The sequence below is a fragment of the Ollibium composti genome, from assembly GCF_004801285.1.
GTDB lineage: Bacteria > Pseudomonadota > Alphaproteobacteria > Rhizobiales > Rhizobiaceae > Mesorhizobium > Mesorhizobium composti.
The window spans coordinates 220,009-273,469 of sequence record NZ_SSNY01000005.1 but is presented as its reverse complement, the minus strand read 5'-3'; the positions used below and the strand labels follow the sequence as shown (position 1 = coordinate 273,469).

Sequence of the window (53,461 nt, the reverse complement as noted above, 5' to 3'; positions counted from 1 at the left end):
GGCGAAGCCTGCCGCGATCAGCACCAGCGTCGAAAGCAGCGGTGCGGCGTAGCTCGCCGCGCCCAGCACCTGGATGTTGCCGCGCTTGACGCCGATGTCCCAGGCGTAGAAGGCAGCCCCCACCGGCATCAGGCCGAGCCCTAGTACCGCCAGCCACTGGCCGGTGCCAGCGGGCCAGACCGTTTCCTCCAGCAGCAGGTGGCAGACGAGCGAGAGCACAGCCGTCGCCAGGCAGAACCAGGTGACGATCGTCGTCGGCACCGAGGGGAAGCGCCGAGACAGAAGCGAATAGCCTGACCACAGGAAGGCGCACACCCCTGCCATCGCATAGCCGAAGCCATAGCGCGCATCGAAGGAAAGCCCGCCACCCTTGGTGATGATGAGCACGGTGCCGGCCAGTCCCAGCAGCGCGCCGGCGACATGGTTCCAGGCGAGTTTTTCACCTGGCATCAGCGCCGAGCCCAGCACGATCAGCAGCGGCCACAGATAGGCGATGAGGCTCGCTTCCACCGCTGGCGCGTTGCGCAGCGCGGTGAAGTAGAAGAAGTGGTAGCCGAACAGACCGGCGATGCCGATCAGCCACACCTGGGGCGGGATTTTTTCCCGCCGTGCCGGCGGCGCGAAAGCGCGCGCGGCGAGTCCCACGCAGGTGCCGATGGCAAAGCAGATCGCCGAAAGCTGGAACGGCGGCATGGAGCCCGAGGCGTCAGTCAAAAGCGCCAGCAGCGCCCACATGGCGATGGCCGAAAAGCCGATCAGTGTCGCGCGCGCCATTTGCAGTCCCCCTGGCCTTCGCAGGGCGCGCGGCGCCTTACTGCGTCGTTTCGAAACGTCGCGCGTTGACGGTAAGCGTGCCGATCTCGGTGCCCACCGTGGCGCGGATCGGCGCATATACGCCGGTTTGCCCGAGCGGCGCAAAGGTCACGAGGATACGGCTCTTGGTCCTCAGATATTGCAGTCCCTTGCGTCCCTTGCGGTAGCCCGAGACCGGCTCGAACTGCATCCGGCAGGTCACCGTCGGCCCCTTGTAGCCGGGAACGGCTATCTCGCCCTTGGCGGCAAGGGAGAGCGTCAGGTTGGCGCGCATCTCGCCGTCATATATCCTGACCGTGCGGCTGCAGACCGAATCGAGATCGGCGGCCGGCACGATCGTGGTGGCGGTCGGGTCGAGCACGCCCTTGAGGTCGCTGAGGTCGATCGCCACCCAGTCCTCCGGACGCGGCTTCGGCGGCGGCAGTACCTTTGTCGAGGTGACGGAACCGCCGGAAAAGCGGATGTCCAGCATCGACGCCTTCTTGCCCGACGTGTAGTCGGCGCGGAAGCTCTGCGGCACGACGCGCTGACCTGTGACCCTGCCCGTCGCCCTCAGCGTGCCGGTGGTGTCGTCGAACAGGCGGGCAAGGCCCGCCGCCGCCACGCGGCCGTCCACGGTGTAGCTATCGCCATCGTAGCGGCTGTCGAAGCTGGCCTTGACGACCGTGAGGCCGAAATAGGAAACCGTGTACTCGCCATGGAACGTGCCCGCATACGCCATCGCGCCCGGCGACACGGCGGCCAGCATGGCAAGCAGGGCGACATGACGGAACACGATGCGGCTAGACTCCGGCGCTCGCGGTTGCAAGATTGCCCTTGATATAGGGGCGATTCCGGCGGCAATGTGAAGCGGCCGGCCTTCGCCCCGCCAGCTTGCGCTTGACGCCCCTGCGAAATGCCACTATGGAACGCCAACTTTTTCCATGAGGCCGCTTGAGCAGTCCGCGCGCCGTCCGGCGCGGCAGCACGATTTGGCCCGAGCAGAACCTGAAGGTAGCAAACATGTCCCGCGCCTGCGAACTCACCGGCAAAGCCGTCCTGACCGGCAACAATGTGAGCCATGCCAACAACAAGACCCGGCGCCGTTTCCTGCCGAACCTGGTCAACGTCACGCTGATCTCGGAAGCGCTGAACCAGAACGTGCGCCTGCGCATTTCGGCAAATGCCCTGCGTTCGGTCGAGCATCGCGGCGGCCTCGACGCCTTCCTCGCCAAGGCGAACGAGAAGGAGCTGTCGCAGCGCGCCCGCCTCTTGAAGAAGCAGATCGCCAAGAAGGTCGCCGAGCAGGCCGCCTAAGGAATTCAGGCGGGGGACGACCGCCTCTGCGGGAGCGCGCCTGACAGGCAAGCTCCCACTGGTTCCATAACCCAGGATAAAAAAATGAATTTCCTGTTCCGTTACCTGCCTTTCGTGGCGGCCATGGCGCTTGTCGTCGTCACCTCCAACATCCTCGTGCAGTTCCCCATGCAGGGCAGCCTCGGCGGCCTGGCCCTGGCAGATATCCTGACCTGGGGCGCCTTCACCTATCCCTTCGCCTTCCTCGTCACCGACCTCGCCAACCGCCGCTACGGGCCGGCGGTGGCGCGCAGGATCGTCTTCGTCGGCTTCATGCTGGCGGTCGTCACCTCCATCGTCGCCCCGCCGCTGCTGTTCAAGGCCGGCTGGATCGAGTTCGAGACGCATGCCGACCGGCTGGTACGCATCGCGGCCGCTTCCGGCGCGGCCTTCCTGACAGCACAACTGCTCGACGTGACGGTGTTCAACTGGCTGAGACGACAAAGCTGGTGGCGGGCGCCGATCTTCGGCACGCTGGCCGGCTCGATCTTCGATACCGCGATCTTCTTCACGATCGCGTTTTCGGCCGCTTTCGCCTTCGTTGGACCGGGCGACGCTTTCGCGCTGGAGCCTGCCCCGCTGCTCGGCATGTTTTCTGTCGAGACCATGCGCTGGCTCTCCTGGGCGCTCGGCGACCTGTCGGTCAAGCTCCTGATCGCCGTCTTCGCGCTGATCCCCTACCGGCTGATCGCCGCGCGCTGGATGCGGCCGGCGGTCGCCGCGTGATTCCCTGGGTCCAATTGGACAGGGCGCCGCTACCGGATGGCGGCGAGCTTCGCCTGAAACGGCGCGGCACGGAATTCTCGATCATGCTCGGCACGAACGAGCTGATGAACAGCCGGCTCTCCAGTTCCGAGGAAGCCCTCGCCGCGCTGGCGTGCGAAAGGATTAACGGCCGCAACGCGCCAAGAATCCTCATCGGCGGCCTGGGTATGGGCTTTACGCTGCGTGCCGCACTGGATGCCCTGGGTGGCGACGCTAAGGTCGTGGTGGCCGAACTCGTTCCGGCTGTCGTCGCCTGGGCGCGCGGCCCGATGGCGACGGTGTTCGGCTCCTGCCTCGACGATCCGCGCGTCAGCGTCCGGCAGACCGATGTCGGGCTGCTGATCCGCGACCGCGCCACCGCCTACGACGCCATCCTGCTCGACGTCGACAACGGCCCCGAAGGCATCGTCCACAAAGGCAACGACGCGCTCTACGGCCATCGCGGCCTCGCCGAGGCCCATGCGGCGCTCAAGCCGGGCGGCGTGCTGGCGGTCTGGTCGTCGGCTCCGGACGCCGGCTTCACGCGACGGCTGGCCGGCGCAGGCTTTGCCGTCGAAGAGGTCAATATCCGCGCCAACGGCAAGCGCGGTGCACGCCATACGATCTGGCTCGCCGTCAGGAGATCCGCATAGCGGCCGGATCAATCCTCGTGCAGGATGAATTCCAGATAGAGATTGCGCTGCAGGATGGAATGGTTGTCGTCGGACATCAGCGAAACCATCAGCGCGCCGTCGGCGCGTCTCCACACGTCCATGCCTTCCATATTGTCGATCTGGTAGCCCATGTCGGCCTGCATCAGCACCGGGCCGTCGGCGACCGCACCGGGCGCGATGCCTTCGGCGAGGATTCGCCTGAGCCGCATCCTCACCCCGGTGGCGATGGAAAAGCTGCGCTCCAGAAGCAGCAGGTCGCCATTCGGCAGGAAAGCGCCGTCGGTGATGTCGAAATCGCCGTCGCGCCTGACCGTGAAGACGCCCTTGCGCGGGCCTTCGAGCACTGCGGCAAAGACGTTGCCAGCCTTGTCCAGGCTCTTTTCTGACACCACCACCAGCGCGCCCTTGAGCGGGCCGTCCGAATTGGCATAGGCGACCGTCTCGAAACCGCGGTTCTGGCGCAGTTCCTCGACCGGAACGAGGAAATCGAGCTGGCGGAACGGCACCTTCATGGCGCCGGCGTCGATGCGGTATTGCGCAACGCGATGGTTGCGCTCGAAACCGACCGTGGCGACGCCGTCCCGGACCGCGAGGCCCTCGGCATCGACCTGCCATTTCTTCGCGATCGCCTTACCGTCCTTGTCCACCATCTGCTGCATGTGGAAGCCGGCGATGCCCGAAGGGCGCCCGCCGGCATCGCGTTCGACCGAACCGAAGAACCAGAAGCCGGTGTCGGCCACGCCGATGAAATCGCTGCCGTCTTTCAGGAAACGAAAGGCCGACAGCGCGCCGAAATCGCGGACCGGCGCCGTCATCTCCAGCCCGCCGACGAACTCCAGCGGCCCGAAAAGCCTGTCGTCGCGGCCGATGCGGAACTGGCTGATCGGGCGCACGGAAACGGCGACGGGTTCGACGGAGGACGGCCCGGCCAGGACCGGTGGGGCGGCGGCAAGAAACGCCAAAGCCGCCAGAGAGGCAAACCATGTCCTCATCAACGCCCCCATACCCGGCGAGCGTGACAGCGCGGAAAGCCTCACGAAGCGCGCCGCAGGCCGCCGCGACGCGTCTCTCGCGGCGTCTCCTCGCCGAACAGCGAGGCAAGCTGCTCGGTCATGGCGCCGGCCAGTTCCTCGGCGTCGACGATGGTGACGGCGCGGCGATAGTAGCGCGTCACGTCATGGCCGATGCCGATGGCGAGCAGTTCGACCGGCGAACGCGTCTCGATCAGGTCGATGACGGCGCGCAGGTGCCGCTCCAGATAGTTGCCCGGATTGACCGACAGCGTCGAATCGTCCACCGGCGCGCCGTCCGAGATCATCATCAGGATCTTGCGCTGCTCGGGCCGCGCGATCAGGCGCTGGTGCGCCCACAGCAGCGCCTCGCCGTCGATGTTTTCCTTCAAGAGCCCCTCGCGCATCATCAGGCCGAGGTTGCGACGCGCGCGCCGCCACGGTGCGTCGGCCGACTTGTAGACGATGTGGCGCAGGTCGTTGAGACGGCCGGGGGCGACCGGCTTGCCGTCCTTCAGCCACTTCTCGCGCGCCTGCCCGCCCTTCCAGGCGCGGGTCGTAAAGCCCAAAATCTCCACCGACACGCCGCAGCGCTCCAGTGTGCGGGCAAGGATGTCGGCGCAGGTGGCCGCAACCGTGATCGGCCGGCCGCGCATCGAGCCGGAATTGTCCAGCACCAGCGTGACGACCGTATCGCGGAACTTGGTGTCGCGCTCTTGCTTGAAGGAGAGCGGCTGCATCGGGTCGATGACGACGCGCACCAGGCGGGCCGGGTCGAGATAGCCTTCCTCGAGGTCGAAGTCCCAGGAGCGGTTCTGTTGCGCCATCAGCCGGCGTTGCAAGCGGTTGGCCAGCCGCCCGACGACGCCCGACAGGCTGGCGAGCTGCTTGTCGAGGAAGGCGCGCAGCCGGTCGAGTTCTTCCTCGTCGCAGAGTTCCTCCGCGCCGACAGTCTCGTCGAACTGGGTGGTGAAGACCTTGTAGTCGATGTCCTTCGACAGCGTGTTGAAGGGATTGTCGTTGCGCTTGGCCTCGCCCGGCGTCTCGGCGTCGGCTTCCTCCTCGTCCGACAGGTCCTCGGAGGTAGCGTCGGTCGCCTCGGCCTCGCTCGACTGCTCGTCGTCGTCGGAAGCCTCGGCGTCCTGTTGCTGCGTATCCTCGCCGCTGGAATCGTCCTCGCCGCCTTCCTCGCTGTTTTCCTCGCCTTCCGGCTGGTTCTCGGCGTCGTCGTCGCTGTCCTCGGCGTCCTGGTCGTCGCCCAGTTCCTCGGCCATGTCCATCGAGGCCAGCATGTCGCGCACGACACGGGCGAAGGCGTTCTGGTCGTCCAGCTTGTCGACAAGCCCGTCGAGGTCGGCGCCGGCCTTGTCCTCGACCCACGGCTTCCACAAGTCGACCAGCCGTTCGCCGCTCTTCGGCGCGGCGCGGCCGGTCAGCTTCTCGCGCACCATCAGCGCCAGCGCTTCCTCGATCGGCGCGTCGGCCTTGTCCTTGACGTCGGCGAAATTGGCCTTTGCGTACTTGTCCTCCAGCATGGAGGTGATGTTGTCGGCGACGCCCGCCATCATGCGCGAGCCGATCGCCTCGACGCGGGCCTGCTCCACCGCGTCGAAGATGGCGCGGGCCTGCTTGCCCTCGGGCGCCAGCTTCAGGTGGATGCGCTGGTCGTGGCAGGCGCGCTTGAGCGCCATGGAATCGCCAAGACCGCGGGTGACGGCGATGTCGTTCGGCGACGGCTTCTTCGGCAGCTCGGGCAGCCGCGCGCGGCTGCCGGCCAGCGCCGGCCGGTCCTTGGCGAAGCCGACTTCCAGCTCCTTGTCGCCGGAGATGGCGCGCATGCACACCGTCACCGAGCGCTTGAAGGCGTCGGTTTCCGAGCCGTTCTTCGGCTTGTTGCGCGTGTTGTCGCCGGGTCCGGCCATCGGCGGCCTGCTATCCAAGCACGACGTTGGCGGCGCTTTCGGGCAGGTCCTCGCCGAAGGCGCGCTGATAGAACTCGGCCACCACCGGCCGCTCCAGCTCGTCGCACTTGTTCAGGAAGGTCAGCCGGAAAGCCATGCCGACATTGCCGAAGATCTCGGCGTTCTCGGCCCAGGTGATGACCGTGCGCGGGCTCATGACGGTCGACAGGTCGCCGTTGACGAAGGCCGAGCGCGTCATGTCGGCGACACGCACCATCTTGTTGACGATGTCCTTGCCCTTGGCGTCGCGGTAGTGCTTGGCCTTGGCCAGAACGATATTCACCTCGTTATCATGCGGCAGGTAGTTCAGCGTCGTGACGATCGACCAGCGGTCCATCTGCGCCTGGTTGATCTGCTGCGTGCCGTGATAGAGGCCGGTGGTGTCGCCCAACCCTACGGTGTTGGCGGTGGCGAACAGGCGGAAGGCCGGATGCGGGCGGATGACGCGGCTCTGGTCGAGCAGGGTCAGCCGGCCCGACGATTCCAGCACGCGCTGGATGACGAACATGACGTCCGGGCGGCCGGCGTCATATTCGTCGAAGCACAGCGCGACGTTGTGCTGGTAGGCCCAGGGCAGGATGCCGTCGCGGAACTCCGTCACCTGCTTGCCGTCCTTCAGCACGATCGCGTCCTTGCCGACGAGATCGATGCGGCTGACGTGGCTGTCGAGGTTGACGCGCACGCACGGCCAGTTGAGCCTGGCGGCCACCTGCTCGATGTGGGTCGACTTGCCGGTGCCGTGATAGCCCGACACCATGACGCGGCGGTTGAAGGCGAAGCCGGCCAGGATCGCCATGGTGGTCGCCTGGTCGAACAGATAGTCGGGATCGATGTCCGGCACATGCTCGGTGGCAGCCGAATAAGCCGGAACCACCATCTTGGACTCGAAGCCGAAAGTGTCCTTCACCGACACCGTCGTGTCCGGCAGGTTGGCGATGTCGCGATCGACCTTGTTCATGAATGCCTCAACGTCTCCACGGGCGAAACGTGCCGTTTCGCCGGCATAAAAAACTGTGCGGGGCGGTCTTAGAGCGTTTTGCGGCGGGAAGAAAGTTGGAAATCGGCCACTTTCGCCGCTGGCTCAACACAAACCCGCCTGCTTGAGCAGGCGATACGCCTGCAACACCTCGCGAAACCGCTCTTCCGAGCCGCGATCACCGCCATTGGCGTCGGGGTGATGGCGCTTCACCAGTTCCTTGTAACGCGCCTTGATCTCGGCAGCACCGGCGCGGCCGTCCAAGCCCAGCGTCTCCAGCGCCTTGGCCTCCAGGGGCATCGTCTTGCGCTCGCGCGGAGCCGTGCGCTCGCGCCCGTCGCCGAACAGGTTGTAGGGATCGCGCATCGAGCGGTAGTACCCGGCCCGGCCCGAGCGCTTGTCGGCGAAATCGGGCGCCGAGCGCGTCCCGGCGCCGGCGCTGGTGCCCATCTTCCAGGTCGGGCGGTGGCCGGTCAGCGCCTCCTTCTGGAAGCGCGCGATATCGCTGTCGGCCAGTCCCGAGAAATAGTTGAAGCCCTTGTTGTATTCGCGCACATGGTCGAAACAGAAGCGGAAATACTCGCCCTCCTTCATGCGCCCCACCGGCGCACGATGGGTGCCCGGCTGCTGGCAGCCGTCCCACTGGCAGATCGGCGCGCGCGACTTCACCTCGGCGTCGGGGTCGGGCCGCACGCGGATCTTCTCGAAATATTTCGGGTAGGGTTTCATTCCACCCCATTTATGGGCGCTTCGCGGTTGCGAAACAAGAATTGACATTTTCGCGGCGATGGCCCTACCGCTGAATCGCGGCGCACATGAGACGATCATGTCGGGAACGACCGCAATGTGGTGACGGAGCGCGGATATGTCCATACAGGCGACGATGGAAGACAAGCTTAACAGGGCTTTTTCGCCGGAGCGGCTGAGCGTCGTCAACGAAAGCCATCTGCATGCCGGCCATCACCACATCGAGAACGGCGAGCAGGCCGAGTTCGACGGCACCGGCGAGACGCATTTCCGCGTCCGTATCATCGCACCTGCCTTCTCGGGCATGAGCCGCGTCGAGCGCCACCGCGCCATCAACGCCGTGCTGGCCGACGAATTGAAAGCCGGCGTGCACGCGCTTGCCATCGAGCCGGCGGCGCCGGGCGAAAAGGTCAGATGGTGAGGCGATGAACGAACCGCTTTCCAAGAGGCTGGCCGCCGAGGCGCTGGGCTCGGCCTTCCTGCTCGCCACCGTCGTCGGCTCCAGCATCATGGGCGCGGAACTGGCGCAGGGATCGGCGGCCCTTGCCCTGTTCGTCACCTCGACCTCGACAGCCGCCATGCTGGCGGTGCTGATCTGGCTGTTCGGCCCCGTCTCGGGCGGTCATCTCAACCCGGTCGTCAGCCTTGCCTTCGCGGCGACAGGCCAGTTGAAATGGCGCGATGTCGCACCCTACTGCCTGGCCCAGCTTGCCGGCTTCCTCATCGGCGTGTGGGCCGCGCATGCCATGTTCGAACTGCCGATCCTCGAACTCGCCACAGTGGCGCGCACCGGCTCCGGCCACTGGCTCGCCGAAGCCATCGCCACCTTCGGCCTGATCCTGGTTATCCTCGGCTGCTTCGCCCGCACGCCGGCGGTGGTGCCGGCGATGGTCGGGCTTTATATCGGCGCGGCCTACTGGTTCACCGCCTCGACCGCCTTCGCCAATCCGGCCATGACGATCATTCGCGCCTTCACCGCGACGCCCGCCGGCATCCTGCCGCAGCATGTCGCCGGCTTCGTCGTCGCCGAGGTCATCGGAGCTGCAGTGGCGATCGCCGCAGCGCGGTATTTCTGGCCGAAACCTAGTCCGGCCGCGGCGCCGGAGGCTCAACCTCGACGGATACCGGCCTGATTCTGAGCCGCGCGATGCGGTTCTTGTCGCGCTTCATGACGACGAAGCGCTTGCCGTGGAAGGTGAACGCCTGACGCTCCTCCGGGATCGACTGCGTTTCGTGGATGACGAGGCCGGCGATCGTCGTCGCCTCCTCGTCGGGCAAGGCCCAGTTCAGCGCCCGGTTAAGGTCGCGGATCGGCACCGTGCCGTCGACCACCACCGAGCCGTCGGCCTCCTGCTTGACGCCCTGCATGTCGATGTCGTGCTCGTCGGCGATCTCGCCGACGATCTCCTCGATGATGTCTTCCAGCGTCACCAGTCCTTCGACCTCGCCATATTCGTCGACGACGACGGCGAAATGCGCCTTGCGGCGCAGGAAGGCGTTGAGCTGTTCCTGCAATGTCGTGGTGTCCGGCACGAACCACGGCCGCGCCGCCACCTTCATCAGGTCGAGCCGCGAAAAGTCGTTGCCGACCTCGTTCAGCGCGCGCAGCAGGTCCTTGGCGTGGACGACGCCGACGATGTTGTCGAGCGAGCCCTTCCACAGCGGCATGCGCGTATGCGGGCTTTGCAGGATCTCGCGCGCCACCGCCTCGGGCGGATCGTCGGCATTGACCGAGCGCATGGCGGTGCGATGGACCATGACGTCCGACACTTCCAGCTCGTTGAGCTCGGTCAGCCTGAACAGCGCGTCGAGGCGGCGGCGATGCTCGCTGACAGCGTCGCCGTCACGATCCGGCGAACCGTTGCCGTTGCGCGGTTCTTCCGGCCGGGGTTCTCCGCTGGGCGGCACATAACCCGCAGCCCTCGCCAGCCGGTCGCGAAACAGGCCGGCCAGCACGATCAGTGCGGCCAGGCACGCAGCGACGATCCAGCCGGCACCGGTCATCCGGGATGATTCTCCTTGAGGAAGGAAAGCACCTCGGAGGCCGGCACGTCGCGGGCGACGAAAGACTTGCCGACGCCGTGGGTGAGGATGAAGGTCAGCGTGCCGCGCGACACCTTCTTGTCCTGGGCGATGAAGCCGAGCAGCGCCTCGGCGTCCGGCAGGCCGCCCGGCACGTCGGCCATGCGCCACGGCAGGCCGACCGCCTTCAGATGCGCCTCGACGCGGGCCGCGTCGTCCGGGCTGGCGAGGTTCATGCGGGTCGAGAAGCGATGCGCCAGCGCCATGCCGATGGCGACGCCCTCCCCATGCACGAGACGCGCGCCGTCATACTGCACGGCCGCCTCCAGCGCATGGCCGAAGGTGTGGCCGAGGTTGAGCAGCGCTCGGTCGCCGGTTTCGAACTCGTCGCGCGCCACCACGTCGGCCTTGGCGCGGCAGGCCTCGGCGATCGCCTCGATGCGCGCCGCGCCGCCGGCGAACACGGCCTGCCAGTTCTTCTCCAGCCAGGCGAAGAAATCCGGCCGGTCGATCAGCCCGTATTTGGCGACCTCGGCATAACCGGCGCGGAACTCGCGCACCGGCAGCGTGTCGAGCGCCTCGGTGTCGGCCAGCACCAGCTTCGGCTGGTGGAAGACGCCGACGAGGTTCTTGCCGCGCGGCGAATTGATGCCGGTCTTGCCGCCGACGGAGGAATCGACCTGCGCCAGCAGCGAGGTCGGCACCTGCACGAACGGCATGCCGCGACGGGCGATACCGGCGGCGAAACCGGTCAGGTCGCCGACGACGCCGCCGCCGAACGCGATCACCGCGTCGCGCCGTTCGAGTTTCGCGGCGAGGATGCCGTCCACCACGGTTTCCAGATGCGAAAAGCTCTTGGTCTTTTCGCCCGGCGGCACGGTGATGACCGTGCTGGAGACGCCGCCCGCCTCCAGGCCTGCCTGCAAAACGGGAAGTTGCGCCGCCGCGACGTTCTCGTCGGTGACCACCGCCACGCGTGCGCCTGGCAGCCGGGCGGCGATCTCGGCACCGGCGCGGCCAAGCAGGCCCGGCCCGATCAGGATGTCGTAGGCCCGTTCGCCCAGCCCGACCTCGACCTTGACCGGCTCGCTCATGAACGCTCCCCTTCGCCGGCACCCGCCGTCATGCCGAAATGCCCGGCCAGCGCCTCCACCACCTCGGCGGCGATCACCTCCTTGCGCTCGTCGCGCGTGGTGACGGTGATTTCCGCCGTCGCATAGACCGGATAGCGGACCTCCATCAGCCTTTGCAGGACCGCGCGTGGATTGTCATTTTTCAGCAAGGGCCGGTTCTGCTTCTTCGACACACGCTCCATGAGGAGGTCCAGGTCCGCCTTCAGCCACACCGAGATGCCGTGCTCGGCGATCGCCTCGCGCGTCTGTTCGTTCATGAAGGCGCCGCCGCCGGTGGACAGCACCTGCGGGCCGTTCTCCGTCAGGAGCCGATGGATGACGCGCTGTTCCAGTGCGCGGAACTCGGCCTCGCCATAGCGTTCGAACAGGTCGGGAATGGTCATGCGCGACACAGCTTCGATCTCGTGGTCGCTGTCGATGAAGGGAAGGCCGAGCATGCCGGCCACCTTGCGCCCGATCGCCGTCTTGCCAGCGCCCATCAGGCCGACGAAGACGACCGAGCGCGCGCCCAGCCGCTCCCGCAGCGTGGCATGGTCCAGTATCGGCGAAAGGGCGGCTTGCGTGGTCATCCTGCCGGCGTATCGACATGAAAAGGCCGGCTTCGTCAAGCAGAGGCGGCATGTCGGACGCCGCCCCAACAGCCTTGAAATGGCCGGCGAGGCGTCCCATAACGGCACGACCCTCAAGGAAGGCACCAGCAAGGCGGACAAACGAAACGCGATGCCCACCCTGTTCCGCTTTGTTGTCACCGTGGCCGTGCTGGCCGGCATCGCCTATGGCGCCATGTTCGCGCTGGTGATGTTCGTCAACCCGAAGCAGGCGGAGCTTTCCGTGCGCATCCCGCCGGAAAAGCTCGCCCCGAAACAGTCTCAATGAAGAGCGCCGCCCGCATCGAGGCCTTCCTGGAGATGATGAGCGCCGAGCGTGGCGCGGCCGAGAATACGCTGGCCGGCTATCGCCGCGACCTCGAGGACGCAGCCGAAACAATCGCCGGAAACCTCGCCGACGCCTCCTCCGATGCCATCCGCACCTATCTCGACGGCATGGCCGCGCGCGGCTTCGCGCCGACCTCGCAGGCACGCAAACTGTCGGCACTGCGCCAGTTCTTCAAGTTCCTCTATGCCGAGGGCCTGCGCGGCGACGACCCGACCGGCACGCTGGACAGCCCGAAGAAGGGCAGGCCGCTGCCCAAGGTCATGAGCGAGGCCGAGACCGGCCGCCTGCTCGACCGCGCGGCACGGGAGGCCGCCGACCCGGAGCAGGCCGACCGGCTGGCGGCTCTGCGCCTGCATGCGCTGGTCGAGGTGCTCTACGCCACCGGCCTGCGCGTTTCCGAACTGGTCGGCCTGCCGGTGACGGTGGCGCAGCGCGACGACCGCTTCTTCATGGTGCGCGGCAAGGGGAACAAGGAGCGCATGGTGCCGCTGTCGGCCAAGGCGCGCGCCGCCATGCGGGCCTGGCTTGCAGCCAGGGCAGCGGTGCCCGCCTTCGCCGAAAGTCCGTTCCTTTTCCCGGCCGCCTCCGACAGCGGCCATCTCGCCCGCCAGGTCTTCGCGCGCGACCTGAAGGGGCTGGCGGCGCGCACCGGCATCGCTTCAGCCAACCTGTCGCCGCATGTCCTGCGCCACGCCTTCGCCAGCCATCTTTTGCAGAACGGCGCCGACCTGCGCGCCGTGCAGCAGCTTCTCGGCCATGCCGATATCTCGACCACGCAGATCTACACCCATGTGCTGGAGGAACGGCTGGTGAAGCTGGTCACCGAGCACCATCCGCTTGCCGACTAGGCCTGCGCCCGCTATGTGAGGCCCTCGGAAACGGCTTTTTCAGCTTTCCGCAGCCATTGTCCCGCCGTCCTTCGCGCGCACCGGTCCGTTTGCCAATGTACAATTACCTCGACTTCGAAAAACCCGTCGCCGACCTTGAAGGCAAGATCATCGAGCTGAAGAAGCTTGCCGAAAGCGGCGAGGCCGTCGATGTCGCCGACGAGATCGCTCGCCTGGAGAAGCGCTCCCGCGACGCGCTGCGCGACGTCTACAGGGCGCTGACGCCGTGGCAGAAGGTGCAGGTGGCGCGCCATCCAGACCGGCCGCACTGCCTCGACTACGTCAAGGGCCTGTTCACCGACTTCGCCCCGCTGGCGGGCGACCGTACCTTCGGCGAGGACCAGGCGATCGTCGGCGGCTTCGCCCGCTTCCGCGGCGAGCCCGTCGCCGTGATCGGCCAGGAGAAGGGCTCCGACACGGCGAGCCGGCTCAAGCACAATTTCGGCATGGCCATGCCCGACGGTTACCGCAAGGCCGTACGTATCATGGAACTGGCCGACCGCTTCGGCATTCCCCTCGTCACCCTGGTCGACACCGCCGGCGCCTATCCCGGCGTCGAGGCGGAGGAGCGCGGCCAGGCCGAGGCCATTGCCCGCTCCATCTCCGCCTGTCTGACCATCAAGGTGCCGTCCGTCTCGGTGGTGATCGGCGAAGGTGGCTCCGGCGGCGCCATTGCGATCGCCACCGCCAACCGGGTCTACATGCTCGAACACGCCATGTACTGCGTCGCCTCGCCGGAAGCGGCGGCCTCCATCCTGTGGCGCGATTCGACCCGCTCGAAGGATGCCGCCAACAACATGCGTATCACCGCGCAGGACCTGCTTGAGCTGAAGGTGATCGACGCCATCGTGCCCGAACCGATGGGTGGCGCCCACCGCGCCCCGGACACGGTGATCAAGGCGACGGGTGACCTCGTCGCGCGCACGCTGAAGGAATTCGCCGGCTCCAATGCCGATTTCCGCGAGCAGCGCCGCGAGAAGTACCTGGCGATGGGCCGCACTCTCTAACGTTTTCGCGCCTCGCGTGCGAAATTGTGGCCGCAATGCGTGGCGATGCCACAAAATTGCCGTCGCTTTCGGCACTATGGGGTGACCGCAGGAGCGGGGACGCCGGACCTGCGGTAAGGAAATTTCAAGGTTAACGAGCCTAGGGTTCCGTTGATATCCGACGGAACCGGAAACCCGGCCCGTTGCCTTAGATGAAGAAGACGATCAGCAGACCGATGTTCGCCAAGCTCGCCCGTTCCGCACTCGTGATCGCCGCCCTCGGCGTAGCCGGCTGCACCGAATCGTCCGTGCAGGACTTTGCCCCGCAGCATGCCAACAAGCAGCTCCCGGCCAAGATTATCGCCGAGATGCGGGCCAAGGGCATGAACAAGAACGCGCCGATCATGGCGCGTATCTTCAAGGAAGAGAACACCGTCGAGATCTGGAAGCAGAAGACCAACGGCCGCTACGACATCATCGCCAGCTATCCGATCTGCAAATGGTCGGGCAAGCTGGGGCCGAAATTCACCGAAGGGGACCGCCAGGCGCCGGAAGGCTTCTACACGGTCCGTCCCTCGCAGATGAACCCGCGCTCCGGTTATCACCTCGCCTTCAACATCGGCTATCCCAACGCCTATGACCGCGCCAACGGCCGCACCGGCTCCAACCTGATGGTGCACGGCGCCTGCTCGTCGTCCGGCTGCTACTCGATGAACGACCCGCAGATCGAGGAAATCTACGCCTTCGGCCGCGACGCCTTCCAGGGCGGCCAGACCGAATTCCAGATCCAGGCCTTCCCCTTCCGCATGACCGCCGCCAACATGGCGCGCTACCGCAACGACCCGAACTACGAGTTCTGGAAGATGCTGAAGGTCGGCTACGACAATTTCGAGATCACCAAGGTGCCGCCGAAGGTGGACGTGTGCGAGAAGCGCTACGTCTTCAACCAGGTGGCGCCGGAAGGCACGACCTTCAACCCGAGCGGCGCCTGTCCGGCTTCCGCGCAGCCCGATGCGCTCAAGGTCGCCTATTCACAGTACCAGAGCAAATACGACGCCGCCTTCGCCAGCGCCTTGAACAGCTCCAATCCCGCGCCCAAGCCGACGATTCTCGGCACCAAGGAAGCGGCACTTGTGGCCGACTGGTCGAAGCGCCGCGCACGCGGCGAGCGCGTCACGATGGACCCGCCCTCGCTGAAGTCCGACGGCACCGTGGTCGAGACGACGACACGCATGGGCCGCATCGATTCGCCGCTCGGCCGCAAGATGGCGGCGCTCGACGCCGAGAAGGCCGCCGCAAAAAAGGCCGCTGAGGAAAAGGCTCAGGCGGTCGCCGCCGCCAAGGCCGCGAAGGAAGCCGAGAAGCAGCGCATCGCCGAGGAAAAGGCGGCGAAGAAGGCCGGCAAGGCGAACGCCATCGCCGTCGTGCCGCCGGAGCAGGCAGCGCCTCAGGAGCCCGTCACCCAGACGGCGTCGAGCGACGGCAACATGGTTTCCAAGGTCAGGAAGCGCCTGCTCGGCCTGTTCGGCGGCTAGTGCATCGGATCGAAAAGTGGGAACCGGTTTTCGGGAAAATCCGATGCTCAAACAAAAGGACAGATCGCCACCCTGCATCCGCTAGGATGCACGGCGATCTAGTGCTGCCGCCTTGGCGCCGCCCGCTCGTTATGATCTTCGGGGGCTGAACTGTCCCCTGCCCGTGCTGAAGGCCCGCAAGAAGCTGGCCGCCATGGCGCCGGGCAGCCTCCTCCAGCTGGAGACGACCGACCCGCTCGCCGTCATCGACATTCCCGCCTTCTGCGCCGAGGCAGGCCACCGGCTGGTCGAGACGACAGCCCAGGACGGCGGCCACCGCTTCCTGATCGAGCGGAGCGCGCTCACTTCCTGAAGCGGCGGCGCCGCCTCAAAAGGGTTCATCCTTCGTAAGTCACCTTGCCGCCACAGATCGTCACGAGCGGCCGCACGTCGTGCAGATTCTGCGGCGCTATCGCCTCGATGTCGGCGGACAGGACGACGAGGTCGGCCATGAAGCCGGGTTTCAGCCGTCCCTTGGCGGTCTCTGCGAACTCGGCATAGGCCCCTTCGACCGTATAGGCGGCAAGTGCCTCCATCAGCGAGAAACTCTGGTCGGGATCGCTTTCGGCCCACCGCTTGCGTAGCATCGCCGCCTGCATGCCGCGGATCGGATCGATCGGCGAGACCGGCCAGTCGGAAGCGAAGACGACATGCGCGCCGGCATCCTTCAGCGTGCGCCACGCGTAGGAGAGCGGCCAGCGCGCCCGGCCGATGCGCGAGACGGTCGGCTCCAGCGGAAAGCCCATCGCGCCCGGCGGGTGCGGCGGCTGCATGGAGGCGATGGCTCCAAGTTCGGAAAAACGCGGCACGTCGGCGGCGGAAATCACCTCGATGTGCTCGACCCGGTGGCGGCTGTCGCGCGCGCCGTTGGCCTTGCGCGCCGCCTCGTAGCCGTCGAGCACCGCGCGCACCGCGCCGTCGCCAATCGAATGCACGGCGATCTGCAGGCCGCGCCTGTCGATCGCGACGGCAAGCTCCTTGAAGCGTTCGGGCGAGAATAGCGGCTCGCCTAACCAGTCCGGCCGGTCCGCATAGGGTTCCAGCATCACCGCCGTCCAGGAATCCAGCACACCGTCGAAAAACACCTTGACCATGCCCGAGGCCAGCCATTCCGAGCGATACCGCTCGGCCATCTTGGACGCCTTGTCCAGCATCGCCAGGTCCATGAAGTTCTTGAAATGGAACGGGATTCTGACGCGGCAGGGCAGCCCCTCCTCGGCCTCGATCGCGGCCAGCAGCTCGAGCTGGTAGAGATTGCCGTCCATGTTCTGGATGGAGGTGATGCCGTGCCTGGCGCACCACGCCAGACCGCGCCGCATGATGTCGCGGTCGGCGGCCCGTTCCGCCGCCGACGGCGCCGGGTCCGGCTCGCCGCCGGTCGAAAGGCCGAGCCGCACGCGCTCCTCGCCGGCCAGCGCCAGCACCGGCCCGAACGCCTCGCCCTCGCGCAGCTCGCCATTGGCCAATCCGTCATCGCCGATGACGATCTCGTTTCCCGGCCCGAGCGTGCGGCCGTGCAGGATGCCGGCCGCTTCCAGGGCCTTCGTGTTGGCCCACACGGTATGATGGTCGGGAGCGGCCATGCAGAATGGCCGATCCGGCAGGATAGCATCGAGATGGTGGCGCGTTATCCGCTCGGCGCCGAGCACGCTGTAGTCGACGCCCTGCCCGACCAGCATCGGAGCGTCCGGTCGCTCGGCGGCATAGGCGCGGATGGCGTCGCGCAGGGCGTCGAAGCCATGCAGGCCGGCGAGCTGGAGATGGGCGAGTTCCGCCGCGCCCGAGAAAAGGTGCATGTGCGCTTCGATGAAACCCGGAACGACCGAGCCGCCCTGCGCGTCGATGACCCGCGTCGCCGGCCCCTTGAGCGCCGCGATCGCCTTGCTGTCGCCGACCGCCACGATCCGTCCGTCGCGGACGGCAATCGCTTCGGCGGCCGGATGGTCCTCGTCCATGGTCAGCACCCGGCCGTTGACGACGATCAGGTCCGGGCTTCCGCTCATGGCTGTTTCCTTCGCTGGTGGAGACCGGGATGAGGCTAGACGAGCCAAAGCGGGTCCAGCAAGCCTCCTGCGCTTGGCCCAGCGGCTTGCCCACGGCACCGCCCTGCGGCTAGGCTCCGGTAAAACGCACGGAAGGATTTCATGAAGACCGTCTATTCGCCGCTCCACGCCGGGCATGCCGGCACCATGGAACTGAATTCCGGGGAACTGATGCCCGGCTTCGAAAAGCCATCGCGTGCCGAGATCATCCGTGCCCGCGTCGAAAGCGAGAAGCTGGGGCCGATCCTGGCGCCCGAGCCGCACGACCTCGCCGCCGCCAGGCGCGTGCACCGTGCCGACTACATCGACTTCCTGCCGACGATCTATCCGGCCTGGGAGGAATCGGGCCGGTCCGGCTCAGCCATTCCCTTCACCTGGCCGACGCGCGGCCTGCGCGGCGACGTGCGGCCCGAGACCATCGACGCGCTGCTCGGCTTCTATTCCTTCGATGCCGGCGCGCCCTTCGTGAAAGGCACGTGGGATGCGATAAAATCCTCCTACGAGGTGGCGCTGACGGCCGCGGCGCTGGTCAAGAACGGCGAGCGCACCGCCTTCGCGCTCTGCCGCCCGCCGGGCCATCACGCCGGCGACGCCTTCATGGGCGGCTACTGCTACATCAACAACGCCGCCGTCGTCGCGCAATGGTATCGCGACCAGGGTGCTGCGCGCGTCTCCATCCTCGATGTCGACTACCACCACGGCAACGGCACCCAGCAGATCTTCTATGCGCGCGGCGACGTGCAGGTGCTCAACCTGCACGCCGACCCGATGGTCGAATATCCCTTCTTCCTCGGCCACGCCGACGAAAAGGGCGAAGGCGCGGGCGAAGGCTTCAACCTCAACTATCCGATGCCGTTCGGCACGACGTTCGAGACATGGAGCGCCGCACTAGACGACGCCTGCGGCAAGCTCGCGGCCTATGCGCCGGACGTGGTGGTGGTGTCGCTCGGCGTCGACACTTTCGAGAAGGATCCGATCAGCCAGTTCAAGCTCAAGTGCGCCGATTATCCGGCGATCGGCTGTCGCATCGCGAAACTCGGCCTGCCGACGCTGTTCGTCATGGAAGGCGGCTACGCGGTGGACGAGATCGGCGTCAACGCCGTTGGCGTGCTGACCGGCTTCGAGGAGGCCAGCCGAGGATAGCGATCCCATTCTGCATTTTTTGCGCGCAAGGCGGCCTGAACTGCGCTAAAGGCGGTTCTGGTCGGACCAGCGCCCGCTGCGGAAGTGCCCCGCCGGCCATCATCGGACGCAACGGGGCCTTTCGCTTTTCATGACGCCAGATACCGAGACGACATCCGCCGCCCGGTTCGCCGCCTTCAGCCACCGGCCCTTCCGCGCCTACTGGGCGGCGCGCTTCCTCACCACCTTCGCCGCGCAGATCGTCTCGGTCGCGGTCGGCTGGCAGATCTACGACCTGACCCGCGACCCCTTCGATCTCGGCATCGTCGGCATCATTCAATTCCTGCCATCGCTTCTGCTGGTTCTGGTGACGGGCGCGGTTTCCGACCGCTTCGGCCGCCGCCTCGTCATGGGTATAGCTTCGGCATTGGAGATGGGCTGCGCGCTTGTCCTGCTGGCCCTGGTGTCGAGCGGCGAGCTGACGAGCCCGCTGCCGATCTTTGCCGTGCTCGCGGTATTCGGCATCGCGCGCGCCTTCTACGGGCCGGCGTCGTCCTCGCTGGTCGCCAATCTCGTCCCGCCGCAAGACTTTGCCAACGCAGTCGCCTGGAACTCTTCCGCCTGGCAGACGGCCAACATCGTCGGCCCGGTCGCCGGCGGTCTGCTCTACGGCCTGTCGGATAGGGTTGCCTACGGCAGCGCCGCCGTCCTCATGCTCGCGGCAACGCTGCTCATCTTCGCCATTGCCAAGCCCGCCCAGCGCAACCACACCGAAAGCCCCGAACTGGAGACGCTGTTCGCCGGCTTCCGCTATATCTGGGGCGAGAAGGTCGTGCTCGGCGCCATCTCGCTCGACCTGTTCGCCGTTCTCCTGTCCGGCGCCACCGCACTTCTGCCGGTCTATGCCCGCGACATTCTCGTCCTCGGCCCATGGGGGCTCGGCCTGCTGCGCTCGGCGCCGGGGCTCGGCGCCGTCTTCGTGGCGGTGTGGCTGGCCGGACACCCGATCCGCAACCATGCCGGCGTCCTGATGCTCATCGCCGTCATGCTGTGGGGCGCGCTGACCGTCGTCTTCGGCGTCTCGGCAATTCCATGGCTGTCGATCGTCGCCCTTGCGCTGATGGGCGCGGCCGACATGATCAGCGTCTATGTGCGCGAGACGCTGATCCAGCTGTGGACGCCGGACGAGGTGCGCGGCCGTGTCAACGCCGTCAACCAGGTCTTCGTCGGCGCCTCCAACGAGGTCGGCGAATTCCGCGCCGGCACGCTGGCCGCCCTCATCGGCACCGTGCCGGCGGTGGTCATCGGCGGCGTCGGCGCGGTCGCGGTCGCCGGCCTGTGGGCGGTGCTGTTCCCGCATCTGCGCAGGGTGCGGCGGCTGGACGGGAGAGAGTAAGGCAAGTTAAGGGAATAGGGGAGTAGGGCAATAAGGCAGTATGTGAAGATCCCCCTATTCCCCTATTCCCCTATTCCCCTATTCCCTCACCTTCCCGAACACCGTCGTCAGCAGCTCGCCCAGCCAGCGTTTCAGGTGCATGTCCCAGATCAGCCGGCCGCCGAGATGGTCGCGGCCGGGCTGCGCGCCGGGCAGGGTGAAGCGATGGGCACCGCGCACCACCCAGCGATGCATCATCAGGCGCGTCAGCTCGGCGTGGAACTGGATGCCCCAGGCATTGTCGCGATAGCGGAATGCCTGGTTCGGATAGGTCTCGGCGGTGGCGAGCAGCGTCGCGTCCTTCGGCAGGGAAAAGCCTTCGCGATGGAACTGGTAGACCATTTCGGGCCACGGCATGAGCGCCCGGCCCGCCTCCGTCGCCTTGATAGGATACCAGCCGATCTCGACCAGTCCCTCGCCGTGGCCCTCGACCTTGCTGCCGAGATGGTTGGCCAGCATCTGCGCGCCGAGGCAGATTCCGAGAAACGGGCGGTTCTCCTTCAGCGGCACCGCCAGCCAGTCCGTCTCGCGCTTGACGAACTCGTCGCCGTCGTTGGCGCTCATCGGGCCGCCGAAGACGACGGCGCCGGCATGGCCGTCGAGCGTCTCGGGCAACGCGTCGCCGAGCGGCGGGCGGCGGATGTCGAGGTCGAAGCCGCCTTCCACCAGCATCTGCCCGACGCGGCCGGGGCTGGAATTTTCCTGATGCAGGACGATGAGGATTTTCGGTCGGCTTGAGGGCGGCATGATCGTGGAATTGTCTGAAAATCTATTCGTCGCTGGATGCGCCTCTGGCGACCGGCATCCTCGCGGCGACCTCCTGCCGCGCCGCGATGCGGTCGCGCCGCTCGACGCCGATCAGTTCGGCGACCCGCCACACGACATTGTCCTCCAATTCATGCAACTCGCCGTCGGCATAGACCATCTCCCACAGCAGCGTGACGAACGCCCTGCGGCCATCGGCGTCGAGATGGCGCTTGAGCACGCTGGTGAAGGTATAGAGATCGACGGCCTCGTTGTCGGCCTTTTCGCCGGCGCGGGCCAGACGGTCGAGGTCTTCGCCGCCCACCGCATAGGTCTCGGCCAGAATCTGCTTGAAGCGCTCCCATTCGGTATCCTGGCGGATGCCGTCGGCGTCCATGACGTGAAAGAGCAGGGCGGCGGCAGCGATGCGGGCGTCGTCGTCCGCACGCGGCCCGGCGCCGCCTCCGGGCAAATCCTTCAGAAAAGACAGCACGCGTTCGAACATGGATCGTTCCCGTTCAGGCCGAAAGGAGAGCGAGATGAAGTGTAGTTAGCGCGATGGTTGCAGGAAAATCAAAATAAACGGAACCGGCGCGGCGCCTTTTCCGCTTCCTCCTCGGGCTCCACCCCCGGATCGTCGGGCGCGCGCGCCTGATCGTCGCGCCTGTCGGCGGGAGCATCCGGCGCGACCGCGACGGCCGCCGCAGCCGCCTCGCCTGCCGATCCGGGCGAGGTTTCCGCCTGCTTTTCGACGACGATCTCGGCCGCATGGCCGTCGATCGGCCCATCCCCGCCGCTCGCCTTGGATGGCGGCGCCAGCACCGGCTTCGCAGCGTCTTCGCCGTCCCCGGCCTCGATGAGACGGCCGAGACGTTCCGCCGGCGCGCGCCATTCGAACGCGTCGAGGCGCCCGGTGACCGGCGATACCGGCGCCCAGCGCTCCGAAACCACCCCGTCGGCGACCCAGGCGGGATCGCGCGGCGCCCTGACGGCCTTGCCGAGAAGCTGTCGCACCTTGCCCTGGTCGCCCGTCTCGGCTTCCTCGATGTCGGCAAGCAGCAGATAGGCGCCCTCGCGCCGGTCCATGCGGATGGCCGCCTCGGCCTCGTGCCGGGCAGTGGCGAAATCCTGCGCGTCGAGTGCCGCGCGCGCCACGGCAAGCGAGGATTCGGCGTTGTTCTTCTTCATCTCCTGAAGCTTGCGCGCACGCGCCAGCCGGTCGTTGACCGCATCGCCGGGCCGGGCATGGATGTAAAGCTCGGCGACCTCGGGATGCGGCTCGGCCCGCCAGGCCGCTTCCAGCACCTTCGAGCCCTTGCGCACGTCGTTGTTCCGGAACAGCGCCCGGGCCGCGATCACCGCCGTCGGCGCGAAGTCGGGCGCCAGCCGGTTGGCCTCCAGCGCTGCCGCCTTAGCCGCATTGAAGTCGGCGTCGAACAGCGCCTCGGCCTTGGCCGTCAACAGCACCGCACGGCGCCGGTTGGCGACGGCGGGCTCGATCTGCCGGGTCGACTTCTGCGCCTCGACGATCTTCAGCGCGGCGTCCCAGTCGCCACGCTGGGCAAGTTCCTCGACGGTCGAATCGGATGCCCAGCCAAGCTGCGGCGCGGCTTGTGCGGCGCGCCCGGCATAATGGCGCGCGGCATTGCGATCGCCCAGCCGTTCGGCTTCGAGGTAAAGCCCGCGCAGGCCGAGCAGCTGCATCTCCGGATCGTCTAGCATCGCCTCGAATTTTTTGCGCGCGCCGTCGTGGTCGCCTTCCAGCAGCGAGGCCTGTGCGTCGAGCAGGTGGATCAGCGGCTCCTGGTCGGAGCGGATCAGCTTGGCCGCTTCCTTCGTCTTCTTGCGCGCCAGCGCGGCGTCGCCCGCGCCGGCGGCGATCATGCCGGTCGACAGCGCCTGGTAGCCGCGATCGCGCCGCCGCACGCGGAAGTAGCGCGTGATCGTATAGGGGCTGTTCCACAGCGACTTCAGCAGCCACCACAGGATCATCGCCGCCGCCACCACGGCGACCACCGCCACGGCGGCGACCATCAGGCTGACCTGATACTGGTAGCCGGCGAAGGTCACGACCATCTGGCCCGGCCGGTCGGCCAGCCAGGAGAAGCCCAGCCCCAGAGCGAAGACGACGATGAGGAAGAACAGGATGCGGATCATATTCTACGCCTTCATCGCGCCGGAGATCAGCGCGTCGAGCTGCGCTTCGACATCGAGCCGCGCCTTGAGCTTGCCCGCGAAACCGGCGCCGGCGGCCTTGGCAGCTTCGGGCAGCGTGTCGTATTCGGCCAGTGCCTTGGCATAGTCGCCCTGGTTCACCGCCACCTCCAGCCGCGCCACCGTTTCCGGCACCCCCTTGCCTTCCACGGCGCCGATGGGGCGCACCTCGACCAGTGATTCGGCGCTGGACATGAGCCGCTGGAAGATGCCGGCATTCGGATCGACGGGCTTTGCGGCCGCGACCATGGCATTGGCGGCTGTGTCCACCTCGCCGGCGATCGCCGCGCGGGTCGGCACGCCCTTGTCGGCATAGGCGCGCAAGGCGGCGATCTCGGGCGCATCGGGCGCGATGGCGGCGAAAGTGTCGAGTTCGGCCGCGAACGGCGCCCCGCGGTCGAGCGCCGACTTCAGCGCGGCGGCGGCGATGGCGAGCGCGATCCTGGGCTGCGAGGCCTGCGCCTCGACCTTGGCCGACAGCTGCGAGAGAGATTGTTCGAGCATGGCAAGCTTCGATTGCTGTTCGCCGGCCGCATCGCCGGCCGATTTGAGCTGGGCTTCCAGTTCGCCCAGCTTCTCGTTGACGGGACCGAGGTCCACCGGCTGGGCCTCGCCGCCCTGCCCGAGCCCCGCCACCGCCTTCTCGAGGCCGGCCACCTTGTCGGACAGCGCGGCAAGATCGGCGTTGTCGCCGCCCTGGCCCGAATCCAACGCCGCTTTCAGCGTCACGACGTCGGCCTTCACCTGGTCGAGCGCGGCCGACAGGCCGTCGATGCGGGTGCCGGTGCCATTGCCCCCGCTGTTCTTCAGGGCGGCGAGTTCCCCCTTCAGCGCCGCGATCTGGCCGCCGAGATCGCCGCCGGCATTGCCGCCCGGCGCGCCGAGCAGGCCCGCATATTGCAACGCCCCGGCGCCAAGAAGCGCGATGAGGCCGCCGATCACGCCCGCGCCGACACGGCCGAGCGCACCGTCGCGCGGCGAAGACGGCCCGGCCCGGCCGTCGGGCCTGTCGCCGGTGCCCCCCTCCGCGCCGTTGCTCGCCAGTTCCTCGGTCGTCTCTTTCGTCGGCCGCTCGGCGAAACCGTAGTCGGAGGCATAGCGTGACGCGGGCTCGTCCGGCGCGGCCGTCCGGTCTGCCTCGGGCGAGGCCGTCTCCTTATGCTCCCAAGGCTCGAAATCGGCTGATTCGGCGCGCGGCGTTTCCTGTTCCGGCACGTTGTCAGGCGCCTGAGCATCGGCCGTGTCCTCGTCGCCGTCGTCGACGCGCGAGACTTCACCCGGCTCCAGCTCGATGGTCACCGGCTGGCGATGCTGCTTGGAATGGCGCGTTTTCGGCGTCTTGACCATGCTCGGGCTCCGCTTTCGTCTCGGCCGCCAGGCGGCAGGGATGGCTTGTCAAAGGCAATAGCACACCACCAAGCGGTGAAAAGGGGCGGCGTGATGACCTGCCCTATCCTTTCGCCCGCAACAGGGCCATCAACGCCTCCTCGTCGGGCGTCGCCGCGACATGCCTCGCGCCCTTGCCGTCGCCGGCAACCCGGAACGCGGCGTCGATGCGGGCCGACAGGCAAAACACGGCGGCATTCTCCAGAGCCGGTATCAGGGCGGTATGGCGCACGAGCCTCGCCGCCGCTTCTGCCGCCTTGACGGAATAGAGCAGGACGGCATCGGCCGCCCGCCCGCCAAGCAGGGAAAGGACCGTAGCGTCCGGGGGCTCGACCGCGACCGTATCGTAGGTTTCGATCGCCGTGATCCGCACGCCGGCCTCCGCCAGACGGTCTTCGAACAGGGGAAACCGCTCGCGCCCGCAAAGATAGACAAGGCGTTTGCCGACAAGCTGCGGCGCGATCGCCTCGGCTAGCCCTGCAGCGTCGCCCGGCCCGGCTTCCACGGCATGAAAGCCGGCGGCCTGCGCGGCCGCCGCCGTCCGCTCGCCCACCGCATGGCAGGCAAGCGCCGTCAGCCTGCCAATCAGGCGGTGCGGCGCATGACGCAGCGCATTGGCACTGGTGACGGCGACCGCCGCCGCATCGTCCGGCACCGCCGCGTCGTCCACGGCAAGCGGCTTCGTCGCCGAAAGCGGCAGGACGAGCGGTTCGAACCCCAGTTGCCTGAGCCGTCCTGCGGTACGCGTCGCGCCCGGTTCGGGCCGCGTCACCAGGACCCGGCGCATGTCAGGTTCAGCCTTTCAAAGAAGGCGGGACCGGCCTTGGCCCGCACCTCGGCTGCGGCCGCAGCACCGATGGCGGCGGCATCCTGCGCCGGCCCGGCCGCGGCGACGGCGTGTTCTTCGCTGCCGTCCGGCATGGCGATCAGGCCGGAAAACGCCAGTGCGCCGTCCGTCACCGTCGCATAGCCGGCGATCGGCGTGCGGCAGGAACCGTCGAGCGCGGCGAGAAAGGCCCGTTCGCAGGCCAAAGCCTGCCCGGTCGGCACGTCATGGATGGCCGCCAGCAGATCGATCGTCCGCGTGTCGCCGATACGGCTTTCGATGCCGATGGCGCCCTGCCCGGGCGCCGGCGGAAAGGCGTCGAGCGCCATGACGTCGGTGGCGATATGCGCCAGCCCGAGCCGCTTCAGGCCGGCGAGCGCCAGGATCGTTCCGTCCGCCACCCCCTCCTCCAGCTTGCGCAGGCGTGTCTGCACGTTGCCGCGAAACAGCACCACGTCGAGGTCCGGCCGCATGCGACGGATCAGCGCCTGGCGGCGAAGCGACGACGAACCGACCTTCGCGCCGGCGGGCAGGTCGGCGATGCGCGCCGCCGCCTTGCCGATGAAGACGTCGCGGGCGTCCTCGCGCGGCAGGAAGGTGGAAAGCTCCAGCCCGTCCGGCAACACCGTCGGCATGTCCTTGGAGGAATGCACGGCGATGTCGATGCGGCCGGCAAGCAGCGCCTCCTCGATTTCCTTGGTGAACAGGCCCTTGCCACCGGCCTCCGCCAGCGCGCGGTCCTGGATGCGGTCGCCGCTGGTGGTGATCGGCACGATCTCGAACGCGTCTTCGGCGAGGCCGTGCGCCGCCATCAGCCGCGCCCGCGTCTCGTGCGCCTGCGCCAGCGCCAGCAGGCTGCCGCGCGTTCCGATCTTCAAGACAGTTTGCATGGCTCGCGGTCCATGGTAACCCCCGGGATGCTCGGCCTGTCCTATCGGGGATTGCCTTGCCGGGCAATCATCGAGGGTAGCGACGAATTGATCCGCGTTCTGGGCATCGAGACGAGTTGCGACGAGACGGCGGCCTCCGTCGTCGCGTTCGATAGCGGCGCGTCCGAAATCCGCTCGCCGAAAATTCTGTCCAACACCGTGCTGTCGCAGATCGCCGAGCATGCGGCGTTCGGCGGGGTCGTGCCGGAGATCGCCGCGCGCGCCCATGTCGAGGCGCTGGACGGCATCGTCGAAGCCGCCCTTGCCGATGCCGGCACGGACCTGTCCGAAATCGATGCCGTCGCCGCCACCGCCGGCCCTGGCCTTGTCGGCGGCCTGATCGTCGGCTTGATGACAGCCAAGGCCATCGCCGCCGCCGCCGGCAAGCCGTTGCTGGCGATCAACCACCTGGAAGGCCACGCGCTGACGGCGCGGCTGACCGACGGACTGGAATTCCCCTACCTGCTGCTGCTCGTTTCGGGCGGTCACACCCAGATCGTGCGCGTCGCCGGCGTCGGTGACTACCAGCGCTGGGCGACGACCATCGACGATGCGCTGGGCGAAGCTTTCGACAAGACCGCCAAGATGCTCGGCCTGCCCTATCCGGGCGGCCCCAACGTCGAGAAAGCGGCCGAGAAGGGCGACGCCGCCCGCTTCGCTTTCCCACGCCCGATGAAGGGCGCGACGCAACCGGATTTCTCCTTTTCCGGCCTGAAGACCGCCGTGCGGCAGGCCGCCAGTGCCATCGCGCCGCTGACGGAGAAGGACGTGGCCGACATCTGCGCTTCCTTCCAGGCCGCCGTCGCCGATGCGCTTCAGGATCGGGTACGCCGCGCGCTGGAGCGCTTTCGGGCCGAGTTTCCGGACATGAAGGCGCCGGCTCTGGTCGTTGCCGGCGGCGTCGCCGCCAACCGCACGATCAAGGTGGCACTGGAGGCACTGTGCCGCGACGCCGGCTTCCGCTTCGTCGCGCCGCCGCTGAAACTGTGCACCGACAATGCCGCGATGATCGCCTGGGCCGGCATCGAGCGGCTCAGCGCCGGCCTTGCCGACACGGAAAATTCTTTCGCCTTCGTGCCGCGCTCGCGCTGGCCGCTGGACGGCGTCTCGACGCCAGTCGTCGGCTCCGGCAGGCGAGGAGCCAAGGCATGAGTGACGGTTTTCGCGTTGCCGTGCTGGGCGGCGGTGCCTGGGGCACCGCGCTGGCGCTCGCCATGCTGCGCGCCGGTCATGCCGTCAGCCTGTGGGCGCGCGATGGCGAAACCGTCGAGGCGATAAGCCGCGGCGAAAACCCACGCTATCTGCCCGGCATCCCGATCGAACACGGCATCGCCGCGACGGTGGACATCGCGACCGCCCTGGCCGCCGCCGACTGCGTGCTCGCGGTGGTGCCGGCGCAGTCGCTGCGCGGCGTGCTGGGCAAGGCGAAGCCGCATATGCCGGCGGGCGTGCCACTGGTTCTGTGCGCCAAGGGCATCGAGCGCGAGACCGGCGCGCTGCTCTCCTCCATCGTCACCGAGATATTGCCCGGCAATCCGGTGGCCGTCCTGTCCGGCCCGAGCTTCGCCACCGACGTGGCACGCGGTCTGCCCACCGCCGTCGTCGTCGCCGCCGGGCAGGAGGACCTGGCCGTCGATTTGGCGCAGCGCTTCTCGGCGCTTAACCTGCGCTGCTATTCCAGCGACGACGTCACCGGCGTCGAGATCGGCGGGGCGCTGAAGAACGTCTTCGCCATCGCCGCCGGCGCCGTCACCGGCGCCGAACTCGGCGCCAGCGCGCAGGCCGCCATGGTGACGCGCGGCTTCGCCGAGCTGCGCCGCATCGGCGCCACCTTCGGCGCCCGGCCGGAAACGCTGATGGGCCTGTCGGGCCTCGGCGACCTGCTTTTGACCTGTTCCTCGGTCCAGTCGCGCAACTTCGCCTACGGGCTGGCGCTGGGACGCGGCGAGGCGCTGACCGGCCGGCCGCTGGCCGAGGGCGTGCCGACCGCCGCGATCGCCGCCCGCATCACGGCCGAGCAGGCCATCGATGCACCGATCATCGCCGCCGTCGCCGCCATCCTGGACGGCGCCGTCAGCATCAACGACGCCGTCGCCGCGCTGATGAGCCGGCCGCTCAAGACAGAGGACTAGGAGCAAGGAATGCTGTTCGCACTGATCTGCAAGGACAAGCCCGGCGCGCTCAACGTGCGCATGGAGACGCGGCCGAAGCACGTCGAGTTCATCAACGGCCTGATCGCCGACAGGAAGCTCGCCTTCGCCGGGCCGTTCCTCGATGCCGAGGGCAAGTCGATCGGCAGTCTGGTGATGATCGAGGCGGCGGGTCAGGCCGAAGCGGAAGCGGTGGCCGCAAGCGATCCCTACGCCAGGGCCGGCCTATTCGACAGCGTCGAGGTCCTGCCGTGGACCTGGGTGTTCAACAAGCCGGCCGATGCCTGAGGGGACGCTATTCGCATGAACTACTGGCTGTTCAAGTCCGAGCCGTTCAAGTTCTCCTTCGATGCGCTGAAGAAGCTCGGCGCCAAGGGAACGCAGTGGGACGGCGTGCGCAACTATGCCGCCCGCAACAACATGAAGGCGATGCAGATCGGCGACCTTGGTTTCTTCTACCATTCCAATGAAGGGCTGAACATCGTCGGCATCGCCGAGGTGTGCGCGCTGGCCCATCACGACACCACGACCGACGATCCGCGCTGGGAATGCGTCGACATCCGCGCCGTGCGCGACGTGCCGAACCCGCCAACGCTGGCCGACATCAAGGCCAATCCGAAACTCCAGGACATGGCGCTGGTGCGCCTCGGCCGACTTTCGGTGCAGCCGGTGACGCCGGAAGAATGGCGCGAAGTCTGCCGCATGGGCGGCGTCGATCCGGCATAGGCGACGTCTACCCGGTAAATCCCATCCGCTTCAGCCAGTCGCGGCCGACGCCGCGATCGCGGATGATCGGCAGCGGGTCTTCCGCGTCCAACCGCGAGCAGATGCGATAAACCTCCAGCGTCTCGGCATTCATCTCGCCGCGCTTGTAGAAGACCATCGCCGCCGCATAGCGCGCCCGGCCGGACCACGGCTCGCCAAGTGGCGTGTTGACCAGCGCCCAGTTCTCGGCGGCTTCCGCATCCGGCTCTTCCGCCATGGTCAGAAATCCGCCGGCGGGCTGGCCGTGCGACGGTCCAGCTTGATGAAGGGACGCGGCACCACCTTCGCCCTCTTCATCAGCCGCTCGTATTTCAGTTCGCACATGGCATAGATCTCGACCCACAGGTCGTCGGTCACCGAATCGCCATAGGGCAGATCGAGCGAGGCAATCGCGATGTTGCGCTTGGCCATCGGCGACCACATGGCCGCGCTCACCAGTCCGACCTCGCGGTTCTTGCGGTGGTAGACGATGGCATGCTCGGCCGGCACGTTGCCGTCGATCTCCAGCCCGACCAGCACATGCCGGAGTTTCTTCCTCGCCCGCGCTTCGAGAATCGCGCGGCGACCGTTGAAATGGGCCTTGGCGGGATCGATCATGAAGCCAAGCCCGATCTCGTCCGGCATGCGGGTGCGGTTCGAGCGGATGGCGTGCTCGGCGGTGACGAAATCGGCATTGGCGACGATCAACCCCGCCTCCAATCGCGCCCGGTTGAGCGCGGTGTAGCCGATGGCGCGGATGCCGTGCAGTTCTCCCGCCTCCATCAACCGGTCCCACAGCGAAAGCGCCAGATCGCGCCCGATAAAGAGTTCGTAGCCGAGGTCGCCGGTGAAGCCGGTGCGCGAGATCGTCACCGTTCCGTTCTCATGCGGAAATTCGGCGAGATCAAATACCTTGAGCTTTTCCACGCCGGCGAAGCCGGCCGCGCGCAGGCAGGCGAAGGCCGTCGGCCCCTGCAAAGCCAGCCCTGCGATCGACTCGGTTTCTTCTTCCACCGCCACGTCGAAGCCGATGGCGGAATCCAGCAGCCAGGGCAGATGCCGTTCCTGAGAGCAAAGCCGGAAGCGCGTGGCGGACAGGCGAAACAAGGTGCCGTCGTCCAGCACAAAACCCTCGTCGTCGCACCAGGCGGTATAGTGGACGCGGCCGGGCTTCAGCTTCGTCACGTCGCGCAGCGTCACCTTGTTGCAGAAGGCCTCCGCGTCCGACCCCTCGATGCGATATTTCGTCATCGGCGAGATGTCGAAAAGGGCGCACTGGCTACGGATGGCGAAATACTCCAGTTCCTCGCCCCACAGCGAATGCGGTGCCCGGTAGCCGGCCCAGTTGTACCAGTCGCCGGTCTTCGCCAGCGCGTCGAGACGCGGCTGGAACGGTGTGCCGAGCCTGAGCGTGCGGAAGTGGGACTGGGCGGCACGGCGGGAATCGTCGGCGGCCATCGTGGTGGCGACGGTCATCATGCCTTCCTCCGTTCCGCCAGGATACGCCGCGCCGCGTTCAGGCCCGGCGCGCCGGAAATGCCGCCACCCGGATGCGAGCCGGCACCGGCGAGGAACAGGCCCTCGACCGGCGTGTCGTAACCCGACCAGCCGGAGACGGGGCGCGAGAACAGCATCTGGTCGGCCTGCAATTCGCCGTGATGCCAATGTCCGCCGGGCATGCGATAGCGCGCCTCGATGTCGGCCGGCGTCAGCAGTTCCGCATGGCGCACCAGCTTCCCGATATCCGGCGCATGGGCTTCCAGTTGCGCCATGACGGCGGCAAGCAGCTTAGGCTTTCCGGTCTCCCATCCCTCTTTCAGCGCATAGGGCGCGTACTGCACGTTCGCCGAAAGAACGCAGCTGCCAGTCGGCGCCAGTGACGGATCGGTGAGCGACGGCAATACGATCTCCATCACCGGCTCCGGCGAGAACTCGCCGTACTTCGCCGGGTTGAAGGCGCTCTCGACGTGGTCGGCCGATGGCGCGATGACCAGCCGCCCGCGCAAATCCGCCGCTTCCACGCCGGCGAAACCCGGCACGCCGTCGAGCGCCAGATTGAGCTTGGCGACATCGCCCTTCATGCGGATCGCCTTCACCTTGCGCACAAAGCCCGTGTCGAGCAGCGGCGCGCCGACCAGGGCAAGGAAGGTGGTCGCTGGGTTGATGGCCGAGACGACCGTGCCGGCGCGAATCTCTTCGCCGTTCGCCAGCGCGACACCGACAGCACGGCCCTTCTCCACGACGATCTTCGCGACGGGGGCGCCAGTGCGGATCGCCACGCCGGCATGCTCGGCTGCGGTGCGGATGGCGGCAACGACGGCGCCCAGGCCGCCCTTCGGCACGATCTGCGCGCCCGGCGCGCCGCCGCTCTCGCCAGTCAGGCGATAATAGAGGCCAAGCAAGGAGGTCGGCGAGCGCGGGCCGAGATGCGATCCCAGCACCGCGTCGAAGGCAAGCAGGCCCTTCAGCCGGTCGTCGGTCAGTTGCTCGTCGAGCAGGTCGTAGACGTTCATCAGAAGCACGCGCAGGAAGTCGCGCATGTCTTCGCGGCCGAGCCTCTTCACCGCTAACGCCGCCTGCCCGAGTGCCGCCATATCGCCGAACGAGCCGCCGCCAAGCTGCGGCGGGCGTCGCGACAGGAACGGTTTCAGGATGGCGGCGTAGCGCAGAAGCTGAGCGCGGAGGTCTTTCCAGGCGGATTGTTCGGCCGGGGTGGCGCCGGCCAGCGCCTCGCCATAGGCGCCGTGCAGGGTGAGGGGGTTACCGTTTTTTGACAAGGCGACAGAAGGCGCGAAGGTTGAACCGGAAATACCCCCACTCCTAACGCCTCCCCTCAAGGGAGAGAGGGATTCCGGCCGTGCCGCTTCCATCAGGCTTGTCGTGGCTGCGCCCCCGAGTCCCCCTCCCCCTTGAGGGGAGGGGTTAGGGGTGGGGGGCCTGCGCGACAGTTCCAGCCCGTGCCGCTTCAGATCCAGCGCGCGCACCACTTCCGAATGCAGCCGGTTCAGGAGATGCGCGGTCGAGGCGCGGAAGCCGGGAAAGAATTCTTCCGTCCGTGCCGACCCACCCACCTCGGCATCCGCTTCCAGCACCAGCACCCTGCGGCCGCTCTTCGCCAACAGGGCTGCGCAGACGAGGCCGTTGTGGCCGCCGCCGATGACGACGACATCCCATTTGGCGCGATCAAATGACGTCATGGGCAGCGCTCATGTGATGATCGGGTCGGGCGAGATCGCGCAGGATTTCGGCCGCCGCGTTGCGGCCCGGCGCGCCCATGACGCCGCCGCCGGGATGGGTGGAGGAGCCGCACATATAGAGGCCACTGAGCGGCGAACGGTACTGCGCGTAACCCGGCACCGGGCGGTTGAACAGAAGCTGGTCGAAGGTCAGTTCGCCCTGGAAGATGTTGCCTTCGGTCAGGCCCACCTCGGCTTCGATCTCGCGCGGCGTGCGCACTTCCATATGGACAATGCGGTCGCGGAAGCCAGGCGAATAGTCGGCGATCTGCGACACGACCGTCTCGGCGAAGGCGTCGCGGTCGGCGTCGGTCCAGTCGCGCCCTTCCACCTTCGGCGGCGCGTATTGCACGAAGCAACTCATGAAGTGCTTGCCGGGCGCCGCCATCGTCGGGTCGAGCGTGGTCGGGATCATCACGTCGAGGAAGGGATCGGCCGACCAGCGTCCGGCCTTCCAGTCGTCATAGGCGCGCTCCATGCGCTCGACCGAATCGGTGAAATGCAGGTCGCCGCGCAGGCAGGGCGAATCCTTCGGCAGCGCCGGGAACTCCGGCATCGAATCCAGCGCGATGTTGACCTTGCCGGACGAGCCCCTGATCTTGAAGTTCCGCACCCTCCGCAGGAAGGTGTCCGGCAGTTCCTTCTCTTCCACCAGCTTCAGGAAAGTGCGTTTCACGTCGGCATTGGATACGACCAGCTTGCCGAAAATCTCGTCGCCGCCGGCGAGCACGACGCCTTTGGCCTTGCCGCGCTTGACCAGCACCTTTTCCACCTCGGCGCCGGTGCGGATCGTGCCGCCGGACGCCTGGAACGAGGCCGCGAGCGCCTTCGTCACCGCGCCCATGCCGCCGCGCGCATAGCCCCAGGCGCCGACCGAGCCGTCGACCTCGCCCATATAGTGATGCAGCAGCACATAGGCCGTGCCCGGCGACATCGGCCCGAGCGCGGTGCCGATGATGCCGGAGATGGAGAAGTTCGCCTTGATGACGTCGGTCTCGAAATATTCGTCGAGGAAATCCGAGATCGACATGGTCCAGAAGCGCAGCGTCAGCGCCATTTCTTCCGGCGTGAGGTCGGCGAATTTCTTGCCGAGGTAGAGAAGTTCGCCGAGGTCGCGCGGCTTCCAGCTCGCCGGGTCGGGCGCCGTGCGCATCAGAAGCGGCTGGATGAAGCGGCACTGCCGCGTCACGTCGCGGGCGTAGCGGTCATAGACCTCGGCATCACGCTTCGAAAAACGGGCGAATTCGCGGCGGTGCGCGTCGTGGTCGCGGTAGTTGCCGAGATAGTCGCCATCCCGCGTCAGCACCGCGCCGCCCTCATAGGCGATCACCTGCAGGCCGAAGCGCGGCAGTTCCAGGTCGCGCATGATCTCGGGCCGGAACAGCGAGCAGACATAGGAGCAGTTGGAATAGAGGAAGCCGGGCGTCAGCTCGCGGCTGGTTGCCGCACCACCGACCCAATCGTTTTTCTCCACCACCAGCACATCCAGCCCGGCGCGCTGCAGGTAGCAGGCGTTGACAAGCCCGTTATGGCCGCCGCCGATGACGATCGCGTCCCATGTCTTCATGCCTATGCAGTCCGCTTCCGCTCGATCCCGAGCCTGCCACGGCGCCGCCCGGCCTGTCCAGAGATTTTGAATGAATGTTCAACAAATGAGTTGCGTTCTGCGGTCGCTGCGCTAGGCTTCGTGCCCGACATTGTCTTTTTACGCGCAGGCATGGCGCATCGGGACAGGATCGATGGTCGAGACGGCAGAAGCCGCGCCCGAATACGACGATACCGCCATCCGCTTCCTCGAGGCGCTGTGGGGCGAGGGCTACCTGTCGCCCGGCGGACCGGAAGAAGTGGATCGCGTCGTCGAGGGGCTCGATCTTGCCGGCTGCACTCTGCTCGACATCGGCTGCGGCGCCGGCGGCGTCACCCTTCATCTGGCGAAAAAATACGGACTTGCCCATGCCACCGGCTTCGATGTGGAAGGGCCGGTGGTGGAAGCGGCGCGGCGGCGGGCGGAGGCGCGGGGGCTCGCCCGCCGCGTCGTCTTCGTGCAGGCGCCGCCCGGACCCCTGCCCTTTGCGGATGCTTCATTCGACGTCGTGTTCTCGAAGGACGCCCTGCTGCATGTGCCGAACAAGGATTTTCTCTTCGCCGAAATCTTCCGCGTCCTGAAACCAGGCGGCGTCTTTGCCGCGTCGAACTGGATGATCGCGCATGACGGCGAACCGTCGCGGGAGATGAAAGCTTATGTCGCGGCGGAAGGCCTGTCCTTCGCCATGGCCTCGCCGGCGCGCTACGCCGCGGCGATGCGCCGGGCGGGCTTCGCCGATGTCGAGACGCGCGATCGCAATCCCTGGTACCGGGAGGTCGCGCGCGGCGAGCTGGCGCGGCTGAAAGGGCCACTCCGCGACACCGTCGCGGCCGCAGTCGGCGCCGCCTATGTGGAGAAAAACATCAGCACTTGGGAAGCCATGCAGACAGTGCTTGACTCGGGCGAGCACCGCCCCACTCATCTGCGCGGATGGAAGCCGGAGCCGATCGGATAGCCGGCGATGTTGGAGACCAGCCCGCCCATGAAGACACCTGAGCCCGAAGAGCCGCAGCCTGCCCTGCGCAAGGGCGAGCCGGAAAAGCGCGGCCGCAAGCAATCGAAGGAAGTCCGCCGCCTGCAGCTGATCGAAGCGACGATCGATTCGCTGGCCAAACGCGGCTATTCCGAGACGACCATGGCCGATGTCGCCGACGGCGCCGGCCTGTCGCGCGGCATCGTCAACTTCCACTTCGAAAGCAAGGAAAAGCTGCTCGTCGCCACGTTGCAGTTCATGGCCGACGAATACGCCGCGCATTGGCGGGCCGCGCTGCACAAGGCCGGCGACGATCCCGCCCGCCAGCTCGCCGCCGTGGTCGCCGCCGATTTCGAGCGCTCGATCTGCAACAAGCGCAAGCTCGCCGCCTGGTGCGCTTTCTGGGGCGAGGCGAAATCGCGGCCGACCTATCAGGCGCTGTGCGGCGCGCGCGATGCCGCCTACCAGAGCGTCATCGTCGATCTTTGCCGCACGCTGAAGGAAGACGGCGGCTATGCCTTCGAGCCGCAGGGGACGGCACTGGCGCTTTCGGCGATGCTGGAGGGCCTGTGGCTCAGGCTGATGATGGGCACGGAGGACGTGACGCGCGAAAGCGCCTTGCAGGCCGCCAACGAATTCCTCGCTTTGGCCTTTCCGCGCCACTATGCGCGGCCAGCGGCGTAAGCGAGGTCCGACAGGGGAAAACCACAAAGGGAAAAAGGGAGGAGAAACGATGAAGACATGGACCCGGCGGCTGACCTTGACGCTGGCGCTGGCCGGCACGCTTGCGGCTTCGGCGGCGGCGCTTGCCGTGGCAGAGGACCAGGGCCTCACCATCTTCGATTGGGCCGGCTACGAAGATCCCTCGTTTCATCCGAAATATGTCGAGAAGAACGGCGATTCGCCGACCTTCGCCTTCTTCGGCGACGAGGACGAGGCGTTCGAGAAGATGCGCTCCGGCTTCAAGGCCGATCTCGGCCATCCCTGTTCGCAGAGCGTGGTGAAGTGGCGCGAGGCAGGCCTGCTGCAACCGCTCGACACTTCGAAGATCACCGGCTGGAACGACCTCAACCCCGGCATCATGGCGATGAAGAACCTCGCCACCGACGACAGCGGCAAGGCGTGGTTCATGCCGTGGGACTGGGGCGATACCCAGCTCACCTACAATTCCGACAAGATCGACGAAAAGGACGTGCAGTCGTTGAAAGCCTTCGCCGATCCCAAGTTCAAGGATCGCGTCTCGATCGGCGATAACGTCGACGACGCCTATGCATTGGCCAGCCTCGCCATCGGCCTGAAGGACTGGACGCAGATGACCGACGACCAGTTCAGCCAGGCCTCCGACTTCCTGCGCCAGGTGCACAAGAACGTCCGCCTCTACTGGACCGACACGACGGACATCGTGCAGGCGCTGTCGGGCGGCGAAATCGATCTTGCCTGGGCCTGGAACGACGCCACCGTCCAGTCGGTCGCCAACGGCGCGCCGATCAAGGCGAAGAAGGATACCGACGAAGGCATGTCGACCTGGGTCTGCGGCTACGTGCTGTTCAAGGACGCGCCCGGCAACATCGACAAGGCCTACGACTACCTCAACGCCGTCAACGATCCGGAAGTCGCCAAAGTGCTGGTCGGCGACTGGGGCTACGGCCAGGCCAATACCAAGGGCATGGCCGGCGTCGACCAGGCGGTGCTGAAGGAGAAGGGCTATGACGACGTGCAGAAATTCGTCGACAAGACGCTGTTCCAGTCGCCGGTGCCGGCCGACCTGAAGCTGAAGATGATCGCCGAGTTCGAGAAGATCAAGGCGGGGTACTGAGTCCCGACCTCCCGCCCGGTTGCCGCAGCCGCAACCGGGCGGAATTCCGGCTCGCCTGCTACCTGCGCTGAAGGCGGGTGGACGCGGGGGAAAGCGCAAGGGAAGCCGCGCTTTCGGCAAGCGTTTGCGACGTCCCGGCCTGACGACGCACCAGCAGATAAAACGCCACGACATGCGTGATCATCAGTGCGGGGACGTAGAGGATGGGGATCCAGTAGGTCGCCGCCAACTCTCCCGCCTGTTCGGGAAGCCCGAACCGGGCGCCGTGATAGTAGTTGACGAGAAGATCGGCCGTTCCGACGACGTTGAAGGCAACGACGAACAGCCAGAACAGCGGACGAATGCCGACGGTTGCCAGCGCCAGCATGGCCAGCACGCCGGTGGCGAAATCGCCGTAGGCGGCGGACGGCGCGAAACCAGCCGGCAGGTCGGGGCCGACGACTCCCGGAAGGATGAAGGCGAGCCCGAAGAAGCGAAAGCTGTGCAAGGTGGCGATGGCGCGTTGCGCCTGGACGGCGTCCATCGCCTTCAGCCGGGGCCAGCCATAGGCGCCGAGAAAGAGAAGCCACGGCACGTAGCCGAGGATGAGCTGAATCGAAAAGATGGTCGAGGGAGACATGCGTACCTCCTGTCGGAGCTATGCCGATCGGAATTGATGGTGTATTAAGTTTGGTACCGATTGGTACCAATGTCAAGGAACAAGCGATGACAACCGTATCCGAGGGTTCATCATTGCCGACAGGCTCGCAGGTATCCCCCGCCCGGGCACGCATCCTGGACGCCGCGTTTGCGGCCTTCAGCGCGCGGGGCTATGCGCAGACCAGCATGCTGGAAATCGCCACTCGCGCGAAAGTCTCCAAGCGTGAGCTCTACGCCCTGGTCGGCAACAAGCACGACATGCTGGTCGCCTGCATTGCCGAGCGCGCTGGTCGCATGCGTTCTGCGGCGGACATGCCCGAACCACGCGACCGCGAAAGCCTTGCCGACGCGCTGGCGGCCTTCGGGGAACGGCTGCTGCGCGAAGTCACCGACCCGGTCGTCGTCGGCGTCTTCCGGCTGTCGATCGCCGAGGCCGAACGGGCACCGGAAATCGCACAGGCGCTGGACTCGATAGGCCGGGCAGCGGCACGCGACGAACTGGCGGCGCTGCTGGCGAAGGCACAGGCGCACGGACTTCTGCAAGGACCTCCCGCCGAACTGGCGAGGCAATTCCTGGTGCTGCTGTGGGGAGAGCTGATGATGAATTTGCTGCTTCGCCTCGTCGACACGCCGACGTTCGAGGAGGTCGGTGAGCGCGCGCGAGACGCCGCATCTGCCTTCCTGCGTCTGCACCCGGCCGGAGAGCCAGCTGGATGAAAACAGCCTCGCGGGAAACGCCACAAGGGCCGCAGGGCAGAGTTTCGAAACGGACGCCATTGGAATTTCCACCCTCTCGCCATTTCCATGGAATTCTCATAACGTCCGCTCGAGCCGTTCGGCGCTTGGGGGTAGCCAATGAATCGCCTGCTTCGTCGCCTTGCCTTCGCAGCCGCTTGCGCCATCCCCGCCATCAGCGCCGCGCTCGCCGTTGCGGCCGATCCGAAGGACCTGATCGTGCTCGACTGGTCCGGCTATGAGGATCCGCTGCTGCATCCTGCCTACACCGCCAAATACGGCGGCGAGCCGAGCTTCTCCTTCTTCGGCGACGAGGATGAGGCCTTCGAGAAGGTGCGCGCCGGCTTCAAGGCCGATGTCGGCCATCCCTGTTCGCAGAGCGTGGTGAAGTGGCGCGACGCCGGCATCATTCAACCGCTGGACACGTCGAGGATCGCCGGCTGGGCCGACCTCAACCCCGACATCATGAAGATGAAGGACCTCGCCACCACCGCCGATGGCAAGGCATGGTTCATGCCGTTCGACTGGGGCAACACCTCGCTGCTCTATCGCACCGACCATGTCACGACCGACGAGGCGAAGTCGCTGAAGATCTTCGCCGACCCCAAGTTCGAGGGCCGCGTCACCATCGGCGACAACGTCGACGATGCCTATGCGCTGGCAAGCCTCGTCATCGGGCTGAAGGACTGGACGAAGATGACCGACGACCAGTTCAGGCAAGCCTCCGATTTCCTGCGTCAGGTGCACAAGAACGTCCGCTTCTACTGGACCGACGACACCGACCTGAACCAGGCCGTTTCCAGCGGCGAAGTCGACCTCGTCTGGGGCTGGAACGAGACGTTCGTGACGCTGAAGGGCCAGGGCGTGCCGATCGCCATGAACCGCGACACCGACGAGGGTCTCTCGACCTGGGTCTGCGGCTACGTACTCTTGAAGGACGCGCCGCATCCCGACCAGGCCTATGATTTTTTTTCAGCCGTCAACGCCCCGGAGGTTTCCAGCTATATGGTCACGACCTTCGGCTACGGCCACGGCAATGCCGCCGGCATGACCGCGACGGACCACACGCTGCTTTCCGAGCGCGGCTTCGACAACCTCGACAAGTTCCTCGATAAGACGCTGTTCCAGCAGCCGGTGCCGCCGGAGCTGAAACAGCGCATGGTCGAGGAATTCGAGAAGATCAAGGCGGGCTATTGAGCGGCGCGGCACATGCAACGGCCGTCGTCATCGTCGGCGCCGGCTTTGCCGGGCTGTCGGCGGCGCTTGCGCTGAAGCACGCGGGCGTCGATTTCGTCGTGCTGGAAGCGCAGGATCATGTCGGCGGCCGCGTCGAATCGCGGCTGAACGGACTGGGCGAGCGGGTCGACACCGGCGGCCAGTTCCTGTGCGACGACATGCCGGAATTTCTGGCGCTGGCAAGGGCCTATGGCAGACAACTGGTCGAGACGCGGTTCGACGGCGCGCCCGTCCGCCAGCCGCCGCTGTCGGTCGCGGAGATCGAGCGCTCCTATGCAGGCGCGATGGCGATCCGCGACCGGCTGAACGGCTTTTCGCCGGACGATCCCTCGCTCGCCGGCCTGACCGTGGCCGACTGGCTGGCGCGCCAGCCCGACGATGACGATGCCAGGGACGGCTTCCGCTCGATGATCGAAGGCCTCTGGTGCCTGGCGCTGGAGGACCTGCCGGCCTGGTATCTTGTGTCCAACGACCGGCGTGTCACCAACGAAGCGCCGGAATTGCAATATTTCATTGCCGGCAGCGCGCATGCGTTGGCGCAGGAGATGGCGCTGGACCTGGGAGATCGTATCCGGCTTAGAACGGAGGTGACGGGCATCCAATCTGCTCCGACTGGCGTGCGCGTGACAACCGGCGAGACAGACGGCAAGGACGCCGCCCCCGTATTCGCCGCCCGCGCCGTGCTGATTTGCCTGCCACCGGCGACGGCGGCAAAGCTCGATTACGCGCCCGTGCTGCCAACCGGCCTTGCGGGCGCGCTCGGCGCGTGGCGCAGCGGCGCGGTGATAAAACTGTTCCTGCGCTATCCCCATGCCTTCTGGCGCGAGCGCAACCTTTCCGGAGTCGTCATGTGGCGCGACCCGGCCGGCCTCTTCGCCTTCGACGTCAGCCCGGATGAGGCGCATCCGACGCTCGGCTTCTTCATCGGCGGACCGCTCGCGCAGGAAACACGAGCACTCGGCGAGGCCGGCGTGAAGAAAAAGGCGATCGCCTGGCTCGTCGCCGCGCTCGGACCGGAGGCGGGCGAACCGCTCGACGTCATGCTGCGCGACTGGACGAACGACCGCTGGAGCGGCGGCGCCTATTCGGATCTCGTCGTCGACATGGGCGCCACCGACGCCGAAGACGTGCTGCGCGCGGGTGCGCCGCCGCTGTTCTTCGCCTCCTCGGAACTATCGCCGTCCTTTCCTGGCTATATCGAAGGCGCCATTGTGGCGGGGCGGGAGGGCGCGAAGAAGGTCATCGCGACCCTTCAATCCGCCATCGCCACCAGCGCCTCGGGGTCGTAGGCCAGCCGTACGGCCGAGCCGACCGGAATGTCGTCGGCGCCGAAGTCGTTCGTCTCGGTCACCGACAGGGGCTTTTCCAGTCCCGGTATCTCGACCACCAGGTGAGTGATTTCGCCGAAATAGTGACGCTCCACCACCGTGCCGGTGACCTGGAACTGCGACGTCTCGTCATCCCACAGCACGCGCAGCCGCTCCGGCCGGATGCCGAGCGTCGCGGCGCCGCCGTTGCGCACGAAAGCGGTCGGCTTCTCGGTGCTGACGCGGCCGAATCCCAGCGTGTCGAGTGTGAGCGAGGCGCCGTTCTCCTCGATGATCTCGCCCCTGACGAAATTCATGCCGCCGAGGAAGTCGGCGACCTGCCGGTTCACCGGCCGCTGGTAGATCTCCTTCGGCGAGGCGACCTGCGCGATGCGGCCGCCGAACATCACGGCGATGCGGTCGGACATGGCGAGCGCCTCGTACTGGTCGTGGGTGACCAGCACGAAGGTGATCCCGACCGCCTGTTGCAGGCGGCGCAGTTCCACCTGCATCTGTTCGCGCAGCTTCTTATCGAGCGCCGACAGCGGCTCGTCGAGCAGCAGAACCTTGGGCCGCATCACCAGCGCGCGGGCGAGCGCGACACGCTGGCGCTGGCCGCCGGAAAGTTCCGTGGCGCCGCGCTTGCCGAGGCCCGTCAGCGATACCTGCGCCAACGCCTCCTCGACGCGGCGCCTTTCTTCGCCTGCCTCCAGCTTCAGCCGCTTCAGCCCATAGCCGACGTTCTGCTCGACATTGAGGTGCGGAAAAATGGCGTAGGATTGGAACACCATGTTGGTAGGGCGGCGGTTGGCCGGGATGCCGGCCATCGGCTGGTCGTCGACGGCTATGGAGCCGGTCGTCGGATTGTCGAAACCGGCGATCATCCGAAGCAGCGTGGTCTTGCCGCAGCCCGAAGGCCCGAGCAGCGAGAAGAATTCGCCCTCGTTGATGGAAAGATTGGCCTCGTCCAGCGCCTTGAAGGCGCCGTAGCTGCGTGTGACGTTTCTGATTTCGATCATGGGCCTGATTTCGCCCATCGGCCGCACGCTGTGTTCAGGCATAAAGCCCTCCCTCGGACTGGGTGCGCCGCGCCGCCCGCCGCCTGAGCACCTCGGCAATGGACAGGAGCACGAACGACGCGACGAGCAGCAGCGTGCCGAGCGCCAGCACGCCCGGCAGCTTGGCGGCGAAGCGCAGCTGGCCCCAGATGTAGATCGGCAGCGTCGCTTCCGTGCCGGTCAGGAAGAAGGCGATGATGAACTCGTCCAGCGAGATGGTGAAGGAGACCAGCAGGCTGGAGATGATCGCCGGCGTCACCATCGGCAGCGTCACGCGCCGGAACGTACCGAAGGCACTTTCGCCGAGATCGGCCGAGGCTTCTTCCAGCGAGCGATCGAAGCCCTCGAAGCCGGAAGTCAGCACCGTCATCGAATAGGGGATGCAGACCAGCACATGGCCGAGCACGACGGTGAACAGCGACAGCGACAGGCCGAGCTGCAGGATGACCAAAAGCATTGAGATGGCGACGATGATTTCCGGCAGCACCAGCGGCGCCATGATGAGCCCGTTGATGGGGCGCCGGCCGGGAAAGCGGTAGCGGGTGATGGCGCGCGCCGCGAGAATGCCGAAAACGGTGGAAAGCACCGACGCCGAAAGGCCGACGACAAGGCTGTTCCAGGCGGCGTTGAGCAGTTCCGGCGTATGCGGCAGGCCCTCGTACCATTTCCAGGTGAAGCCGGAGAGCGGGAACTTCGGCGTCGCCGCCGTGTTGACCGAGAAGACCGGCAGGAACAGCACCGGCACGTAGAGGAAGGCGACATAGAGCACCGCATAGACGGAGAGCCAGCCGCCCGGGACGAGACGCTTCAGCCCGCTCATCGCGCAAGCCTCGCCGCGCGGCGGATGATGAGCACCGCCGCCCCTGCCATCGCCGTCACCACGATCATCGTGGTCACCGAAAGTGCCGCACCCAGCGGCCAGTTGGACGCCTTGCCGAACTGCGCCTGGATGGCATTGGCGATCATGACGCCGTCCTTGCCGCCGACCAGCTTCGGCGTGACGTAGTCGCCGACGGTCGGGATCATGACGATCAGCAGGGCCGAGATGACGCCGGGCGCCGACAGCGGCAGGGTGACCCTGAGGAAGGAGCGCAGCGGCCCGTCGCCGAGGTCCTTGGCCGCCTCGATCAGCGTGCGGTCGACCTTCTCCAACGACACGAAGATCGGCAGGATGGCGAAGGCCGCCCAGGCATGCACCAGCGTGATGATGACCGAGTTGGAGTTGTAGAGGAGCGCGGTGATCGGCTCGTCGATGATGCCCAGCCCCATCAGGCCGGAATTGAGCACGCCGTTGTAGCCGAGGATGACCTTCCACGACATCACGCGCAGCAGGTAGCTGGTCCAGAACGGGATGGTAATGAGGAACAGCCACAGGCCCTTGCGATGCCCACCGTGGAAGGAAATGTAGTAGGCGTTCGGATAGGCCAGCACCACGGTGGCGACGCTGGTGACGAGCGAGATATAGAGCGAGCGCCACAGGAGATCGCGGTAGATCGGCTCGGTCAGCGCGATGCGGTAGTTTTCCAGCGTGAAGGTGCGGTCGATGGTGAGGTAGTGCTGCGTCCAGAAGGAGTGCGCGATCACCACCAGGATCGGCAGGACCAGCAAAACCAGCGCGTAAAGGAAGGTGGGGGTTATCAGGGCGAGGCCCTGTGCCGATTCCGACTGCAGAAGGGGCTTTCTCCCAGGCCGCGATGCGGCAAGCGGGGCCGATCCTTCCGCCGCCGCCGTCATGGCCTGGCCTCGGATCGCATTCCGGTCGCTGGCCTGGATCGTCCCGCCACGCTGCCATCCCGTTTGCCGCCGGTCTGTTCCCCATTCACCCGCGGCGTCCAGCTTCCGGGCTGGCGTCCAGGCGGACCGGCTTTGTTTCATCATGAACGCATCCGCAGATTGAAATCAAGCGGTATTTCTGCGATATTGATTGAACGACCATTCAAAATGAAGGGAAGAACGCACCGCTTCCGAGCGGTATGGCGTTCCGGTGAAGCGGCGGATTCGGTCGTTGCAGGAGGCGAAGATGGCGGCATTGCGCGACACGAAACCGGCAGGTGATTTCGGCCGCCACGGCGACGATGCGGTCGACCTCGCAACGCGCCACCTCATCCAGCCTTGGCCGGTCGCCGGATCGGCTGGGGCGGAGGCGCGCGCGCTGATCGGTGAAGGCGACGGCATCCACATCACCGACGGCGACGGCAAGCGCCTCATCGATGGACCGGCGGGCATGTGGTGCATCAATGTCGGCCACCGCCGCGAGGAACTGGCGCGGGTGATGTACGAGCAGGCGATGCAGCTCTCCTACAACACGCCGTGGTACACGATGAACGCGCCCTCGGCGGAGCTGGCGCGGCGTATCGCCGACCACGCGCCGGGCGACCTTTCCCACGTCTTCTATACCACCGGCGGTTCTTCCGCCGTGGAGACCGCGCTACGCTTCATGCAGTTCACCAACAACGTGCGCGGCCGGCGGGAGAAAAAACTGATCCTGTCGCGCGGCGGCGCCTATCACGGCTCGACCTATCTGTCGGCATCCCTCAACGGGCGCCCGCGCGATCGCGACTGGATGGACGGCGCCGACGGCCTCGTCGTCAAGCTGACCGCGCCCAACCCGTTCCGACGGCCGGCCCGGGTCAGCCGCAAAACCTTCGCCGATTTCCTCGTCGAGGAATTCCGCCAGACGGTGGAGGAGATCGGCGCCGAGCGCATCGGCGCCTTCGTCGGCGAGCCGATCCAGGCCTCGGGCGGCGTCATCGTACCGCCGGACGGCTACCTGAAACGCATCCGCGAGATCTGCCGCGCCAACGACATCCTCTACGTTTCCGACGAGGTGGTGACGGCCTTCGGCCGGCTGGGCCATGTCTTCGCCTCCGGCGAGGTCTTCGGGCTGGACCCCGATATGATCACTTTCGCCAAGGGCGTCACCTCAGGCTATTTTCCGCTCGGCGGCGTCGTCATTTCCGGCCGGCTGCTGGAAGAACTGCGCAAGTCCAACCATCCCGACGCCATGTTCGCCCACGGTCTGACCTACACCAGCCATCCGGTCGGCTGCGCCGTCGCCCTGAAGAACCTTGACTTGCTGGAAGACGGGATTCTCGCCCATGCCCGCGAGGTGGCGCCCTATTTCCAGACCCAGCTGAAGACGCTGGAGGCCTTGCCACTGGTCGGCGAGGTGCGCGGCATGGGCCTCATGGCCTGCGTCGAATGCGTCGCCGACCGCGACAGCAACAACCCGCTCGAACTCGACAATGCGGTGGGCAAGCGCATCGACCGCCACTGCCACGAACTCGGCCTGCTGGTGCGCCCGCTGATCAACATGTGCGTGATGAGCCCGCCGCTCATCATCACCTGCGAGCAAATAGACACGATGGTGGCGATCCTGCGCGAAGGCATCTCGCGGACGATGGACGACCTCAGGAAAGAAGGCGTGTGGGACGGCTGACGGCCGGCAGCTACCGCGTGAAGCGGTCTTCCTGTGCCGGAGTGGCGACGCCGCAGACGAGATCGCCCGCAATGCGCAGGCCGCAGCTTTCGACCATCCGCCGGGAAGCGATATTCGTGGCGCCGACCAGTTCATAGACATGGTCGGCGCCGAGTTCTCGCGCGGCCGCATCGAGCAGCATGGCGTTGACAACCCGGCCTAGTCCGCTGCCGCGTTGAGATGCCGCCACGGCGATCAGGCCGATCCAGGCGTAGCGGCTGAACCGGCTGTGACGGTTGTGTGGAAAATAGGCATGCCCGCAGGCGACGATGGCGCCATCGGCATTCTCCAGCGCGATCGTCCTGGCGACCGGAGGAGTGCCGGCCAGCATCGTGCCGGAAAACGGCGCCATGCCGTTGTCGGCCAGGAATTGCTGCAGGCGGCGTATCGTCGCCTTCCGGTCCGGATAGTGGCGGGCAGGCGCGAACGCCTGCGGGCAGGCCGGACGACAGGATGCTTGCCACCCTGTCGGCGATATCGGCGACCGCCGCGGTGAAAATGTCCCAGGTGTCGATCCGGTAGCCTCTGGCTTCCAGCCCCGGAAAGAAACGAGACGCCTGATCCCGCGTCACCATGCGCAGGCCCAGGATGCCGTCGCGATCGAGTATCGTTTCGAGATCTCTCCATACCGCCCTGTCCGGATCGTCCGTGCCGATAAAACGCCCGGCGTTGTAGATGCCGGGCGTCTCCGCCATCCAGTCCCTGAATGTATGCGTGCGCTCTTGGAGCAACTGTTGGCGCTGCGTTCCGAAATAGCCGGCCATGTCCAAGCCCCCGCTTGCCTGCCGGCCAGTATGTTCCTCGATCGTATTGCCGGCAAGCGGGGGCACCGACCGGCGCTGCTCGAGAAATGGGACCGGACGTGGATTCTTCCCTGAAACGGGCTCAGCCCCGGCTCGCCAACGCCTCGTTGAGTGCTCCCATATCCTTCTCGTCGGGCGCCGTTGCCAGATCGAGCACCGGCAACTGCCGACGCAGGTGGTCGTGATGGGTGCGCACGCCGTATTCCAGGTCCGAGAGGAAGAAGCCGGCGAAGGCCTCCGAAAGCATGGACTCGTTCGACCATACCGAAAGCTGCACGTCCTCGGCCATCGTGTCGCGGTCGACGCGGTAGGCGAGGTAACGGGCGGCGGCCTGCTCGCGCGTCTCGTCGCGGTAGCGGTAGATGGCGCCGCGCAGCAACGTCTCGCCGGTCGACAGCGGGAATTCCTGATAGAACTGCGCCGTCTCGGGCGTCAGCGCGATCACCGCATTGGGGAAGATGCCGTAGTAAACCCAGGCTTCGCGCAGGCGCTCCGGCAGGCGCTGCGGCCGCGGCGCGATCTTGACGTATTGCCTGACGCTCCAGCGGCGCCCGGCATGCGGATTGTAGGTAGCGAAGGAACGCGACACGCCGTTGACGAAGGGCTCGTCGTAATAGGTGGTGCCATAGAGGTCCTGCAAGGCCGGATGCGCCATGGCGACGTGATAGCCTTCGTTGTCGACGTCGCGCACCGACTTCCAGTTGACCGGCGTCTTCTGCGTCCAGATGCCCCAGGACGGCACCATGTCGGCAACGCGGTAATGGGAAATCTCCGCCTCGATCGGCTTCAGAAGCTCCGCCACCGAAGCCTGCGGCCCGCCGTTGCGGAAGCGGATGAAAATGAAACCCATCCAGATTTCGAGGTCGAGCGGGACGAGGCCGAATTCCCGCTTGTCGAGGTCGGGAAAAGACCGCGGGCGGGCGGCGCCCCTCAGCGTGCCGTCGAGATTGTAGACCCAGCCGTGGAAAGGGCACACAAGCGCGTTCCCGCAGGTGCCCTTCTCGTCGGCCACGACGCGCGAACCGCGATGGCGGCAAAGGTTATGGAAGCCGCGCACCACGCCATCCTTGCCGCGCACGACAAGCGCCCGCTCGCCGACCACGTCCATGGTCAGATAGTCGCCGGCGTTCGGCACGTCGCTGACATGGCCGACGATCTGCCAGTGGTTGCGGAAGAGATGCTCCTTCTCCAGGTCGAGAAGCGCGTTGGAATGATAACTCCAGCCCGGCAGGCCCCTGCGATCCCAATCGTTGGGAACGGCCACATCGCGCAGGTGCGGGTTCATCGTCATGCTCTTATTTGTTGAATGATCATTCAATAAAAGCATATTTTTCGTTCAAAGGCAATTATTTGCGGCAAATCCGTCAAACATCGACGGTGCTGCACCGCAAAACCGATCTGGCAATATCGATCCCGCGCGAGTGAAAAACCCCGCCGTTTCCGCATCTTACACAGGAGATCGAAGCACGGTGCCGGCCGACACGCCCTGCCCTATCCGCGCCGGGTGTAGAGCACGTCCGGCAGGCCTTCTTCATTGGCTGAGCCGGCAGAGAAGGCCGAAGCGCGAAAGCCGTGCCGTTCATAGAAACGGCGGGCGCCGGCATTGGCCTGGAAGCAATAGAGCTTCGCCTCGCCCGCCCCCGCCGTCGCCGCTTCAAGCAGGCGACCGCCGATACCCTGCCCGGTCCATTCGGGGCTGAGATAGAGCAGATTCAGCCATCCCTCATGCACGGCGACGAAGCCGACGATTTCACCGCCGGCCTCTGCCACGGTGACGGACTGCCGCGGCAGCACCGTGTCGCGGATGAAGGCGAGGTCTTCGTCCGGCGTATGCAGCTTCGGCATCCAGACGAGTGACTCCAGCGATAGCCGCAGCACCCGCGCAATCGCCGGCGCGTCGGACATCGTCGCCCGACGCAGTTCGACAATTTCGACCGAACTAGGGGCCATCAGCAGTGCGAAAGAGCGAACGGCCAAAGGCCGCAAGCGCGACCGCGCGTCGCGCCTCGTGGCGCGCCCCGTCCGGAGCGAGCCGCGAAGCGGCGACAGCGTGAGGACAAATCAAGCCGCCTGCTTCTTCGGCTGGATCAGACCGCGCGCGATCAGCAATTCGGCGATCTGGAGGACATTGAGCGCAGCACCCTTGCGCAGGTTGTCGGAGACGATCCACAGGTTCAGCGCGTTGTCGAGCGTCGAATCCTCGCGGATGCGGGAGATATAGGTCGCATCCTCGCCGGCGCTCTCGATCGGCGTGATGTAGCCGCCGTCCTCGCGCTTGTCGACGACAAGGCAGCCCGGCGCCTCGCGCAGGATGTCGCGCGCCTCGTCGGCCGAGATCGGCTTTTCAAACTCGACGTTGACCGCCTCGGAATGGCCGATGAACACCGGCACGCGCACGCAGGTGGCAGTGAGCTTGATCTTTGGGTCGAGCATCTTCTTCGTCTCGGCCACCATCTTCCACTCTTCCTTGGTGGAGCCGTCGTCCATGAACACGTCGATGTGCGGGATGACGTTGAAGGCGATGCGCTTGGTGAACTTCTTGGCCTCGACCGGATCGGCGACGAAGACGGCGCGCGTCTGCGTGAACAGCTCGTCCATGCCTTCCTTGCCGGCGCCGGACACCGACTGGTAGGTGGAGACGACGATGCGCTTGATGGTCGCCGCGTCATGCAGCGGCTTCAGCGCCACCACCATCTGCGCGGTCGAGCAGTTCGGGTTGGCGATGATGTTCTTCTTGGAAAAGCCGACGATCGCGTCCGGATTCACTTCCGGCACGATCAGCGGCACGTCCGGGTCATAGCGGAAGGCCGAGGAATTATCGATGACGACGCAGCCCTGCCTGCCGATCTTCGGCGACCATTCCTTCGACACGTTGCCGCCAGCCGACATCACCGCGATGTCGGTGTCGGAGAAATCGTAGGTATCGAGTGCCTTCACCTTCAGCGTGCGGTCGCCATAGGACACTTCCGTGCCCTGGCTGCGCCGCGAGGCGAGCGCCACCACCTCGTCGGCGGGGAAGCCGCGTTCTTCCAGAATGTTGAGCATCTCGCGGCCCACATTGCCCGTGGCACCGACTACCGCAACCTTGAAACCCATCGAAATCTCCTGTCGCTCTCCGCTTGGTTGCTTCGAGAGAACCCGCCGGCCGGTGCGGGTCCCACCTCCCTCGGGCCGGACCCGGGGAGAGGGCGAGCTGGCCAAGGGAGATCAGACCGTGGTGACGGTCGCTTTTTTGGCCGTGGTTTTGGTCGAGGACAGGCGCGCGACAGTGCCGCCGGCCACACGGTGGCCGGGGAAATCGAGGGCAAACAGCGCCATCAATATGCCGCGCATCGAGAACGTTCCTGTTCGGCGGTGGCTTTTACGCGCTTTGCCAAAGGAGTCAATCGGCTTGCCTGCGGTCGCCCGCCGCACGAGGCCGTTTTGCCGCTGGCTCTTGCAGGACGGCCGATCTTTGCACATCGTGCGGCATTCGAGGCGGGGGCGGTCATGCGCGGTGAGGTTCTCCACTACGACGAGGCGCAGGGCTTCGGCTTCATCCACGGCGCGGATGGCAACCGCTACACCTTTGTTGCCGAGGACCTGCGTCGGCAGATGCCTATGGAAAAGGGCGCGGTCGTCGAGTTCCAGCCGAACGGCGACAAGGCGCGCGCCATTTTCACGATCCGCGCTGCGGCGGCCGACGACGCCGCCCCGGCAACACCGTGGCAGCCAGGCCCGACGCCGATGGAACCGGCTGCCGCCGCGCCCACGGCGCCGCCGCATTTCGGCAGGCTCGCCGTCGCGGATGCCGGCCGGCCCCGCTCGACCGGCCTGTGGGCCTATTTCCGGCGCGGCCTGACGGAAAACTACGCCACCTTTCGCGGCCGCGCGCGCCGCAAGGAATATTGGGGCTATTTCCTGTTCTGGACCGTCGCGGCACTGGCCATCTGCTTCATCGGCCTGTTCGTCGATGGCGCGGCCGGCAATCTGGACAGCAGCGACGGACCGCTGCTCACTATGGCCGCCCTGGGCCTGTTCGTGCTCGCGACCCTCCTGCCGGGAGTGGCGATCACGGTGCGCCGCATCCACGACATGGGCCTGTCGGGCTGGTTCTACCTGCTGGTGTTCGTACCCTATATCGGCGCGCTGATCGTTTTCGTCTTCACGCTGCTTCCCAGCCAGAGACAGGACAACAGATGGGGTTCCGTGCCGGAAGGCATCCGGCTCTGACAGACCGGGGAGCAGGGCAGCATGACGGCCGCCGGGAGCCATGAGGACGCCGACATCGCCGCCGTGCGGACTTGTCGGCACCGTTGTTTCAATCGAGGCGGATGGATGGGGAACCTGAGGATGTGGCTTGCGAGCCGGTGGGTGGCGGCAGCCGGGTTCATGGCGGCGGCGCTTCTGGCCCTATGGCCTCTCGTTCACGCGGCCTATGCCTTGCCGCTCGCGCTGATCTTCCTTCACAGCCCGGGCTACATGCCCCACCAGGTCGAGGAGCATACGGGGGACCGCTTCCGCACCTTCGTCAATCGGCACGTCTTCGGCGGCCGCAATGCACCCAGCGTCGCGGCGGTCCTTGTCGTCAACATTCCCGTCGTCTGGGGCCTCAATCTGGCCGCGCTCTATGCCGCATATCTGTGGGGCGCCGGCTACGGGCTGGTGGCGCCCTATGCGATGCTGGTGAACGGCGTCACCCACATTGCTGCCGCCATACGCTTCCGCCGCTACAATCCCGGACTGGCGACATCCCTGCTGATATTCCTGCCGCTCGGCATAGGAACGATTATGGCGACCGGTCCGGTCGAGGCCGGCTTTCACTGCGCAGCGCTGGGTCTGGCGCTCCTGCTGCATGCCCTCATCGTCGCCGATGTTCTCCTGCGCATCAGGCGCGGCACGGCCTGACGCTGCCTCCGCCGCCTCGCCGGGATCAACGCCGATCGTCGCAGCCGCCGGGGCCGGACGGCAGGCACTCGGTTGCCGATGACGTCGCCCGAAAGCAGGAAGCTGCTCTCGGGTGAACTACATGCGAATGGGGCTTCGGCCGGTTTTCAGGCGAAGAACCTGGCGATGATGGCGTCGCCCATCTCGGCGGTGCCGACTTCCTTCGTCCCGGCCGAGGCGATGTCCCTGGTGCGCAGGCCGTCATCGAGCACGGCGGCGATGGCCGCCTCAAGGCCGTCGGCCTCCTTCACCATGCCGAAGGAATAGCGCAGGCACATGGCGAAAGACGCGATCATGGCGATCGGGTTGGCGATGCCCTTGCCGGCAATGTCCGGCGCCGAGCCATGCACAGGCTCGTAGAGCGCCTTGCGCTTGCCGGTCTTGGCGTCGGGCGCACCGAGCGAGGCGGACGGCAGCATGCCGAGCGAGCCGGTCAGCATCGCCGCGACGTCCGACAGCATGTCGCCGAACAGGTTGTCGGTGACGATGACATCGAACTGCTTGGGCCAGCGCACGAGTTGCATGCCGCCGGCGTCGGCCAGCATGTGGCCGAGCTTGACGTCAGAATACTTCGCCTTGTGCGTGGCGGTCACCACCTCGTTCCACAGCACGCCCGACTTCATGACGTTGCGCTTTTCCATCGAGGTGACGTGGTTCTTGCGTGTGCGCGCCAGCTCGAAGGCGACGCCGGAAATGCGCTCGATCTCGAACGTATCGTAGACCTGCGTGTCGATGCCGCGCTTCTGGCCGTTGCCGAGGTCGATGATCTGCTTGGGCTCACCGAAATAGACGCCGCCGGTGAGTTCGCGCACGATCAATATGTCGAGCCCTTCGACCACTTCCTGCTTCAGCGACGAGGAGGCGGCGAGCGCCGGATAGCAGATGGCGGGGCGCAGGTTGGCGAACAGTTCGAGGTCCTTGCGCAGGCGCAGGAGACCGGCCTCGGGGCGCACCTCATAGGGCACCGGGTCCCACTTCGGCCCACCGACAGCGCCGAACAGGACGGCGTCCGCAGCCATCGCCTTTTCCATGTCGGCGTCGGAGATCGCCACGCCATGGGCGTCATAGGCGCAGCCGCCAACCAGCCCCTCGTCGGTGACGAAGCCGGAGCCCAGTTTCTCGTTCATGGCGGCGATCAGCTTCTTGACCTCGGCCATCGCCTCGGGGCCGATGCCGTCGCCAGGAAGGAGGAAGAGCGTTTTGGAAGCCATGGGATACCGTCCGGAACAAGCGGGAATTGCACAAGCGCGGCCTAGCTAAACGCCACCACGTCAGGACGCAAGCCATGCGTAAAGTCAAAACGCCCCGGCGCACGAAGCGAAGGCAGCAGGACCGGCGTCCGATCACCTGGAAACGAAAGGGAATCTGCGCAGATAACCCGCCGAATGGTGGAGCTGAGGGGGATCGAACCCCTGACCTCGTCATTGCGAACGACGCGCTCTCCCAGCTGAGCTACAGCCCCGTTCGGCGGATGGCGCATTTATGGGGCGGGGCCGTCCGCTGTCAAGCGAGCAAATCGCGGCCGGTACCGTCCGCTTGGGCGGTCGTCGGCTCGCCCCGGCAGGACGGCCGGAGCTGGCCTTAACTCCGACTGGTGTCCGAAGCCTGTCGTGCAGCCGACGATCGCTCTTGCGCCGTCGGCGGCCACTTGCCCGTCTTCGCGTCAATGGCTACATGTCGGCGACACGCGGAGACCGGCATGATCGCCCTTATTCAGACCCTCGTCCTAGCCCTCGACCTCTACTGGTGGATCATCATCGCTTCGGCGATCTTTTCCTGGCTCTACGCCTTCAACGTCGTCAACCCGCGCAACCAGTTCGTCGGCGCAGTCGGCAACGCGCTGTTCAGGCTGACCGAGCCGGCTCTGAGGCCGATCCGCCGCTTCATGCCAGACCTCGGCGGCATCGACATCTCGCCGATCATCCTGCTGCTCGTGCTGTTCTTCCTGCGCCAGTTCCTGATCACCACCGTGGCGCCGATGATCGGCTGACCTGTCGTCATGAGCGGGCCGGTCAGGCCGCGTGACGACGGCATCGACGTGTTCGTGCGGCTGACGCCGAAATCCTCGACGGACGCGCTGGAAGGGGCGGCGGAAGCGGCCGACGGCAGCACCCATCTCAAGGTGCGCGTGCGCGCCGTGCCGGAAAAAGGCGCAGCCAATGCGGCGTTGGAAAAACTCCTGGCTAAGGCGCTCGGCGTCCCCCTCTCCACCGTCAAGGTCGTCACCGGCGGCACCTCACGGCTGAAGACGGTCCGCATAACCGGCGATGCCGCTACCC

General features: G+C 66.5%; 57 protein-coding genes and 1 tRNA gene (2 of these 58 running past the window's edge). 27 read left to right on the top strand and 31 right to left on the bottom strand.

Going from position 1 to position 53,461, the window contains the following annotated elements; genetic code table 11:
- Window positions 1-774, bottom strand: partial view of an aromatic amino acid exporter YddG gene (gene yddG / locus E6C48_RS11190; RefSeq protein WP_136357131.1) — the 5' portion only. The gene continues 117 nt to the left of window position 1, outside the view; 774 of the gene's 891 nt are visible here — the first part of the coding sequence; it begins with the start codon at window positions 772-774; its stop codon lies beyond the left edge, outside the window.
- A 37-nt stretch (window positions 775-811) separates the two neighbouring features.
- Window positions 812-1,561, bottom strand: a complete 750-nt coding sequence (locus E6C48_RS11185; RefSeq protein ID WP_136357232.1) for a DUF3108 domain-containing protein — start codon at window positions 1,559-1,561, stop codon at window positions 812-814.
- Between the two features lie 254 nt (window positions 1,562-1,815).
- Here E6C48_RS11185 and rpmB point away from each other — a divergent pair, with 254 nt between their 5' ends.
- From rpmB to E6C48_RS11170, 3 genes are all read left to right on the top strand, one after another.
- Window positions 1,816-2,109 (top strand): 50S ribosomal protein L28, encoded by a 294-nt coding sequence (rpmB, locus tag E6C48_RS11180; protein WP_136357129.1) that lies wholly within the window; start codon window positions 1,816-1,818, stop codon window positions 2,107-2,109.
- An 84-nt stretch (window positions 2,110-2,193) separates the two neighbouring features.
- Complete coding sequence (locus E6C48_RS11175) at window positions 2,194-2,874, top strand: queuosine precursor transporter (RefSeq protein ID WP_136357127.1); 681 nt, start codon at window positions 2,194-2,196, stop codon at window positions 2,872-2,874.
- The gene (locus tag E6C48_RS11170; RefSeq protein WP_136357125.1) at window positions 2,871-3,545 is read left to right on the top strand and encodes a spermidine synthase; all 675 of its coding nucleotides are present in this window, start codon (window positions 2,871-2,873) and stop codon (window positions 3,543-3,545) included. Before E6C48_RS11175 ends, E6C48_RS11170 begins: the two co-directional genes overlap by 4 nt.
- Before the next feature lie 8 nt (window positions 3,546-3,553).
- Here E6C48_RS11170 and E6C48_RS11165 read toward each other — a convergent pair whose 3' ends face one another.
- The 4 genes from E6C48_RS11165 to E6C48_RS11150 form a co-directional block, all read right to left on the bottom strand.
- Window positions 3,554-4,558 carry an esterase-like activity of phytase family protein gene (locus E6C48_RS11165; RefSeq protein ID WP_230978727.1) on the bottom strand — a complete coding sequence of 335 codons (1,005 nt, stop codon included), beginning with the start codon at window positions 4,556-4,558 and terminating at the stop codon, window positions 3,554-3,556.
- Between the two features lie 41 nt (window positions 4,559-4,599).
- On the bottom strand, window positions 4,600-6,498 hold the full coding sequence (gene cobT, locus E6C48_RS11160; RefSeq protein WP_136357123.1) for a cobaltochelatase subunit CobT: 1,899 nt from the start codon (window positions 6,496-6,498) through the stop codon (window positions 4,600-4,602).
- A 10-nt stretch (window positions 6,499-6,508) separates the two neighbouring features.
- Complete coding sequence (gene cobS / locus E6C48_RS11155) at window positions 6,509-7,495, bottom strand: cobaltochelatase subunit CobS (RefSeq protein ID WP_136357121.1); 987 nt, start codon at window positions 7,493-7,495, stop codon at window positions 6,509-6,511.
- A 123-nt stretch (window positions 7,496-7,618) separates the two neighbouring features.
- Window positions 7,619-8,242 carry a J domain-containing protein gene (locus E6C48_RS11150; protein ID WP_136357119.1) on the bottom strand — a complete coding sequence of 208 codons (624 nt, stop codon included), beginning with the start codon at window positions 8,240-8,242 and terminating at the stop codon, window positions 7,619-7,621.
- A gap of 136 nt (window positions 8,243-8,378) precedes the next feature.
- Here E6C48_RS11150 and E6C48_RS11145 point away from each other — a divergent pair, with 136 nt between their 5' ends.
- Window positions 8,379-8,681, top strand: coding sequence for a BolA family protein (locus tag E6C48_RS11145; protein ID WP_136357117.1), 303 nt, complete (start codon window positions 8,379-8,381; stop codon window positions 8,679-8,681).
- 4 nt (window positions 8,682-8,685) lie between these two features.
- A complete protein-coding gene (locus tag E6C48_RS11140) occupies window positions 8,686-9,393 on the top strand; it encodes an aquaporin (RefSeq protein ID WP_136357114.1) in 708 nt (235 codons plus the stop codon).
- On the opposite strand, the gene E6C48_RS11135 is transcribed toward E6C48_RS11140, so the two are convergent.
- Genes E6C48_RS11135 through E6C48_RS11125 form a run of 3 tightly spaced genes read right to left on the bottom strand, consistent with a single transcriptional unit; the run spans window position 9,344 to window position 11,984 of the window.
- A complete protein-coding gene (locus tag E6C48_RS11135; RefSeq protein ID WP_136357112.1) occupies window positions 9,344-10,264 on the bottom strand; it encodes a transporter associated domain-containing protein in 921 nt (306 codons plus the stop codon). The genes E6C48_RS11140 and E6C48_RS11135 overlap by 50 nt on opposite strands.
- Entirely contained in the window at window positions 10,261-11,376 is a 1,116-nt protein-coding gene (gene aroB / locus E6C48_RS11130; protein WP_136357110.1) for a 3-dehydroquinate synthase, read from the bottom strand. Before aroB ends, E6C48_RS11135 begins: the two co-directional genes overlap by 4 nt.
- The gene (locus tag E6C48_RS11125; RefSeq protein WP_136357108.1) at window positions 11,373-11,984 is read right to left on the bottom strand and encodes a shikimate kinase; all 612 of its coding nucleotides are present in this window, start codon (window positions 11,982-11,984) and stop codon (window positions 11,373-11,375) included. The genes aroB and E6C48_RS11125 overlap by 4 nt, the downstream gene beginning before the upstream one ends.
- A gap of 151 nt (window positions 11,985-12,135) precedes the next feature.
- Here E6C48_RS11125 and E6C48_RS11120 point away from each other — a divergent pair, with 151 nt between their 5' ends.
- The 5 genes from E6C48_RS11120 to E6C48_RS11100 all read left to right on the top strand — a co-directional run bounded on the left by E6C48_RS11120 (window position 12,136) and on the right by E6C48_RS11100 (window position 16,111).
- On the top strand, window positions 12,136-12,291 hold the full coding sequence (locus E6C48_RS11120; RefSeq protein ID WP_136357228.1) for a histidine kinase: 156 nt from the start codon (window positions 12,136-12,138) through the stop codon (window positions 12,289-12,291).
- Complete coding sequence (locus tag E6C48_RS11115) at window positions 12,288-13,199, top strand: site-specific tyrosine recombinase XerD (protein WP_136357106.1); 912 nt, start codon at window positions 12,288-12,290, stop codon at window positions 13,197-13,199. The genes E6C48_RS11120 and E6C48_RS11115 overlap by 4 nt, the downstream gene beginning before the upstream one ends.
- Window positions 13,200-13,294: 95 nt before the next feature.
- A complete protein-coding gene (locus E6C48_RS11110) occupies window positions 13,295-14,245 on the top strand; it encodes an acetyl-CoA carboxylase carboxyltransferase subunit alpha (protein WP_136357104.1) in 951 nt (316 codons plus the stop codon).
- Window positions 14,246-14,460: 215 nt separating this feature from the next.
- Window positions 14,461-15,759: a L,D-transpeptidase family protein gene (locus E6C48_RS11105; RefSeq protein ID WP_136357226.1), complete on the top strand. Its 1,299-nt coding sequence runs from the start codon at window positions 14,461-14,463 to the stop codon at window positions 15,757-15,759.
- A gap of 112 nt (window positions 15,760-15,871) precedes the next feature.
- The gene (locus E6C48_RS11100; protein WP_136357102.1) at window positions 15,872-16,111 is read left to right on the top strand and encodes a sulfurtransferase TusA family protein; all 240 of its coding nucleotides are present in this window, start codon (window positions 15,872-15,874) and stop codon (window positions 16,109-16,111) included.
- Window positions 16,112-16,136: 25 nt separating this feature from the next.
- Here E6C48_RS11100 and E6C48_RS11095 read toward each other — a convergent pair whose 3' ends face one another.
- Complete coding sequence (locus E6C48_RS11095; protein ID WP_136357100.1) at window positions 16,137-17,801, bottom strand: amidohydrolase; 1,665 nt, start codon at window positions 17,799-17,801, stop codon at window positions 16,137-16,139.
- A 141-nt stretch (window positions 17,802-17,942) separates the two neighbouring features.
- On the opposite strand from E6C48_RS11095, the gene E6C48_RS11090 reads away from it, so the two are divergent.
- Complete coding sequence (locus tag E6C48_RS11090; protein WP_136357098.1) at window positions 17,943-18,983, top strand: histone deacetylase family protein; 1,041 nt, start codon at window positions 17,943-17,945, stop codon at window positions 18,981-18,983.
- 130 nt (window positions 18,984-19,113) lie between these two features.
- Window positions 19,114-20,358, top strand: coding sequence for an MFS transporter (locus E6C48_RS11085; RefSeq protein WP_136357096.1), 1,245 nt, complete (start codon window positions 19,114-19,116; stop codon window positions 20,356-20,358).
- A 78-nt stretch (window positions 20,359-20,436) separates the two neighbouring features.
- Here E6C48_RS11085 and E6C48_RS11080 read toward each other — a convergent pair whose 3' ends face one another.
- The 6 genes from E6C48_RS11080 to hemC form a co-directional block, all read right to left on the bottom strand.
- Window positions 20,437-21,144, bottom strand: coding sequence for a glutamine amidotransferase (locus E6C48_RS11080; protein WP_136357093.1), 708 nt, complete (start codon window positions 21,142-21,144; stop codon window positions 20,437-20,439).
- A 22-nt stretch (window positions 21,145-21,166) separates the two neighbouring features.
- Entirely contained in the window at window positions 21,167-21,646 is a 480-nt protein-coding gene (locus tag E6C48_RS11075; RefSeq protein WP_136357091.1) for a tellurite resistance TerB family protein, read from the bottom strand.
- A 68-nt stretch (window positions 21,647-21,714) separates the two neighbouring features.
- Window positions 21,715-23,298, bottom strand: a complete 1,584-nt coding sequence (locus E6C48_RS11070) for a heme biosynthesis protein HemY (RefSeq protein WP_136357088.1) — start codon at window positions 23,296-23,298, stop codon at window positions 21,715-21,717.
- Between the two features lie 3 nt (window positions 23,299-23,301).
- Window positions 23,302-24,702 (bottom strand): COG4223 family protein, encoded by a 1,401-nt coding sequence (locus tag E6C48_RS11065; protein ID WP_136357086.1) that lies wholly within the window; start codon window positions 24,700-24,702, stop codon window positions 23,302-23,304.
- Window positions 24,703-24,805: 103 nt separating this feature from the next.
- Entirely contained in the window at window positions 24,806-25,528 is a 723-nt protein-coding gene (locus E6C48_RS11060; RefSeq protein ID WP_136357084.1) for a uroporphyrinogen-III synthase, read from the bottom strand.
- Window positions 25,510-26,457: a hydroxymethylbilane synthase gene (gene hemC / locus E6C48_RS11055; protein ID WP_136357082.1), complete on the bottom strand. Its 948-nt coding sequence runs from the start codon at window positions 26,455-26,457 to the stop codon at window positions 25,510-25,512. Before hemC ends, E6C48_RS11060 begins: the two co-directional genes overlap by 19 nt.
- A 90-nt stretch (window positions 26,458-26,547) precedes the next feature.
- Between hemC and tsaD the strand changes: the two genes are divergently transcribed.
- The 4 genes from tsaD to E6C48_RS11035 are packed head-to-tail and all read left to right on the top strand — an operon-like array spanning window position 26,548 to window position 29,372.
- On the top strand, window positions 26,548-27,648 hold the full coding sequence (tsaD, locus tag E6C48_RS11050) for a tRNA (adenosine(37)-N6)-threonylcarbamoyltransferase complex transferase subunit TsaD (protein ID WP_206086476.1): 1,101 nt from the start codon (window positions 26,548-26,550) through the stop codon (window positions 27,646-27,648).
- A complete protein-coding gene (locus tag E6C48_RS11045) occupies window positions 27,645-28,628 on the top strand; it encodes an NAD(P)H-dependent glycerol-3-phosphate dehydrogenase (RefSeq protein ID WP_136357080.1) in 984 nt (327 codons plus the stop codon). Before tsaD ends, E6C48_RS11045 begins: the two co-directional genes overlap by 4 nt.
- A gap of 9 nt (window positions 28,629-28,637) precedes the next feature.
- The gene (locus tag E6C48_RS11040) at window positions 28,638-28,934 is read left to right on the top strand and encodes a YciI-like protein (RefSeq protein ID WP_136357078.1); all 297 of its coding nucleotides are present in this window, start codon (window positions 28,638-28,640) and stop codon (window positions 28,932-28,934) included.
- Between the two features lie 15 nt (window positions 28,935-28,949).
- A complete protein-coding gene (locus E6C48_RS11035) occupies window positions 28,950-29,372 on the top strand; it encodes an EVE domain-containing protein (protein WP_136357076.1) in 423 nt (140 codons plus the stop codon).
- 7 nt (window positions 29,373-29,379) lie between these two features.
- Here E6C48_RS11035 and E6C48_RS11030 read toward each other — a convergent pair whose 3' ends face one another.
- Genes E6C48_RS11030 through E6C48_RS11015 form a run of 4 tightly spaced genes read right to left on the bottom strand, consistent with a single transcriptional unit; the run spans window position 29,380 to window position 34,193 of the window.
- A complete protein-coding gene (locus E6C48_RS11030; RefSeq protein WP_136357074.1) occupies window positions 29,380-29,628 on the bottom strand; it encodes a hypothetical protein in 249 nt (82 codons plus the stop codon).
- A gap of 2 nt (window positions 29,629-29,630) precedes the next feature.
- Window positions 29,631-30,869: an aminomethyltransferase family protein gene (locus E6C48_RS11025; protein ID WP_136357072.1), complete on the bottom strand. Its 1,239-nt coding sequence runs from the start codon at window positions 30,867-30,869 to the stop codon at window positions 29,631-29,633.
- A complete protein-coding gene (locus E6C48_RS11020; RefSeq protein WP_136357070.1) occupies window positions 30,866-32,587 on the bottom strand; it encodes a phytoene desaturase family protein in 1,722 nt (573 codons plus the stop codon). Before E6C48_RS11020 ends, E6C48_RS11025 begins: the two co-directional genes overlap by 4 nt.
- A complete protein-coding gene (locus E6C48_RS11015) occupies window positions 32,574-34,193 on the bottom strand; it encodes a phytoene desaturase family protein (RefSeq protein WP_136357068.1) in 1,620 nt (539 codons plus the stop codon). The genes E6C48_RS11020 and E6C48_RS11015 overlap by 14 nt, the downstream gene beginning before the upstream one ends.
- A gap of 172 nt (window positions 34,194-34,365) precedes the next feature.
- Here E6C48_RS11015 and E6C48_RS11010 point away from each other — a divergent pair, with 172 nt between their 5' ends.
- Genes E6C48_RS11010 through E6C48_RS11000 form a run of 3 tightly spaced genes read left to right on the top strand, consistent with a single transcriptional unit; the run spans window position 34,366 to window position 37,000 of the window.
- Entirely contained in the window at window positions 34,366-35,166 is an 801-nt protein-coding gene (locus E6C48_RS11010; RefSeq protein ID WP_136357066.1) for a class I SAM-dependent methyltransferase, read from the top strand.
- A 6-nt stretch (window positions 35,167-35,172) separates the two neighbouring features.
- Window positions 35,173-35,868: a transcriptional regulator BetI gene (betI, locus tag E6C48_RS11005; protein ID WP_136357064.1), complete on the top strand. Its 696-nt coding sequence runs from the start codon at window positions 35,173-35,175 to the stop codon at window positions 35,866-35,868.
- A gap of 49 nt (window positions 35,869-35,917) precedes the next feature.
- Window positions 35,918-37,000 carry an ABC transporter substrate-binding protein gene (locus E6C48_RS11000; RefSeq protein ID WP_136357062.1) on the top strand — a complete coding sequence of 361 codons (1,083 nt, stop codon included), beginning with the start codon at window positions 35,918-35,920 and terminating at the stop codon, window positions 36,998-37,000.
- Window positions 37,001-37,058: 58 nt separating this feature from the next.
- Here the strand turns inward: E6C48_RS11000 and E6C48_RS10995 are convergent, their stop codons facing one another.
- Entirely contained in the window at window positions 37,059-37,619 is a 561-nt protein-coding gene (locus tag E6C48_RS10995) for a hypothetical protein (protein WP_136357060.1), read from the bottom strand.
- A 20-nt stretch (window positions 37,620-37,639) separates the two neighbouring features.
- Here E6C48_RS10995 and E6C48_RS10990 point away from each other — a divergent pair, with 20 nt between their 5' ends.
- From E6C48_RS10990 to E6C48_RS10980, 3 genes are all read left to right on the top strand, one after another.
- Entirely contained in the window at window positions 37,640-38,356 is a 717-nt protein-coding gene (locus tag E6C48_RS10990) for a TetR/AcrR family transcriptional regulator (protein WP_230978726.1), read from the top strand.
- A 138-nt stretch (window positions 38,357-38,494) separates the two neighbouring features.
- Entirely contained in the window at window positions 38,495-39,571 is a 1,077-nt protein-coding gene (locus tag E6C48_RS10985) for an extracellular solute-binding protein (protein ID WP_136357058.1), read from the top strand.
- Window positions 39,568-40,899 carry a flavin monoamine oxidase family protein gene (locus E6C48_RS10980; RefSeq protein ID WP_136357056.1) on the top strand — a complete coding sequence of 444 codons (1,332 nt, stop codon included), beginning with the start codon at window positions 39,568-39,570 and terminating at the stop codon, window positions 40,897-40,899. Before E6C48_RS10985 ends, E6C48_RS10980 begins: the two co-directional genes overlap by 4 nt.
- Here the strand turns inward: E6C48_RS10980 and E6C48_RS10975 are convergent.
- The 3 genes from E6C48_RS10975 to E6C48_RS10965 are packed head-to-tail and all read right to left on the bottom strand — an operon-like array spanning window position 40,863 to window position 43,709.
- Window positions 40,863-41,936 carry an ABC transporter ATP-binding protein gene (locus E6C48_RS10975; RefSeq protein ID WP_136357220.1) on the bottom strand — a complete coding sequence of 358 codons (1,074 nt, stop codon included), beginning with the start codon at window positions 41,934-41,936 and terminating at the stop codon, window positions 40,863-40,865. The genes E6C48_RS10980 and E6C48_RS10975 overlap by 37 nt on opposite strands.
- 34 nt (window positions 41,937-41,970) lie before the next feature.
- Window positions 41,971-42,795, bottom strand: a complete 825-nt coding sequence (locus E6C48_RS10970) for an ABC transporter permease (RefSeq protein ID WP_136357054.1) — start codon at window positions 42,793-42,795, stop codon at window positions 41,971-41,973.
- A complete protein-coding gene (locus tag E6C48_RS10965; RefSeq protein ID WP_136357052.1) occupies window positions 42,792-43,709 on the bottom strand; it encodes an ABC transporter permease in 918 nt (305 codons plus the stop codon). The genes E6C48_RS10970 and E6C48_RS10965 overlap by 4 nt, the downstream gene beginning before the upstream one ends.
- Before the next feature lie 286 nt (window positions 43,710-43,995).
- Here E6C48_RS10965 and E6C48_RS10960 point away from each other — a divergent pair, with 286 nt between their 5' ends.
- On the top strand, window positions 43,996-45,414 hold the full coding sequence (locus E6C48_RS10960) for an aminotransferase (RefSeq protein WP_136357049.1): 1,419 nt from the start codon (window positions 43,996-43,998) through the stop codon (window positions 45,412-45,414).
- A 10-nt stretch (window positions 45,415-45,424) separates the two neighbouring features.
- On the opposite strand, the gene E6C48_RS10955 is transcribed toward E6C48_RS10960, so the two are convergent.
- The 5 genes from E6C48_RS10955 to E6C48_RS22535 form a co-directional block, all read right to left on the bottom strand.
- Entirely contained in the window at window positions 45,425-45,805 is a 381-nt protein-coding gene (locus tag E6C48_RS10955; protein WP_136357047.1) for a GNAT family N-acetyltransferase, read from the bottom strand.
- 533 nt (window positions 45,806-46,338) lie between these two features.
- Window positions 46,339-47,541, bottom strand: a complete 1,203-nt coding sequence (locus E6C48_RS10950) for an aromatic ring-hydroxylating oxygenase subunit alpha (RefSeq protein WP_136357045.1) — start codon at window positions 47,539-47,541, stop codon at window positions 46,339-46,341.
- A 206-nt stretch (window positions 47,542-47,747) separates the two neighbouring features.
- The gene (locus tag E6C48_RS10945) at window positions 47,748-48,161 is read right to left on the bottom strand and encodes a GNAT family N-acetyltransferase (protein ID WP_230978725.1); all 414 of its coding nucleotides are present in this window, start codon (window positions 48,159-48,161) and stop codon (window positions 47,748-47,750) included.
- 156 nt (window positions 48,162-48,317) lie between these two features.
- A complete protein-coding gene (locus tag E6C48_RS10940) occupies window positions 48,318-49,352 on the bottom strand; it encodes an aspartate-semialdehyde dehydrogenase (RefSeq protein ID WP_136357041.1) in 1,035 nt (344 codons plus the stop codon).
- A gap of 111 nt (window positions 49,353-49,463) precedes the next feature.
- Window positions 49,464-49,766 carry a hypothetical protein gene (locus tag E6C48_RS22535; protein ID WP_206086470.1) on the bottom strand — a complete coding sequence of 101 codons (303 nt, stop codon included), beginning with the start codon at window positions 49,764-49,766 and terminating at the stop codon, window positions 49,464-49,466.
- Between E6C48_RS22535 and E6C48_RS10935 the strand changes: the two genes are divergently transcribed.
- Both E6C48_RS10935 and E6C48_RS10930 read left to right on the top strand, forming a co-directional pair.
- Window positions 49,746-50,468 carry a DUF805 domain-containing protein gene (locus E6C48_RS10935; protein ID WP_136357039.1) on the top strand — a complete coding sequence of 241 codons (723 nt, stop codon included), beginning with the start codon at window positions 49,746-49,748 and terminating at the stop codon, window positions 50,466-50,468. The genes E6C48_RS22535 and E6C48_RS10935 overlap by 21 nt on opposite strands.
- A 120-nt stretch (window positions 50,469-50,588) precedes the next feature.
- Window positions 50,589-51,143 (top strand): HXXEE domain-containing protein, encoded by a 555-nt coding sequence (locus E6C48_RS10930; protein WP_330998600.1) that lies wholly within the window; start codon window positions 50,589-50,591, stop codon window positions 51,141-51,143.
- A gap of 146 nt (window positions 51,144-51,289) precedes the next feature.
- Here the strand turns inward: E6C48_RS10930 and leuB are convergent, their stop codons facing one another.
- A complete protein-coding gene (gene leuB, locus E6C48_RS10925) occupies window positions 51,290-52,393 on the bottom strand; it encodes a 3-isopropylmalate dehydrogenase (protein ID WP_136357037.1) in 1,104 nt (367 codons plus the stop codon).
- Window positions 52,394-52,568: 175 nt separating this feature from the next.
- Window positions 52,569-52,644 (bottom strand) — tRNA-Ala (locus tag E6C48_RS10920).
- A gap of 237 nt (window positions 52,645-52,881) precedes the next feature.
- On the opposite strand from E6C48_RS10920, the gene E6C48_RS10915 reads away from it, so the two are divergent.
- A complete protein-coding gene (locus tag E6C48_RS10915) occupies window positions 52,882-53,172 on the top strand; it encodes a YggT family protein (protein WP_136357035.1) in 291 nt (96 codons plus the stop codon).
- A 9-nt stretch (window positions 53,173-53,181) separates the two neighbouring features.
- Window positions 53,182-53,461: the 5' portion of a DUF167 family protein gene (locus E6C48_RS10910; protein ID WP_136357033.1), read on the top strand. Its footprint extends 35 nt past the window's final position; 280 of the gene's 315 nt are visible here — the first part of the coding sequence; the start codon lies at window positions 53,182-53,184; its stop codon lies off the right edge, out of view.

Excerpts from the sequence above, each read along its gene's own strand:
- E6C48_RS10985 (WP_136357058.1), top strand. The coding sequence starts at position 38,495 with ATGAATCGCCTGCTTCGTCGCCTTGCCTTCGCAGCCGCTTGCGCCATC.
- E6C48_RS11020 (WP_136357070.1), bottom strand. The coding sequence starts at position 32,587 with ATGACGTCATTTGATCGCGCCAAATGGGATGTCGTCGTCATCGGCGGC.
- E6C48_RS11085 (WP_136357096.1), top strand. The coding sequence starts at position 19,114 with ATGACGCCAGATACCGAGACGACATCCGCCGCCCGGTTCGCCGCCTTC.
- betI (WP_136357064.1), top strand. The coding sequence starts at position 35,173 with ATGTTGGAGACCAGCCCGCCCATGAAGACACCTGAGCCCGAAGAGCCG.
- cobS (WP_136357121.1), bottom strand. The coding sequence starts at position 7,495 with ATGAACAAGGTCGATCGCGACATCGCCAACCTGCCGGACACGACGGTG.
- E6C48_RS10975 (WP_136357220.1), bottom strand. The coding sequence starts at position 41,936 with ATGATCGAAATCAGAAACGTCACACGCAGCTACGGCGCCTTCAAGGCG.
- E6C48_RS11035 (WP_136357076.1), top strand. The coding sequence starts at position 28,950 with ATGAACTACTGGCTGTTCAAGTCCGAGCCGTTCAAGTTCTCCTTCGAT.
- E6C48_RS10945 (WP_230978725.1), bottom strand. The coding sequence starts at position 48,161 with ATGTCCGACGCGCCGGCGATTGCGCGGGTGCTGCGGCTATCGCTGGAG.
- hemC (WP_136357082.1), bottom strand. The coding sequence starts at position 26,457 with ATGCAAACTGTCTTGAAGATCGGAACGCGCGGCAGCCTGCTGGCGCTG.
- E6C48_RS11110 (WP_136357104.1), top strand. The coding sequence starts at position 13,295 with ATGTACAATTACCTCGACTTCGAAAAACCCGTCGCCGACCTTGAAGGC.
- E6C48_RS10955 (WP_136357047.1), bottom strand. The coding sequence starts at position 45,805 with ATGGCGCCGTTTTCCGGCACGATGCTGGCCGGCACTCCTCCGGTCGCC.
- E6C48_RS11105 (WP_136357226.1), top strand. The coding sequence starts at position 14,461 with ATGTTCGCCAAGCTCGCCCGTTCCGCACTCGTGATCGCCGCCCTCGGC.
- rpmB (WP_136357129.1), top strand. The coding sequence starts at position 1,816 with ATGTCCCGCGCCTGCGAACTCACCGGCAAAGCCGTCCTGACCGGCAAC.
- E6C48_RS11080 (WP_136357093.1), bottom strand. The coding sequence starts at position 21,144 with ATGCCGCCCTCAAGCCGACCGAAAATCCTCATCGTCCTGCATCAGGAA.
- E6C48_RS10995 (WP_136357060.1), bottom strand. The coding sequence starts at position 37,619 with ATGTCTCCCTCGACCATCTTTTCGATTCAGCTCATCCTCGGCTACGTG.
- E6C48_RS11015 (WP_136357068.1), bottom strand. The coding sequence starts at position 34,193 with ATGAAGACATGGGACGCGATCGTCATCGGCGGCGGCCATAACGGGCTT.
- E6C48_RS11135 (WP_136357112.1), bottom strand. The coding sequence starts at position 10,264 with ATGACCGGTGCCGGCTGGATCGTCGCTGCGTGCCTGGCCGCACTGATC.
- E6C48_RS10915 (WP_136357035.1), top strand. The coding sequence starts at position 52,882 with ATGATCGCCCTTATTCAGACCCTCGTCCTAGCCCTCGACCTCTACTGG.
- E6C48_RS10965 (WP_136357052.1), bottom strand. The coding sequence starts at position 43,709 with ATGACGGCGGCGGCGGAAGGATCGGCCCCGCTTGCCGCATCGCGGCCT.
- E6C48_RS11115 (WP_136357106.1), top strand. The coding sequence starts at position 12,288 with ATGAAGAGCGCCGCCCGCATCGAGGCCTTCCTGGAGATGATGAGCGCC.
- E6C48_RS11125 (WP_136357108.1), bottom strand. The coding sequence starts at position 11,984 with ATGACCACGCAAGCCGCCCTTTCGCCGATACTGGACCATGCCACGCTG.
- E6C48_RS11175 (WP_136357127.1), top strand. The coding sequence starts at position 2,194 with ATGAATTTCCTGTTCCGTTACCTGCCTTTCGTGGCGGCCATGGCGCTT.
- E6C48_RS11025 (WP_136357072.1), bottom strand. The coding sequence starts at position 30,869 with ATGATGACCGTCGCCACCACGATGGCCGCCGACGATTCCCGCCGTGCC.
- E6C48_RS10970 (WP_136357054.1), bottom strand. The coding sequence starts at position 42,795 with ATGAGCGGGCTGAAGCGTCTCGTCCCGGGCGGCTGGCTCTCCGTCTAT.
- E6C48_RS11010 (WP_136357066.1), top strand. The coding sequence starts at position 34,366 with ATGGTCGAGACGGCAGAAGCCGCGCCCGAATACGACGATACCGCCATC.
- E6C48_RS10950 (WP_136357045.1), bottom strand. The coding sequence starts at position 47,541 with ATGAACCCGCACCTGCGCGATGTGGCCGTTCCCAACGATTGGGATCGC.
- E6C48_RS11090 (WP_136357098.1), top strand. The coding sequence starts at position 17,943 with ATGAAGACCGTCTATTCGCCGCTCCACGCCGGGCATGCCGGCACCATG.
- E6C48_RS11095 (WP_136357100.1), bottom strand. The coding sequence starts at position 17,801 with ATGAGCGGAAGCCCGGACCTGATCGTCGTCAACGGCCGGGTGCTGACC.
- E6C48_RS11140 (WP_136357114.1), top strand. The coding sequence starts at position 8,686 with ATGAACGAACCGCTTTCCAAGAGGCTGGCCGCCGAGGCGCTGGGCTCG.
- E6C48_RS11145 (WP_136357117.1), top strand. The coding sequence starts at position 8,379 with ATGTCCATACAGGCGACGATGGAAGACAAGCTTAACAGGGCTTTTTCG.
- E6C48_RS11070 (WP_136357088.1), bottom strand. The coding sequence starts at position 23,298 with ATGATCCGCATCCTGTTCTTCCTCATCGTCGTCTTCGCTCTGGGGCTG.
- E6C48_RS11045 (WP_136357080.1), top strand. The coding sequence starts at position 27,645 with ATGAGTGACGGTTTTCGCGTTGCCGTGCTGGGCGGCGGTGCCTGGGGC.
- E6C48_RS11065 (WP_136357086.1), bottom strand. The coding sequence starts at position 24,702 with ATGGTCAAGACGCCGAAAACGCGCCATTCCAAGCAGCATCGCCAGCCG.
- cobT (WP_136357123.1), bottom strand. The coding sequence starts at position 6,498 with ATGGCCGGACCCGGCGACAACACGCGCAACAAGCCGAAGAACGGCTCG.
- E6C48_RS11120 (WP_136357228.1), top strand. The coding sequence starts at position 12,136 with ATGCCCACCCTGTTCCGCTTTGTTGTCACCGTGGCCGTGCTGGCCGGC.
- E6C48_RS11185 (WP_136357232.1), bottom strand. The coding sequence starts at position 1,561 with ATGCTGGCCGCCGTGTCGCCGGGCGCGATGGCGTATGCGGGCACGTTC.
- E6C48_RS10960 (WP_136357049.1), top strand. The coding sequence starts at position 43,996 with ATGGCGGCATTGCGCGACACGAAACCGGCAGGTGATTTCGGCCGCCAC.
- E6C48_RS10990 (WP_230978726.1), top strand. The coding sequence starts at position 37,640 with ATGCCGATCGGAATTGATGGTGTATTAAGTTTGGTACCGATTGGTACC.
- E6C48_RS10930 (WP_330998600.1), top strand. The coding sequence starts at position 50,589 with ATGTGGCTTGCGAGCCGGTGGGTGGCGGCAGCCGGGTTCATGGCGGCG.
- E6C48_RS11030 (WP_136357074.1), bottom strand. The coding sequence starts at position 29,628 with ATGGCGGAAGAGCCGGATGCGGAAGCCGCCGAGAACTGGGCGCTGGTC.
- E6C48_RS11000 (WP_136357062.1), top strand. The coding sequence starts at position 35,918 with ATGAAGACATGGACCCGGCGGCTGACCTTGACGCTGGCGCTGGCCGGC.
- E6C48_RS10940 (WP_136357041.1), bottom strand. The coding sequence starts at position 49,352 with ATGGGTTTCAAGGTTGCGGTAGTCGGTGCCACGGGCAATGTGGGCCGC.
- E6C48_RS11150 (WP_136357119.1), bottom strand. The coding sequence starts at position 8,242 with ATGAAACCCTACCCGAAATATTTCGAGAAGATCCGCGTGCGGCCCGAC.
- E6C48_RS11040 (WP_136357078.1), top strand. The coding sequence starts at position 28,638 with ATGCTGTTCGCACTGATCTGCAAGGACAAGCCCGGCGCGCTCAACGTG.
- leuB (WP_136357037.1), bottom strand. The coding sequence starts at position 52,393 with ATGGCTTCCAAAACGCTCTTCCTCCTTCCTGGCGACGGCATCGGCCCC.
- E6C48_RS10935 (WP_136357039.1), top strand. The coding sequence starts at position 49,746 with ATGCGCGGTGAGGTTCTCCACTACGACGAGGCGCAGGGCTTCGGCTTC.
- E6C48_RS11075 (WP_136357091.1), bottom strand. The coding sequence starts at position 21,646 with ATGTTCGAACGCGTGCTGTCTTTTCTGAAGGATTTGCCCGGAGGCGGC.
- E6C48_RS11060 (WP_136357084.1), bottom strand. The coding sequence starts at position 25,528 with ATGCGCCGGGTCCTGGTGACGCGGCCCGAACCGGGCGCGACGCGTACC.
- E6C48_RS11165 (WP_230978727.1), bottom strand. The coding sequence starts at position 4,558 with ATGAGGACATGGTTTGCCTCTCTGGCGGCTTTGGCGTTTCTTGCCGCC.
- aroB (WP_136357110.1), bottom strand. The coding sequence starts at position 11,376 with ATGAGCGAGCCGGTCAAGGTCGAGGTCGGGCTGGGCGAACGGGCCTAC.